The sequence below is a fragment of the Anaerobacillus sp. 63XJN7_4_ISO-PGPR-S23-413 genome (genome assembly GCF_056173725.1).
The window spans coordinates 3,221,574-3,279,244 of record NZ_CM149688.1; the positions used below are offsets into that span (position 1 = coordinate 3,221,574).

45 protein-coding genes and 1 tRNA gene (2 of these 46 cut by a window edge) are annotated in these 57,671 nt (G+C 39.7%); 11 read left to right on the top strand and 35 right to left on the bottom strand.

Going from position 1 to position 57,671, the window contains the following annotated elements; all coding sequences use genetic code 11:
• The 3 genes from AC0VYO_RS16930 to AC0VYO_RS16940 form a co-directional block, all read left to right on the top strand.
• Positions 1 to 654, top strand: the final stretch of a protein-coding gene (locus AC0VYO_RS16930) for a M4 family metallopeptidase (RefSeq protein WP_475367841.1). The gene continues 1,005 nt to the left of window position 1, outside the view; the window shows 654 of its 1,659 coding nt (coding positions 1,006-1,659); its start codon lies off the left edge, out of view; its stop codon occupies positions 652 to 654.
• Between the two features lie 308 nt (positions 655 to 962).
• A complete protein-coding gene (locus AC0VYO_RS16935) occupies positions 963 to 1,385 on the top strand; it encodes a hypothetical protein (RefSeq protein ID WP_475367842.1) in 423 nt (140 codons plus the stop codon).
• A gap of 177 nt (positions 1,386 to 1,562) precedes the next feature.
• Positions 1,563 to 2,762, top strand: coding sequence for an aminotransferase-like domain-containing protein (locus tag AC0VYO_RS16940; RefSeq protein ID WP_475367843.1), 1,200 nt, complete (start codon positions 1,563 to 1,565; stop codon positions 2,760 to 2,762).
• A 227-nt stretch (positions 2,763 to 2,989) separates the two neighbouring features.
• Here AC0VYO_RS16940 and AC0VYO_RS16945 read toward each other — a convergent pair whose 3' ends face one another.
• The gene (locus tag AC0VYO_RS16945; protein WP_194219131.1) at positions 2,990 to 3,484 is read right to left on the bottom strand and encodes a lactoylglutathione lyase family protein; all 495 of its coding nucleotides are present in this window, start codon (positions 3,482 to 3,484) and stop codon (positions 2,990 to 2,992) included.
• A gap of 130 nt (positions 3,485 to 3,614) precedes the next feature.
• Here AC0VYO_RS16945 and AC0VYO_RS16950 point away from each other — a divergent pair, with 130 nt between their 5' ends.
• Positions 3,615 to 3,944 (top strand): winged helix-turn-helix transcriptional regulator, encoded by a 330-nt coding sequence (locus AC0VYO_RS16950; RefSeq protein ID WP_430241802.1) that lies wholly within the window; start codon positions 3,615 to 3,617, stop codon positions 3,942 to 3,944.
• A gap of 38 nt (positions 3,945 to 3,982) precedes the next feature.
• Here AC0VYO_RS16950 and rpiA read toward each other — a convergent pair whose 3' ends face one another.
• Positions 3,983 to 4,648 carry a ribose 5-phosphate isomerase A gene (gene rpiA, locus AC0VYO_RS16955; protein ID WP_475367844.1) on the bottom strand — a complete coding sequence of 222 codons (666 nt, stop codon included), beginning with the start codon at positions 4,646 to 4,648 and terminating at the stop codon, positions 3,983 to 3,985.
• A gap of 227 nt (positions 4,649 to 4,875) precedes the next feature.
• On the opposite strand from rpiA, the gene AC0VYO_RS16960 reads away from it, so the two are divergent.
• The gene (locus AC0VYO_RS16960) at positions 4,876 to 5,292 is read left to right on the top strand and encodes a cytochrome-c oxidase (RefSeq protein WP_475367845.1); all 417 of its coding nucleotides are present in this window, start codon (positions 4,876 to 4,878) and stop codon (positions 5,290 to 5,292) included.
• Positions 5,293 to 5,407: 115 nt separating this feature from the next.
• Here the strand turns inward: AC0VYO_RS16960 and AC0VYO_RS16965 are convergent, their stop codons facing one another.
• The 9 genes from AC0VYO_RS16965 to AC0VYO_RS17005 form a co-directional block, all read right to left on the bottom strand.
• Positions 5,408 to 6,907 carry a glycoside hydrolase family 32 protein gene (locus AC0VYO_RS16965; RefSeq protein WP_475367846.1) on the bottom strand — a complete coding sequence of 500 codons (1,500 nt, stop codon included), beginning with the start codon at positions 6,905 to 6,907 and terminating at the stop codon, positions 5,408 to 5,410.
• Positions 6,908 to 6,949: 42 nt separating this feature from the next.
• Complete coding sequence (locus AC0VYO_RS16970) at positions 6,950 to 7,546, bottom strand: YesL family protein (protein ID WP_475367847.1); 597 nt, start codon at positions 7,544 to 7,546, stop codon at positions 6,950 to 6,952.
• A 40-nt stretch (positions 7,547 to 7,586) separates the two neighbouring features.
• Entirely contained in the window at positions 7,587 to 8,612 is a 1,026-nt protein-coding gene (locus tag AC0VYO_RS16975) for a LacI family DNA-binding transcriptional regulator (protein ID WP_475367848.1), read from the bottom strand.
• A gap of 213 nt (positions 8,613 to 8,825) precedes the next feature.
• A complete protein-coding gene (locus AC0VYO_RS16980) occupies positions 8,826 to 14,738 on the bottom strand; it encodes a GH32 C-terminal domain-containing protein (protein WP_475367849.1) in 5,913 nt (1,970 codons plus the stop codon).
• Between the two features lie 162 nt (positions 14,739 to 14,900).
• Positions 14,901 to 17,117, bottom strand: coding sequence for a LamG-like jellyroll fold domain-containing protein (locus AC0VYO_RS16985; RefSeq protein WP_475367850.1), 2,217 nt, complete (start codon positions 17,115 to 17,117; stop codon positions 14,901 to 14,903).
• An 80-nt stretch (positions 17,118 to 17,197) separates the two neighbouring features.
• On the bottom strand, positions 17,198 to 18,796 hold the full coding sequence (locus tag AC0VYO_RS16990; protein WP_475367851.1) for an ABC transporter substrate-binding protein: 1,599 nt from the start codon (positions 18,794 to 18,796) through the stop codon (positions 17,198 to 17,200).
• Positions 18,797 to 18,901: 105 nt separating this feature from the next.
• Positions 18,902 to 19,819, bottom strand: coding sequence for a carbohydrate ABC transporter permease (locus tag AC0VYO_RS16995; protein ID WP_404681227.1), 918 nt, complete (start codon positions 19,817 to 19,819; stop codon positions 18,902 to 18,904).
• Between the two features lie 13 nt (positions 19,820 to 19,832).
• A complete protein-coding gene (locus AC0VYO_RS17000; protein WP_394176328.1) occupies positions 19,833 to 20,789 on the bottom strand; it encodes an ABC transporter permease in 957 nt (318 codons plus the stop codon).
• A 378-nt stretch (positions 20,790 to 21,167) separates the two neighbouring features.
• On the bottom strand, positions 21,168 to 22,037 hold the full coding sequence (locus tag AC0VYO_RS17005) for an alpha/beta fold hydrolase (RefSeq protein ID WP_475367852.1): 870 nt from the start codon (positions 22,035 to 22,037) through the stop codon (positions 21,168 to 21,170).
• Positions 22,038 to 22,330: 293 nt separating this feature from the next.
• Here AC0VYO_RS17005 and AC0VYO_RS17010 point away from each other — a divergent pair, with 293 nt between their 5' ends.
• The gene (locus AC0VYO_RS17010) at positions 22,331 to 23,692 is read left to right on the top strand and encodes a trypsin-like peptidase domain-containing protein (protein ID WP_475367853.1); all 1,362 of its coding nucleotides are present in this window, start codon (positions 22,331 to 22,333) and stop codon (positions 23,690 to 23,692) included.
• 280 nt (positions 23,693 to 23,972) lie between these two features.
• Here AC0VYO_RS17010 and AC0VYO_RS17015 read toward each other — a convergent pair whose 3' ends face one another.
• A complete protein-coding gene (locus AC0VYO_RS17015) occupies positions 23,973 to 24,545 on the bottom strand; it encodes a TetR/AcrR family transcriptional regulator (RefSeq protein ID WP_475367854.1) in 573 nt (190 codons plus the stop codon).
• A gap of 759 nt (positions 24,546 to 25,304) precedes the next feature.
• Between AC0VYO_RS17015 and AC0VYO_RS17020 the strand changes: the two genes are divergently transcribed.
• A complete protein-coding gene (locus tag AC0VYO_RS17020) occupies positions 25,305 to 26,873 on the top strand; it encodes a high affinity choline transporter 1 (RefSeq protein WP_194219616.1) in 1,569 nt (522 codons plus the stop codon).
• A 766-nt stretch (positions 26,874 to 27,639) separates the two neighbouring features.
• Here AC0VYO_RS17020 and betA read toward each other — a convergent pair.
• Both betA and betB read right to left on the bottom strand, forming a co-directional pair.
• The gene (gene betA, locus AC0VYO_RS17025; protein WP_194219116.1) at positions 27,640 to 29,322 is read right to left on the bottom strand and encodes a choline dehydrogenase; all 1,683 of its coding nucleotides are present in this window, start codon (positions 29,320 to 29,322) and stop codon (positions 27,640 to 27,642) included.
• A gap of 171 nt (positions 29,323 to 29,493) precedes the next feature.
• Complete coding sequence (betB, locus tag AC0VYO_RS17030; RefSeq protein ID WP_475367855.1) at positions 29,494 to 30,966, bottom strand: betaine-aldehyde dehydrogenase; 1,473 nt, start codon at positions 30,964 to 30,966, stop codon at positions 29,494 to 29,496.
• A gap of 286 nt (positions 30,967 to 31,252) precedes the next feature.
• Here betB and cudC point away from each other — a divergent pair, with 286 nt between their 5' ends.
• Both cudC and AC0VYO_RS17040 read left to right on the top strand, forming a co-directional pair.
• Positions 31,253 to 31,804: a choline uptake/conversion transcriptional regulator CudC gene (cudC, locus tag AC0VYO_RS17035; protein ID WP_194219114.1), complete on the top strand. Its 552-nt coding sequence runs from the start codon at positions 31,253 to 31,255 to the stop codon at positions 31,802 to 31,804.
• A 177-nt stretch (positions 31,805 to 31,981) separates the two neighbouring features.
• Complete coding sequence (locus tag AC0VYO_RS17040) at positions 31,982 to 32,860, top strand: glycine betaine ABC transporter substrate-binding protein (RefSeq protein ID WP_475367856.1); 879 nt, start codon at positions 31,982 to 31,984, stop codon at positions 32,858 to 32,860.
• 836 nt (positions 32,861 to 33,696) lie between these two features.
• Here AC0VYO_RS17040 and AC0VYO_RS17045 read toward each other — a convergent pair.
• From AC0VYO_RS17045 to AC0VYO_RS17130, 18 genes are all read right to left on the bottom strand, one after another.
• Positions 33,697 to 35,076: an MFS transporter gene (locus AC0VYO_RS17045; protein ID WP_475367857.1), complete on the bottom strand. Its 1,380-nt coding sequence runs from the start codon at positions 35,074 to 35,076 to the stop codon at positions 33,697 to 33,699.
• Positions 35,077 to 35,210: 134 nt separating this feature from the next.
• The gene (locus AC0VYO_RS17050) at positions 35,211 to 35,966 is read right to left on the bottom strand and encodes an N-acyl homoserine lactonase family protein (protein WP_226615005.1); all 756 of its coding nucleotides are present in this window, start codon (positions 35,964 to 35,966) and stop codon (positions 35,211 to 35,213) included.
• Between the two features lie 155 nt (positions 35,967 to 36,121).
• Entirely contained in the window at positions 36,122 to 37,276 is a 1,155-nt protein-coding gene (locus AC0VYO_RS17055; protein WP_475367858.1) for a glycerate kinase, read from the bottom strand.
• 22 nt (positions 37,277 to 37,298) lie between these two features.
• Positions 37,299 to 38,867 (bottom strand): class I adenylate-forming enzyme family protein, encoded by a 1,569-nt coding sequence (locus AC0VYO_RS17060; protein WP_475367859.1) that lies wholly within the window; start codon positions 38,865 to 38,867, stop codon positions 37,299 to 37,301.
• A 27-nt stretch (positions 38,868 to 38,894) separates the two neighbouring features.
• Positions 38,895 to 40,163: a TRAP transporter large permease gene (locus AC0VYO_RS17065; RefSeq protein WP_475367860.1), complete on the bottom strand. Its 1,269-nt coding sequence runs from the start codon at positions 40,161 to 40,163 to the stop codon at positions 38,895 to 38,897.
• Between the two features lie 2 nt (positions 40,164 to 40,165).
• Positions 40,166 to 40,663 (bottom strand): TRAP transporter small permease, encoded by a 498-nt coding sequence (locus tag AC0VYO_RS17070; protein WP_475367861.1) that lies wholly within the window; start codon positions 40,661 to 40,663, stop codon positions 40,166 to 40,168.
• Between the two features lie 62 nt (positions 40,664 to 40,725).
• Positions 40,726 to 41,745, bottom strand: coding sequence for a TRAP transporter substrate-binding protein (locus AC0VYO_RS17075; protein ID WP_475367862.1), 1,020 nt, complete (start codon positions 41,743 to 41,745; stop codon positions 40,726 to 40,728).
• 55 nt (positions 41,746 to 41,800) lie between these two features.
• Complete coding sequence (locus AC0VYO_RS17080) at positions 41,801 to 43,399, bottom strand: acyl CoA:acetate/3-ketoacid CoA transferase (protein ID WP_475367863.1); 1,599 nt, start codon at positions 43,397 to 43,399, stop codon at positions 41,801 to 41,803.
• A gap of 22 nt (positions 43,400 to 43,421) precedes the next feature.
• Positions 43,422 to 44,342, bottom strand: coding sequence for a 3-hydroxyacyl-CoA dehydrogenase family protein (locus AC0VYO_RS17085; protein ID WP_475367864.1), 921 nt, complete (start codon positions 44,340 to 44,342; stop codon positions 43,422 to 43,424).
• The gene (gene fabG, locus AC0VYO_RS17090; protein WP_475367865.1) at positions 44,317 to 45,057 is read right to left on the bottom strand and encodes a 3-oxoacyl-ACP reductase FabG; all 741 of its coding nucleotides are present in this window, start codon (positions 45,055 to 45,057) and stop codon (positions 44,317 to 44,319) included. Before fabG ends, AC0VYO_RS17085 begins: the two co-directional genes overlap by 26 nt.
• Positions 45,058 to 45,071: 14 nt before the next feature.
• The gene (locus AC0VYO_RS17095; RefSeq protein WP_371018291.1) at positions 45,072 to 46,253 is read right to left on the bottom strand and encodes a thiolase family protein; all 1,182 of its coding nucleotides are present in this window, start codon (positions 46,251 to 46,253) and stop codon (positions 45,072 to 45,074) included.
• Between the two features lie 29 nt (positions 46,254 to 46,282).
• Entirely contained in the window at positions 46,283 to 47,311 is a 1,029-nt protein-coding gene (locus AC0VYO_RS17100) for a LacI family DNA-binding transcriptional regulator (RefSeq protein WP_475367866.1), read from the bottom strand.
• 592 nt (positions 47,312 to 47,903) lie between these two features.
• Entirely contained in the window at positions 47,904 to 50,066 is a 2,163-nt protein-coding gene (locus AC0VYO_RS17105; RefSeq protein WP_475367867.1) for a GDYXXLXY domain-containing protein, read from the bottom strand.
• Between the two features lie 266 nt (positions 50,067 to 50,332).
• Positions 50,333 to 50,839 carry a pyridoxamine 5'-phosphate oxidase family protein gene (locus AC0VYO_RS17110; protein ID WP_475367868.1) on the bottom strand — a complete coding sequence of 169 codons (507 nt, stop codon included), beginning with the start codon at positions 50,837 to 50,839 and terminating at the stop codon, positions 50,333 to 50,335.
• Between the two features lie 245 nt (positions 50,840 to 51,084).
• Positions 51,085 to 52,563: an argininosuccinate lyase gene (argH, locus tag AC0VYO_RS17115; RefSeq protein ID WP_475367869.1), complete on the bottom strand. Its 1,479-nt coding sequence runs from the start codon at positions 52,561 to 52,563 to the stop codon at positions 51,085 to 51,087.
• Positions 52,564 to 52,781: 218 nt separating this feature from the next.
• Positions 52,782 to 53,633, bottom strand: coding sequence for a DegV family protein (locus AC0VYO_RS17120; protein WP_475367870.1), 852 nt, complete (start codon positions 53,631 to 53,633; stop codon positions 52,782 to 52,784).
• A 373-nt stretch (positions 53,634 to 54,006) separates the two neighbouring features.
• Positions 54,007 to 54,079: transfer RNA gene (locus AC0VYO_RS17125), tRNA-Ala, on the bottom strand.
• 200 nt (positions 54,080 to 54,279) lie between these two features.
• Positions 54,280 to 54,456 carry a hypothetical protein gene (locus tag AC0VYO_RS17130; RefSeq protein ID WP_430241709.1) on the bottom strand — a complete coding sequence of 59 codons (177 nt, stop codon included), beginning with the start codon at positions 54,454 to 54,456 and terminating at the stop codon, positions 54,280 to 54,282.
• 184 nt (positions 54,457 to 54,640) lie between these two features.
• Here AC0VYO_RS17130 and AC0VYO_RS17135 point away from each other — a divergent pair, with 184 nt between their 5' ends.
• A complete protein-coding gene (locus AC0VYO_RS17135) occupies positions 54,641 to 55,234 on the top strand; it encodes a Crp/Fnr family transcriptional regulator (RefSeq protein ID WP_475367871.1) in 594 nt (197 codons plus the stop codon).
• Here AC0VYO_RS17135 and AC0VYO_RS17140 read toward each other — a convergent pair.
• Together AC0VYO_RS17140 and AC0VYO_RS17145 are read right to left on the bottom strand one after the other, a co-directional pair.
• Positions 55,231 to 55,941, bottom strand: a complete 711-nt coding sequence (locus AC0VYO_RS17140) for a DUF4386 domain-containing protein (protein ID WP_475367872.1) — start codon at positions 55,939 to 55,941, stop codon at positions 55,231 to 55,233. The genes AC0VYO_RS17135 and AC0VYO_RS17140 overlap by 4 nt on opposite strands.
• Before the next feature lie 243 nt (positions 55,942 to 56,184).
• Positions 56,185 to 56,493 (bottom strand): YggT family protein, encoded by a 309-nt coding sequence (locus AC0VYO_RS17145; RefSeq protein ID WP_098444795.1) that lies wholly within the window; start codon positions 56,491 to 56,493, stop codon positions 56,185 to 56,187.
• Positions 56,494 to 56,615: 122 nt separating this feature from the next.
• Here AC0VYO_RS17145 and AC0VYO_RS17150 point away from each other — a divergent pair, with 122 nt between their 5' ends.
• A complete protein-coding gene (locus AC0VYO_RS17150; protein ID WP_475367873.1) occupies positions 56,616 to 57,608 on the top strand; it encodes a potassium channel family protein in 993 nt (330 codons plus the stop codon).
• Here AC0VYO_RS17150 and AC0VYO_RS17155 read toward each other — a convergent pair.
• Positions 57,599 to 57,671, bottom strand: the 3' end of a protein-coding gene (locus tag AC0VYO_RS17155; protein ID WP_475367874.1) for a YugN-like family protein. 338 nt of this gene lie beyond the right edge of the window; 73 of the gene's 411 nt are visible here — the last part of the coding sequence; its start codon lies beyond the right edge, outside the window — the gene reads right to left on this strand; it ends in the stop codon at positions 57,599 to 57,601. The two genes, AC0VYO_RS17150 and AC0VYO_RS17155, sit on opposite strands and share 10 nt — an antisense overlap.

Consider the following 57,671-nt stretch of genomic DNA (forward strand, 5'->3'; position numbering starts at 1 on the left):
CATTACGGAGATAATTACAACAATGCTTTCTGGAATGGGACTTACATGGTATATGGAGATGGCGATGGTGAATTCTTCATCCCTCTTGCTGCTAGCCTGGATGTAGCAGCACATGAAATGACTCACGGGGTCACATCTAATTCAGCTAACCTCATCTATCGTTTTCAATCCGGCGCTTTGAATGAATCCTTCTCGGATATTTTCGGCGCATTAATTGATGACTCAGACTGGGAGATCGGGGAAGACATTATGGCACCCGCTGCCGTTGCAGATGGACGCACTTCTCTTAGAAGCTTAAGTAATCCTAGTAAATACCCTGTTGGTGCTGCTTATGTTGCTTATGGAAACGGCGAAGGAATGTATCCATCCCATATGGATGAATTTTACGACCTTCCAGCTAACTTAGATAACGGCGGTGTTCACATCAACTCTTCGATTATTAATCACGCCGCTTACCTAACCGCTCAAGACATTGGCCGTGAGAAGCTTGGGCAAATCTATTATCGTGCTCTGACTCAATACCTTACAGCTAACTCTGACTTTAGTGATGCACGACAAGCTATCGTGCAATCTGCTATTGACCTTTACGGTGAAGGTAGCGCTGAAGTGGTGGTGGCTGCAGGTGGATTTGATTCGGTAGGGATTATGGAGTAAAACAGATCAATAGAAATAAGCATGAAGCGAACTGGCTTCATGCTTTTTCTATTTCTTTCATCTTATTTAGAGACTATTAATGAATTATCCAATAAAAAATAGTTACATAAGCTTCCTTGCTATATATAGGTTGGCTGCTTTCTTAATAATGGAGACGGAACTACACTCACCGACAGAAATTATTTCACACTTGTAAGTTAACTAGTATTTATGGAATAATTTTAAAGATAAGAAAACAAAAAGGAATAATTAAACCTCGTTAGTTGCTAGCTTATGTCTTGAAAACAATCTTTGGGAGAGTTCCACTAATGACCTTTATCTTTAGGATTTTATCATCCTTTCTTTCAGCCTTTACTGTGTCACTTATCATAAACACTTTATTGTATCTATTTGACAGTACTAGTGAGAGTGCGTTCCATTTCTCAGATGCGATGCTTAATGCCTATCTAATGCTTCCATTTTTCCTTTTGATTGGTGTACCGATCTCTATCTTCATTGATTGGTATTTAACTAGAAAGGAACGGAGCCTTTATCGGTATCATTTTCTCGCTTATACACTCGCAGGAATAGTACTTTCTTCTATTTTCCCTATTATTTTCGATAGTGGCAGAGTTGTTGAGTGGCTTGCTACCTTTAGTATTCTCACTGGATGTTCGCTGATTTATTTTCATTACCTGTTACTGTTAAAGAAATGGCTTAAGTTCTATAAGAGTATACCGCTCAAATCCTAACTCAATTTCTGAAGTCAGAACTTGAGTTTTTTATTTTAATCTAATTTGGTATTTCACCTTTGTTTTATTGAATCTAACCATATTACTAACTTTAAACAAACACACTAGCCTTTCAACGCATTAAAATGCTATAATGAAAATATTTTAAATATTAAAACAAAGGAAGGCGTTTTGGTCATGAGGTACGGATTTGCTAAGAGAGTGCAGCATCTTCAATCATCTGCAGTACGCGATATTTTAAAAATCACGAATAAAGGTGATGTCATTTCGTTTGCGGGAGGGTTACCAGACGACGAACTTTTCCCTGTAGAGGCAGTACAAGATGCATTTTCGAAAACATTTCAATCAGGAGGAAAGGCTTTTCAATACGATGCCACGGAGGGATATGCTCCACTTCGGGAGGTTCTTGTTGATCGCATGAACAAGAAGGGCATCGCTTCACGCGTGGATGATATTATGCTCACCACTGGTTCGCAACAAGCAATCGATTTATTTGCGCGGGTAATGTTTAACCCCGGAGATATTGTTCTAACAGAAAATCCAACTTATCTTGCAGCCGTACAGGTTTTTCAATCGTATGAAGTGAAAATTATCCCTGTTGATTCGGATGAGCATGGAATGGTACCAGAGGATCTTGATTACAAAATGAAAAAGTATATGCCGAAGTGTGTGTACGTTGTCCCAACCTTCTCAAATCCGATGGGAAAAGTTTGGTCACTTGAACGACGACAACACCTACTTGATAAAGCAATAAAAAAGAAAGTGATTATTTTTGAAGATGATCCGTACGGAGAAATCAAGTTCGATGGAACAAAAACATATACCCCTATATCTGCTTTAGACGATGGATCGCACACAGTCTATACGAGTACCTTTTCTAAAACCGTTGTTCCTGCGTTACGAACAGGTTGGATCAGAGGACCTCATCAAATCATCCGCATTATGGCACAAGCAAAGCAAGCGGCTGATTTGCATTCAAACTCTCTTGCTCACCAAGCACTCTATCACCTTTGCTCCGACTTTGATTTGAACGGTCACATTCAAAACCTCAGGAGTACATATTTTGAACGAATGAAGGTCATGCAACGATTGCTTGATCAAGCTGATCTACCTGGACTTTCTTATACGGTTCCTAAAGGCGGCATGTTCTTTTGGGTAGAACTACCAGAAGGCATTGATACGACGCTTTTATTAAATACGGCTGTAAAAAAAGGTGCGGCTTATGTACCAGGAGCTCCTTTCTATGTTTCAGATCCGAAGAAAAATACAATGCGTCTCAATTTCACTCATTCCACTCAGGATAAAATAGAGAAAGGAATGGAAATTCTAGTAGACGTCTTTCAAGAGGCTGCTCCTATAGAGTACGAAAATATTTAGGGTTAATTCATATGCTAAACGATTGATGAACTCTTTAAATAGTTGAAAACAAGCCTTACCCGAAAACAGTTAAGCGGAAAATCTCCTTTATATTTGAAGTATGTGAAAGGAAATTTATTTCTAAGTTGAAGGTAAATAGTATTTACCTCATCTCTATCTACATAAATAATCCAAAAAGAAGTGAACCTGGAGCCTCCCTCCCAGCTCACTTCTTTTTGGCCTAATCATTAATAAGCACCCTCTGAATAAGTCAGTTCATAGCTATGAGAATAGATCTCGAAAATATTGCCGAACGGATCTTCCACATACACCATTCTAAATGGCTTTTCATTTGGATAGTATTCGCGGATCGGCATACGCTGTTTCCCGCCGTGCTGCTTAATTTTCTCAACGATTCCTTCAATATCAGGGTCCTGGATACAGAAGTGGAAAATACCTGTTTTCCAGTATTCGAAGTTATTTTCTGGCGTTTCGTTTTCCGGGAACTCAAACATTTCGACGCCAATTTTATCTCCGGTTGATAAGTGAGCAATTCGGAATGTATCCCAATCATCTCCAAAGACGTCACGGCACATTTGTCCGATCGGAGAATCATCATTGTGCACATCAGATGGCTCCATCAAAATATACCATCCGAATACTTCCTTATAAAATTTAATAGCTTCTTCAAGATTTGGAACAGATAGTCCGATATGAGAAAAACTTCTTGGATATGGTAACATAGTTTTGAACTCCTCCTTAGTGATTATGTTCTGTCAACACACGTTTATTATACTGAGAATTAAAAGATCATGTAAGAACGCACTTTTTTGTGCGATACTAACCAAAAGGTAAGAAAGGAGTCGATCCAACATGAATTCTCCAGTGGATCAAAACGGAAAACTAAAATGCTCGATTGAATATACATTAAAGAAAATCGGCGGTAAATGGAAAACGGTGATTTTGTGGCACCTTTGTGTGGATGGGAGTTTTCGCTACAATGAATTACGCCAGTTACTACCAGGCGTCACACATAAAGTGATGAGTCATCAGTTAAAAGAACTAGAAGAAGAAGGTTTCATCGATCGAAAACAACAAAATACCGTCCCACCAAAAGTGGAATATTCGATTACGGAAAAAGGCAAAACGTTGATGCCGATTTTAGAGCAGATGCACTTGTGGGGGACTGAGAATCAAAAATAATAAGTGCCTGTCATGACAGGCACCAGCAATAGATCATCTTATTTTGAAATCTCGTAAATACCTTCTCCACTTGCCACTAATGCTTTTGTAACAACACTCGCAAAAAGGGAGACGTCAATTACACCAGGTATTTCTTTCAGGCGTTTTTCAAGTTGAACACTCTCCTGCCCTTTCTCAAACCAAACATCAATTAAAAAGTTTCCATAATCGGTAACTGTATATCCATCCTTCGCAGAACTTGAACGCACTTCTGCCTTTCCATCCATCTCTCCTACTTTCTTTAGTACAAATGCAAGTGAATCTTGCAAAATCTCCAGTACGACTGGATGCTGATAACTTAATTCCGGAACAACTTTAGAATCATCAACAAGCAAGATATAGTCCTTCGCCATTTGAGCAATGAGCTTTTCTTGCGTGTGAATACCACCGCCGCTCTTTAGTGCATGTAACTTTTCATCAACCTCATCACAACCATCAAATGCAACATCTACTTCCTCAACGGTACTTGTTGGTAGCACTTCCAGGCCCTGATTTACGCATAGATGCTTTGTTTTTAGAGATGGAGTTACGACTTTCACATTTAACTTTTCTTCCTTAATAAAGTCAATTAAATATCCAATTGTACTTCCGCCACCAAGACCGATGATAGTTTCATCTGTTATGTATTCTAGAGCTGCTTTGGCACATTTCTGTTTCATGTTCATTTTGACACCTTACCTTTTTTCAGAGTTTATCTTCTTGTAAGAAAGCTAGCATTGGTTGGTTTTATTGTAACAAAATGAGAAGTGAAAAAGTTTAGATGGCCAATGATATTCACAAATAATTGACGGATAAGGTCTTCACTATTGGAACAAACACTTATATTCGGCATAATCCTCCTTCTAGCGATATATATTTAAACAGGCAATCAAACATGTATAGGAGGGATGTAATGAGAATGGGGATATGTTTTTTAAAATTGGCAGCACTTTATTTCCTAATTGGAGTTAGTATGGGGTTATTGATGGAGATTATGGAGGATCACAGTTTGGCAGGCGCACACGCTCATATTAATCTATTAGGTTGGGCTTCCATGGGCTTATTCGGTTTTATCTATATTCTATTCCCCAAAGCCAGTGAAACGCTCTTAGCAAAACTGCATTTCTGGCTTTATAACGTGTCATTCCCTTTATTTATGCTTGGACTATCTTTTTTCCTTGCAGGCAATACTTCACTAAACGTTCTCCTCATGATCTTTCCTAACCTTCTTGTATTAAGTGTCATCCTGTTCGTTATTAACATGTTTATAAATTTGAAAGCAGAAGACGTTGCTCACTTGCTTAAAAAAAGCGAAACTACGTCACTTTAATTCTATTAAGTCGTTCAATAGTAAAACATAGTTAAAAGGTCGAGTTTCCAATTGGAAACTCGACCTTTTAACCTTATAAGTAGGTACATGTTTTCCTACCATTTCCCAAAACAAATTATGGATTAGTCCACACTGATTTCAATCGATTTATCTCCATCGAATGAATAAAAATCCCATCGCTACTGTATAACTCCAGACCATTACTTTCCTCTTTAGGAAACACCAAATTTGTAACGACCGTTTCCCCACTATTCCCAAAAATCTCAATGGAGGATCGATCAATTAATACGGTCAATTGCAAACGCTCATGAGGAGAGTCCATCTTTACTGTCTGCTTACAGGCAAAAGAGGCATGAAAAGAAGAATCTCCAGATCGAGTGCGATCAAAAATTAGCATTTCTTTTTTTGCATTATATTCGATGACTGTCTCTTCATTATCAGACTTTAAGACCTTTAAGCCTACTACTTCTGATGAACCAGGATTAAGATCCATGGTTATTTCAAGTGTGTTTTCATGAATACCGCTTAGCACATTTTCACCTGATGTTATCTTTTGTTCTTTCAGCAGTAAAAGAGGCTCTTTAATATTCTTAAGTTCTGTAACTGGTAGTTGGGTAAGTTGGACACCAGCTAATGTGGATTTCAAGACTAGCTCTCTAGGGATTGTCATCGCGCTTCGCCAACCTTCTGTAGGCGTTTCATTCGCGTAACGCCAGTTACTCATCCATCCAATTAAAATCCTTCTCCCATCATGATCTGGTAAATCTGACCACGTTACCCCTGCGTAGTTATCTCTCCCGTGATCAAGCCAGCACACATGATCTGGATGGTGATCATTTCGAAACGTTTTACCATCAAATTCACCAATGAAATATTGTGTTTTTGAACCGCTATCGACATCTGGATGGTCGCCAAGGCTAACGAGTAATACCCACTTTTGTTTGGATGGATCGTTGTCGACTGGTAGTTTAAATAAGTCAGGGCATTCCCATACCCCCTGATGCGATCCTTCTTTCTCTCCAAACGTGCTGGCAAACTCCCAGTCGATTAAATTTAATGACGTATAGATACTAATGGATTGCCCTGAAGCGATAACCATCACCCAACGATTCGTTTCTTTGTGCCAAAAAACTTTAGGATCTCGAAAATCTAGAATTCGAGGTTCTGATAAGACCGGATTCCCTTTATACAACGTCCAGCTCCTCCCATTATCGCTGCTGTAAGCTAGACTCTGCCGCTGCCGTGGTTTATCGGATCCAGGGTATGTATCCGCATGAGTGAAGATGGCTACGAGTCCACTTTGCCCGTTAAAGAAACCTGTTGTATCATCCCAGTCGACAACGGCACTGCCCGAGAAAATAGCCCCGTTTTGATCTGGTTTTAACGCAATAGGGAGATGCTCCCAGTGAATTAAATCTTTACTCACCGCGTGTCCCCAATGCATCGGTCCCCATACGCTACTATAAGGATGGTATTGATAGAATAAATGATATTCTCCATTAAAATAAACCATCCCATTTGGGTCGTTCATCCAATTTGATTCTGGAGTGAAATGAAACTGAGGTCTATGCTTCTCTGAATAGTTGCTTCGAGGAACGACTTGTTCAACATCCAATATTCAGCACCCTTTCCGTCAACAAAGTTTTTAACTAAACCATTAATTGATTTGTAGTTTACTAATTGCTTTAAGAAACCAATAACTAATAAAGTAAGCTAACATACTTGTGATAAAAAATAGGCCTGCTGGATTATCTAACAAGAAATAGACTGTCCCAAGGGTAACAACACCAATTATGATCGTTGAATATGGACTTGCTACAACAAGAAAAAACGAATTTCGCACCAGTTCGTACCACTTTGCTTTTACATGAACCATCATAGGAAATAAGTAGATGGTCATAAGTAGATATATGACGCTTAGAAAGACACTTACGATAAAAATCACGACTTCCATTACTGATCCAGATAGAGATACAATTTGAAAATTAAGATATAAAGAGAGTCCAACTAAGCTCCAAATAAGGGATAAACCAAAGCTTTGTTTGAAATTCTCCTTAAACAACTTAAAGAACGTAATGAAAACACCTGCATCTCCTTTTTTAAGTTGCCATGTTCGTACCACGCCGAACAAAGCTGCTGTTGAAGGAAAAATCGTGATAATCGGAACACACATGATCGCCCAGATGAAACTGAGAAAGAGGAAATCTACTGCTTTTTCTAAAAAAGAAAATACTCTATATTTATGATTTCCCAACTCACTCTCCTCCCGTCGTTTTCATACTCCCTTACTACTTTTAACATGAATTTCGTATTTCTAAGCTTGATGGCAAGCTCACACAGGAAGATTCTTTCTGTGGATTATCTAAACGAGCGAGCAACAATTCTGCTGCCCTTTCCCCTATTTCATGAATAGGCTGTTTTATAATGGTTAACGGTGGATTCGTTGCTTCTGTCCATTCATAATTATCATAACCAATAACCGCCATCTGTTCAGGCACTTGAATCTTGCTTTTATTTAACGTAACAACGGAACCTAATGTGAGAATGTTGTTCCCAATCATAACCGCCGTGCATTTGGATTGCTCAAGTAAAAATGCCATCGCATTTTTGCCAGCTTCCAATGAAGCTTCGTCAATCACAATCATTGATTCATCGACCTGAAGATTGTTTTCTACTAACGCATGTTTATATCCTCTAAGTCGTTCATCACTCGTCGTTAGGCCAAGTGGACCGGAAATATATCCGATTCTTTGATGTCCCTTATGAATTAAATGATTCATTGCCTCATAAGTGCCTTTAAAGTTATCGACCAGCACACAGTCACAATCAATTCCTTCTGGCTTTCGGTCAATAAATACAATGGGTAATTGATCTTCAAATTCTTTTAAATAGCTATGATCCCCGTAAGTTGGAGCCATGATTAATCCATCAATCATTTGGTTTTTAAACATATTGATTTGTTGAATCTCATTTTCAATTTCTTCATTTGAATTACTTAAAATTAACTGATAGCCAATTTCCTTCAGCTTTTTCTCAATGCTGTGAGCAATCGACATAAAGAAAAAGCCCGAGGTATCCATTTCTTTAGCAGGAATGATCAAACCGATCGTTTTTGAACTGCTGCTTCGAAGACTTCTCGCTACGAAGTTCGGACTGTAGTTAAGATCCCGCATAGCCTGATAGACCTTTTTCTTCGTATTTTCAGAAACATACCTCGTTCCGTTAATCACGTGAGAAACGGTGGCAGTAGAGACACCTGCTTTTTGAGCAACATCTTTCATTTTTGAACGCATATTATTTCCATCTTTAACGGTGCCCATATCCTTTTCACCTACTTATCAGATTACTCGCCCTTTTAAACTGCGAACCACGTGACGCGTAATCGATTACGTTACTTTTTATAAAAGGAGCTCTTACGAAGAGCCCAAGTAAACGATTACGTATATTATAACTTTAATTATAGTTTTTGAAGTAAGCGCTGTCAATTAACTTTCTACGTTAAATAAAGAGAATATATTTCTTTAAGAACGTGCTTAATTCGCATTAATCATACTGGCTCTATTTAACTGATAGATAGCTAAAGAGTTTAAAGTTACTTCACCATCGATCGCATATAGTTCTAGCTGATCACTCGTTAGTTCAGGAAAGATTTGATCAGATAACACAACCTCACCATCATTCCCAAACACTTCGATAGAAGAACGATCAACAAGTAAGTGAATTGTAACTGACTTATTAGAAGGCACCATGACTACTTCGTGCTTAGCACCAAAAGAACTACTAAAACTCGTATCACCAGACTTAGAACGATCTAAAGATAACGTAGCATTTGCTATGTCGTAACTAACTTTTGTAAATTCGTCATGACCTACCCGAACGTTAAAACCAAATTCTTTCGCCGTTGAATGATCTGTTTGAAATTCAGCAACAATTTCTAACGTATCTCCTTTCATATCAGATAATAGATTCTCACCCGGTACCACTACTTCATTCGTCCAATAACTTCCTTCCCCTCTTAAACTCTGAAGCTCACTGACAGGATTTTGAACGAGGCGAACACCTAAATTCGAAATGCTGTTCAAATTTAGTTCCTTTGGTATCGTCATTTTACTTCGCCAAATAGAAGTTGGGATCGCTTGACCGTACTCCCAATTATTCATCCATCCCATCGCAATTCGACGACCATCTGGAATATGATTAAAGGTTAGCGGTGCATAATAGTCAGCGCCATGATCAGAATATAGTACGGTACTTGCTAGATTGTCATTACGAAAGGTCGTTCCATCAAAATCACCAATAAAATATTGTACACCTGACCCACCAGCAGGAGCACCTTTACTAAGACTTACCTGCATCACCCATTTGGTGTTGTTAGAATCACCATCCACAGGTAATTGGAAAAGATCCGGAACTTCCCAAACCCCTTCATGTGATCCTTGATTTTCACCAAAGTCGCTCGCAAATGTCCAATCCTTCATGTCTTCCGAATGATAGATTCGAACAAATTGCTTTTGAAATTGATCTTCCACTGCAAGCAGCATCACCCATTGATTGGATGCTTCATGCCAGAATACTTTCGGATCTCTGAACACTGAAAATTGGTCGATGTTTGTGAGGACTGGATTTCCAGCATACTTCTGCCATGAACGGCCATTATCATTGCTGTAAGCAAGACTTTGACTTTGATTCCCTCCTTTTTCATGCGTAAACATCGCCACCATGGCATCCTTCCCAAACCCGGCCGTATTGTTTTCATCCACGACAACGCTACCTGACCATATAAATCCGTTCTCATCTTCTTCTAGCGCAGTCGGCAGTCGTTCCCAATTTACTAAATCTGTACTAACCGCATGCCCCCAATTCATTGGTCCCCATGTGACGCCAGTTGGATTATACTGATAAAACACATGGTATTCTCCGTTATGATAAACAAGCCCATTAGGGTCATTCATCCAATTTTTTTCGGGAGTATAGTGAAACTGTGAACGGTATTTTTCATACCGCTCACTCGTTAGAATATCTTCTTCTGAATTGAATACATGAAAATCATCAACATTGATATGACCCCATCCGCCGGTAGCCTTATCCACCACTTTGATGAATACGTCTTCCCCTATATAGGAAGAAGCGTCCCAGTAGACCCTCTTATACTTTTCATTCTCTGTACCGGTCGATTTCAAAAGCTCCTTTCCATCAGCTTCCCGTACGAGAGAAACATATAGGTGATCATTATCCTTCCCTCCGCCAATCAAGAAGTCAATCCACCCACTTCCATAGAGAGTAAAGGGCTCAGATTGTATTTCACCTCTGTCGGCGTCTCCCCCATCTTTGAAGTTCCAAAGGTGATAGGCGTCTTGGTGATTGAAACAACAGTCCCACTCCCACTCTTCCTCCTGTGTTACATCCTGGTCACTAAAGGCCTCCCCGGTAACCGTCCACCCGCTCAAGTCTCCCGTTTCAAAACCGGGGTTCGCTATCGTTACTTTATTCGGAGGCTCTACGGGAGCATTCACATCATCAATACTAATGTGCCCCCATGAACCTTTGGAACGATCAACAACCTTTAGATAAACATCCTCTCCAATGTAATGAGAAGCATCCCACTTAACTCGGGTATAGCCTTCCTGGTTCCCCCCACTTACTTTCATTAGCTCTTTCCCATTTGAGCTTCTTACTAGTGCAACGTAAAGGTTATAAATATCGTTCCCACCTGATACGAGGAAATCAATTTGTCCATTTCCTCCAAGCGTGAATTTCTGTGAACGTATCGTTCCAATCTCCGCATCCTCACCATTATGAACACTATATAGATGATAACCTCCGTTTTGATTAAATGGACCTCCCCACCCCCAATCGTCAGCAGACGTAACATCAAGATCGCTAAAGGCATCGCCTTCCATGACAGTCCAACCCGTTAAGTTACCAGCTTCAAAATCATGATTTACTAACTCATCATGAGGGGGCTCTTCAACGACAGTAACCGCACTCGTTGCCATATGACCTCCATCCCTTGTTTCAGCTTTAATCGTAGCAGCACCTTCTGAATGAGCCGTAACTTTTCCATTCACAACAGTCGCAACGCTTGGATTACTTGAAGTCCAGATCACCTCTTTATTCGTTGCTTGAGCCGGCTTCACTTCAGGTGTTAATCGTTCTGTATCTCCAGCAATTAATTCTAGCGAATCTGGATTGAGTGACACCCCAGTAGCGTTCACCTTTTCGTACGCAGAATTCATCTCCCAAACCTGTAATGACTTTACGGTGACGGATTCACTTTGCTCATTTGCCCAGAGCTGAACACCTTTCGCATCGTCTCTTGTCGGATAGGTTCTTGTGGTTAATCCTTTTTGTTCATTTAAATAAGCATTGATCTCAGAACGATCCACGTATACATGGAGATTGATCGTCTCTGAATCAGTATCTACCTCTCCACCCTGGTACCATTTTTCGACATCGGGATCGAGACTTGATTTGGTTCGGTTCACCCAAAACTCCTTGCTACTTTCTTTGTAATACACAATGGTTTCTTCTTCCCCATTCGGTGAACGTCTTAAGCTAATTCCCGCTTCATTAGCAGATCCATTGTCTAGTTCTAACTGGATCTCAAGCATATCTCCTTCTATGTTGGAAAGAAGTTGATTCGCTTCTTCCATAGACGTGTCAGAAGTAATATTAAGAAGCTGTTCGCCACGTAATTCGTTCAACTCTTGGATCGGCTTCATCCCTAACTTTCCGTCATCTCGATAAAAAACCTCTGTTGGCAAACCATAATTGTGGGCATAGCCAGCATCATAATCGTCGTTTGCTGGACGCCTGCCCTGCGTAATACTATGAATAACGGTTCTTCCATCAGGCGTTACCATTCCAGCTGGTCCAGTAAAATGGTCTCCAACATCGAGTAATTGAGGGGTTTCATTATCTGGCGTGAACTTAGCGGTATCCGGATTCCACGTTCCAATCCAATAGTACGTATACCTCGACTGATACTCCTCCCTTTGCATTTTGGCAGGGTTGATCAAGAAAATATGTTTTCCGCTATCTCCTAATGGCAGCAAAATCGGCAGCTCCCAAACGCGTCCTGTTTCTGGATAGGTTCCATAATCTCCAACGAATAAGTCTCCTTCGAAGGTCCAATCTTCAAAACTGGCATCCTTTGTAGAATACACTAGAGCGGTACCTCCAACGGCTTTGCCATCAGATCCTTCTTTACCAGAAGTCACTAGCATGTACCAGGTATCACCATCTTTAAAAACGTAAGGATCTCGAAATTCACCCATGATCCCCTGTCCTTCTTCTTGATCTAGAATCACTTCTGAATTCTTTTCCCAACGGTTAAGATCGTTATCCCCATCTTGCAAAAACGTACTTCTTGCTAAATTAATGCGCTGATTAGGCTGATCACGATCATCACCCGCTGTGTAAAAGATAACAGGCACACCGTTATCATCGACAACAGCACCACCCGCCCACGCCCCCTCGGGATCCACATCATATCGCCCAGGGATAACGGCATCGTCAACATCTCTCCAATGAACCATATCATCACTTACAAGATGCCCCCAGCGAATATGATTCCAGTATGGACCTCTAGGATTACTCTGATAGAACACATGATATTGACCATTAAAGTAAATAGGACCACCTGGTTCATTTCCCCAATGGTTCGGAGGAGACATATGAAACTGTGGCCGATGTTGGTCGTCCGCTAAAAGACTGCGATCGGTTTTTACATCAGCGGTTGGCAGATTACCATTTAAAGCGCTTACATAAGATTCGTAGGAATCTTTCACATTCCCAGCACCCAAGGCCTGATTGTAGATTTTCACTTCATCCATAAGCCCACTAAACATATTTAAATCAAAGCCATACAACCACATGCCATCATTGTTCTTTCCAATTAACAAATCTCTTACACTCGGTTTAATCGCAGCTCCTGCATCAAATTTTCGTGATGTTACCTTTTCACCATTCTGGTAGAGAACTGCTTCTCCAGTTGTGCTATCGTACGTTGCGACGACGTATGACCACTCATTTAAAGGGAGTAGTGTATCTGACATCACTTCATGCCACTCGTCTCCAGTACCAAACTGTAACCCCCACGTACCGTGGCGAAAATTTCCGAGTATGAATCCTTCTTTCTTCTCCCAGTTATGCTGATTCACGATTGCAGATAAGCGGCCTTCGTCTCCATGTTCAAAATTTCTTGGCGCGACCCACGCTTCAACTGTTATAGCTTCTTTAGGCGCAGGTAGTTTCGTAGGGCTCTGTTTAATCCAGGTAGAGTACCCATCAAATAATAAGGAACCGTTTGAAATGCCGTCCTTCCACAGTGGATCCTGTGCTTCCTGAAAGACTCCCTTACTAAGATGGTAATCAATTAAATTGGTTTCACCTGTTACTTGCTCTACAGTATCCTGACCAGTACCTTCATCTAAACTCCAGTGAGCCATTAATCCGTCAGCAAAAGGAGAACTGTTCGTTCGAAAGTCATCAACATTGATATGTCCAAACGCCCCTTTAGCATGATCGACGATTTTAATAACCACTTCTTCACCAATGTATTCTGAAACATCCCAGTAAACACGCTGGTACTTTTCCGTATCTCGTCCGGTTTCTTTTCGCAACTCTTTTCCATCTGACGTTCTTACGAGAGCAACATAGAGATTCTCTTCGTCATCCCCTCCTCCAATAAGAAAATCGATTCCGCCATTTTGATCGATCGTAAATGGCTCTGAGTGCAATTCGCCTACTTGATCGTCTCCACCATCGTTAAAACTCCATAAATGGTAGCGCCCCTCATGTGAAAATTCATCGCCTTCACTCCACTCTTCTTCATGAACAAGGCTCTCTGGGCCAAACGCATCTCCGCTCACAATTTCCCAACCTCTTATTTCATAAGGAGTTAGCGCTGTATATTCAAAATCATGATTATAGATGGAAGGTTCCACATGGTCATGTAAGGAAGGTGTCGCTGGGACATTCACATCATCAATATTGATATGCCCGTTTGTCGTTGAATCAACAACTTTCATTCTGACGACTGTACCTACATGAGCGGAGGCATCCCAACTCTTTTTGGAGTATGTATCTGTTCCAGTTCCTGTTTCCTTCATTAACTCTACTCCATCTGATTCTCTAACGAGAGAGATCGATAAGTGATCCGGATCAGAATCTCCCCCAGTAAGAAAATCAATCTGACCATCTCCTCCAAGAGTAAAGGTTTCAGACTGCATGACTCCAACTTTAGTGTCGTCTCCTCGCCCTCCCCATATATGCCAGAAGTTCTTTTGATCAAACGTTTGCTTATCCCAAAAGCTAGTTTCATCTGTCACATCTTTCTCATTGAACGCATTACCGCTTACAATCTTCCAACCAGATAAATCCCCTGTTTCGAAGCTTGGGTTTGCAATAGTCGTTTGGGCATGAACAGGGTTCGACATACTCATTGGCAACAAGCTACTTATGACGAATAAGACAGTCAGAGAGACCAATTTGAACCTACTGGGATTGAGCATGAGTTTATAAAGCTCCCTTCAAAATAAGTGACATATCCATTCCGGCAACTTTGGTTATCAGCTTTTATCCATGTGACGCCAAGGTAGATTGTGTTAAAATGCTGGACCCATCTCCCAAACTTCCATCGACTTCACTGTTACCGAATCATTCGCCCATATTTCTAATCCTAATGCTTCGATATCAGGGTATACTCTCGTCGTTATACTTTTTAACTTATTGGCATAACACTCGACGATCGAACAGTCGACGTAAATATGGAGCTTTAACTGCTCTCCATTTAGTAGAAGCTTTCCACCTTGAGCTTGAGCAGGGCTTGAATCATTTGTTTTCTTTATAACATTCAACGTCTCTTCTCGACTGTTATAAGAAAGCAGTGTTTCGACATTCCCACAATCAGACTTTAAAACCTTTACACCATATTCACTTGCAACGTCACCTTGAAATTCAACACAGATCTCAAGCATATTCCCTTTCACATGAGCTAAGATGCGATTGGTTTCTTCAACGGATAGATTTTCTAACGAAACGAGTTTTTCCTTACGGAGCTTTTTTAATTCTTCGATCGGCTTCACACCTAATCTTCCATCGTCTCGTAACCAAAGTTGAACAGGAAGACCGCCATTATGTGCCCATCCAGCTTCATATTCATCTTTAAGCGAACGCCTTCCCTGGGCGATTGTAAACAAAAGCAACCGACCGGTTTTGGGATCAATCATGGCACTTGGTCCTGTAAAGTGAAAATCCCCTACATCAATGAGCTGTGGTTCCTTCTGATCTGGTACAAATCGACAATGTTGTTTATCCCATCTCCCAATCCAATAGAACACTTCTACATCCGCGTCTTTTCCAACAGGACTAATGATAAAAAGATGCTTTCCTTTCCCAATGGGAAGTAAAATCGGCAGTTCCCACACTTCACCTAGGAAAGGAAACTCTTGATCCTTATCATCATATAGAAGGCCTTTACATTCCCAATCTACTAAGTTATCAGAAGTAAATATAATGGCTGCTCCACACACCCCCTCTATACCAGTCCCAACAATTTGGTACCAAAGGTCTTCTTCTTTCCATACAAAAGGATCTCGAAACCCATCATGATGCAAGCCTAATCCTTTAGGCTGAACCGTTACGGGAACGGGATGCTTTCTCCATTTCTTTAAATCGATATCTTGATCTTCCCTAAACGTACTTCTTGCAAGACCTGTCATCTGATTTGGCTTCTTTGATGAATGACCTGCTGTAAAGTACAAAACGGGTAATCCATCTTCATCATAAGCGGCGTTTCCTGACCAAATCCCGTCCGGAGCTAAATCATCCGCTTCCGTTTCAATGGCAATAGGTAAATCGCGCCAATACACGAGATCATCACTCACCCAATGTCCCCACTGGATGTTACCCCAATAAGGGCCCTGTGGATTATGCTGATAAAACAAATGGTATTTCCCTTTGAAATAAAGTGGCGCATGTGGTTCATTCATCCAGTGACCCGGTGGTGTTAAATGAAACTTAGGTCGGAATGGGTCATGATCATAAATGCTTCGATCAATCGCAATTTCTTCATAAGGTAGGTGTGGAATCTCTCCTTTATAAGGTAATAGATAGTTAGTGAAGCTCGCTTTTATTTCCGAGTCATTTAATGCTCGATTATAGATCTTAATATCATCGATTAAACCACTGAACATATTCAATGAAAACACGCTTTCAATCGTAAGCGCATCATTGCTTTTACCTATCAAGAGCGCAACATGACTCACCGTCATAGAAACGTTTTGAGCGATTGTTTTCTCAGCGACTTTTTCACCATTAAGATACAATTGAATACGCCCTTCTTTACCGTTAAAGCTTGCTGCAAGATGAGACCACTTCAACTTCGGTAATGGACAATTATCTGCCCAAACTTCGATCCACTCATCTTCTACACCAAGTTGTAATGACCATTTCCCATGGCGATGAACACCAAGGATAAACCCTCGATTCATCTTTCTGTTATGTTGATTAACAATACCGGTTAACCGCTCATCCTCAATCCCGCCGAATGAACGTGGGGCTAGCCATGCCTCAATGGTAAACGCTTGTTCAATTGTAGGGACCCCTTCTTTACTTTCAACCCATGTTGAATAGCCATCAAATAAAAGTGCGTGGTTGTTGATTCCTTTTCGCCACTGAGGTTCATGAACAGGTGAATCGGAACGATCATTAAACACATAGTGAATAGGATTTGTACGAGAGCCGTCATGGACGTGCTTCCCTTCTCCTTCAGAGAATCCCCAATAAGCTATCAGTGATTTTTCCAATTCAACATTCAACATATTTAACACTCCCAGTTTGTAAAGAAAGTTAGAACATCTCAATCATGTTCTAACTTTCTTCATCATGCCTATTCTATTTTCTACTGATTCTTTTTAAAGCGATCCAATCCATCTTGGTAGATTTCCATTAAGCGACTTAGTCCCATGTCTTCAAGCTGCTTATTGTAGCTATCCCACTCCTCGTTTACGCCGCCTTCCATTAGCCACTGAGCTTTCTTCTGATTCGTAAATTCTTTAATATCTACTTCTAGACGATTAATTTCATCTAGTTCATCAGGACTAAAGAAGATTTGCGGGTAATTCTCTTCTTCAAGAAAAGGCGCATAGATCGAATTCAAATCTTCCAAACGCTGTTTTGCACGCGGTTCCATTTCAACAGATTCCTCAAAGTCTTCTTTCAAAATGGCTACTGGTCCATTTGGTGCTACCTTTTGTCTTAATTCACCCATCACCACATCATCGGGTTGTTCTTTCAATACGAGTTTTCCATCCTTTTCTTCAAAAATGGTACCAATTGGCCCCCAGTTAATTTGAGCTGACATTTGTGTTTCATATAACTGATCTACCCAACGCATCGTGATTTCTGGATTTGCATTTGCGGAAGTGATCGCAAACTCTCCACGAGAGTAGTCTGAGTAGTTGGATCGCCCAACAACTTGATCTCCATTCGGACCTTCAAACGGTGGTAAGAGGACATAATCATCTTTCAATTCTGGACCGACTACTTCTTCCGATTCCCACCAAATATAAGAACCATATTTTTCGTTTTTCCCTTTAGCAAAGTACTGAGAGACATCTTGAGTAAATGATTCTTTATCAATCAAGCCTTCTTCCATCCACTGATGATAATAGTCTATGGCTTCTTTATATTCCGGTTGAACAGCTGTATAGATCACTTCTCCATCTCTTACAATGCGATGATCAACGTTATCTGGCATATTAAATGCTGCAAACATATCGCCGAAGTTTCCAGTCCAGAAGTTGAACATAAAACTTAAAGGAACTTCATCCTGCTTACCATTTCCATTTGGATCTTTCTCTTTGAAAGCAACTAGAACATCGTGATACTCGTCAAGAGTCGTTGGCATTTCCAATCCTAACTCGTCTAACCAGGATTTATTAATCGTCATAAAGTTTGGTACAGCTCCAAGTCCAGCTTCCTCAGCACGAGGCAGCGTATAAATATGTCCATCAGGAGCAGTTACCATGCTCTTAAGTTCTGGCCTCTTCTCAAACAACTTTTGAATATTAGGCGCATGCTCTTCAATTAAATCCTCTAGTGGAATGAGCGTGCCATTCTGTCCATACTTCACAATGTCCAAATCCGTAAATTTCGCTGAATAAAAAGCGTCAGGCAAGTCACCACTTGCGAGCATCAAGTTTTTCTTTTCTTCATAACCATCATCCGGAATATTACTCCATTCAATTTTTACATTCGTCATATCTTCTAACGTATTGAAAATTTCCATCTTGTCGTATTTCGGTGCGAGCGGTGCTTTTGGTGATACAAATTCCAGGGTGACTTGATCATCTACAATTGGAAGCCCTTCTTTATTGAAATCAGCCGATTCGGCTTTCCCATCAGAACTACTATCTTTAGAAGAGCAAGCACTTAATACAAGAATGAAACAGAGTAACAAACATATGAAAGGAAAAGACCAACTTTTTCGTTTACCCATCACTAAATTCCCCCCGAATGGTTTTAATTTACGGCAATCACAAGCAATTTCAGTAAAGCCATTTGATCGGCGATCCACCTCCTAATAATGAAGTAAAGCAAATGGTTAACCTTTAATACTTCCAATTAAAGCTCCCTTTACGAAATACTTCTGTATGAAAGGATATAGAATTAACAGCGGTATAGCAGCAACAATAATGACACCATATTTGATTAAATCAGCAATTCTTTGCTGAGCAGCAAACGATTCAACATCGCCAACCATACTGGCAGAAGCTTCATTTTGAATAAGGATTGATCTTAAGATTAGCTGTAACGGATATTTGTCTTCATTATTTAGATAAATTAAAGCATCAAAGAACGAGTTCCAATGTGTAACGGCATAAAACAATACCATTACAGCGATAATCGGTTTCGACAGTGGTAACACGATCTTTAAGAAGAATTTCGTATTTGAGCACCCATCCATTTTGGCTGATTCTAACAATTCGTCTGGAATCGTCGACTGAAAGAACGTTCTTGCCACAATCAGGTTCCAAACCGCAACCGCCTTTGGAATAATGAGGGCCCACATCGTATCTACCATACCAAGGTTTTTAACGACTAAATAAGTTGGGATTAATCCCCCTGAGAAAAACATGGTGAAAACAAACAGAATCATGAAGAAATTTCTACCTACTAAATCTTTTCTCGAGAGCGCATAAGCTGCCATGAGGGTTAACGTAACATTCACTAATGTTCCAACGACGGTGTACAGCACCGTATTTTTATAACCTGTCCAAATCCGATTATCTTGAAAGATTCGTTCATATCCTTCAAAGGTGATTCCCTGAGGCCAAAACCATACATCGCCATTGTAGACGCTATCAGGGTTACTAATCGAAGCGATGATAATAAAATACAGCGGGTACAAAACGACGAGTGAGAGTGTCGTAAGAAAGAGGAAGTTGATGAGATCAAATATCTTATCCTCTTTCGATTTTCTTGACCATAATTTCGAACGATTCATCACAAATTGAGTCATAACTTACTCCCCCTTACCATAGCCCTGAACCGGATAATTTCTTGGCAGCCCTATTAACTGCCCACAATAAGATAAAGTTAATCACTGCGTTAAACAATCCAACCGCTGCCGCAAAACTGTACTGAGCACTCTGTAAACCTACTTTATACACATAAGTTGGGATAATCTCTCCTGCTGAGACATTCAACGGAGTTTGCATTAAATACGCTTTCTCAAATCCGATGTTCATTAGATTTCCTACCGATAGAACTAATAAAATCATCGCGGTAGGCAAAATCGCTGGAATATCGACATGAAGGATCCTCTGCCATTTATTTGCTCCATCCATAATTGCTGCTTCATGAACTTCTGGACTAACACCAGCTAACGCTGCAAGATAAATGATCGCTGCCCACCCTGTCTCCTGCCACAAGCCTGAAGAAATGTAGAGTGGTTTAAACCAACCTGCCTGTGACATAAAATGAACAGGTTCGGCACCAAAAATCATGAGGAAATTGTTTATTAAACCGTTCGGTGAGAAGAAAACATACACCATACCTACAAGAACAACGACCGAAATAAAGTGAGGAGCATAGATAACAGTTTGAACGAATTTTTTGTAACGCTGATTTCTTAACTGATTTAAAAGAAGAGCAACCATGATCGGTAACGGAAAGCCAAATAATAATTGCAGCACACTGAGCTCGAGGGTGTTCTCTAACAGAGTCCAGAACTGAAAGGAATTGAAGAAACGTTCAAAGTGCTCAAAACCAACCCAGGGACTTCCTGAAACCCCCAATGTGGGCATATAATCTTGAAACGCAATGAGGACACCGTACATAGGGACATAGTGGAAGACAATGAAGTAAATTAACGTAGGAAGTAGAAATAAGTACAATTCATAGTTATGTAAAACCTTTTTCCAGGAGCTGTTGACCTTTGGGACACTACGGACATTTCTTCTAGGTAACGCTCTAAGTTTCGTCTCCATAATCTCTCCTCACCTATAATTAATCGTTTACGTAATCGATTACTTTTTCTAGTAAAAAAAATGAATGTTCCTTGATTATTCACTTAATTGGTTCATTATCGAAGAAGAACGACTCATTTAATCGTTTACGTAGATGTTTTGATTAATATTATTGTAAGCGGTTTCTCAAATAGTGTCAACTGATTTTAGAAAATTAAAATAAATGGTTTTTCGGTATTTGGATTTGAGGTGAGTAGAGTCCCACGCTCTGTTTTACTGTCTGTAATTAATGATCTTTAATATCGAAAAATGTTTTTAAATACTAATTCGTTTATTTGGTTTCATTAATTTAGTAGAGTAGAAAAGAAGGCTGCCCCTTATCAGGGACAGCCTTCTACATCATTTCTTACCTTTTAAAAAGTCGCGCATATAGTGGTTAACCACTTCCGGTTTTTCGTGATGCGGGGCATGGCTTACGCCTTCCATTCGGTGAATTGTAAGATCACTAACATACTCTTCTAACCCGTCCAGATTGCTGTTTTCAAAAGCGGGATCTGCATCGCCCCAAATGATTAACGTTGGCGAATCAAACATTTGATACGGAAGTTCCAATGGTTTTTGTACGTGCTCTTCGAACGGATAGAAAGAAATAGCCCGGTAATAATTAAGCATTGACTCCATCGCATCTGGCTGTGTCCACGCCTCTATGTATTTCTCCTCATCCTGTTCGGTTAAATAACCTTTTTTCTTTCCAGGAATCGTCATCATCTTTCTTAAGCGCTCTGCATTATTTTCAATCAGCGCCTCATGAGAATCAGGTCGCTGGAAAAATGCCATATAACTACTATCTTCTCTTTGCCCTGGGTTCTCTGCTAGCTCTCGTCTAAATGTATACGGGTGAGGCGCATCGAACATGATTAGTTTGTTCACATATTCAGGTGCGGTGTAAGCCAACGTCCATGCGACCGCTCCGCCCCAGTCATGAGCGACTACAACGCAGTCCTTCTCCCCAAACGATTCAATCAACTGTTTTACATCCTCGACTAGAATGGACATATCATATGAAGAAACCCCTTCAGGTTTGTCAGATACGTTGTACCCTCTCATATCAACAGCTACGACACGGTAATCCTTCGAAAACTCTTCCATTTGATGATGCCAGTTGTACCAGAAATAAGGGAAGCCATGGAGAAACAGCATTAGTTCGCCTTCTCCTTCTGTTACGTAATGAAGGTTGACATCATTCACTTTCACAAAGCCATCTTTCATCATTTGATCCACCCTTTCTTATAAAGACTTCTAACATCGAGACACTTTACTCCTCTTCTATTTGATGCGCAATTAGGAGGTCTCGTTTTCTGGATAAATAGGAAATATAACCTAATAAGAGTGGAGTAAAAGTGTGATGAAATTCCTACTAAACTGAGTGAGTACAAATTCAAATGATCGTCTGTTCTCTTTCACTGTTTCTACATTACTTCCTATATATTCTATTTTTGACCCCTCTCATACTTTTAATTAAGGTATAATAATCAACAAAGAATATGAAGGAGGAGATGATTATGTTTTGTCCAAAGTGCGGGACGAAAAACATAGAAAATGCTCGGTTTTGCAGCCAGTGTGGCCACTCTTATACGAGATATCAGCAGAGAAACCGATGGTGGTTGACTGGTATCATCCTTACCTTTTTATTAATGAGCGGTGTCTTTATTTACGCTTTCGTTCTTGATAAAGAACGAACGAAAGAAACGATTCAAACCCCAGTCGAAAAAATCGCTGAGTCTACGAAACTAGTAGAAGATGAAAAAGAAGCAAGTGCAACCACATCACCAAACGTTACTCAGAAAAAAAGCACGACAGAACAGAAAGTTCCTTCCCCTCAAACATCCACAGAAAAAGATAAGAAAGAAATCATACGTGAAGCACAAACAAGAGTGTATACCATTTTAACGGAGGATAGTCTCGGGTCTGGCTTCTTGTTTCAGGATAATGGAACAGTTGTAACCAATGCTCATGTGGTGGCTGGCTATATTGATGTCATCTTGCGCGATCAGAATGGCCAAGAAATGAGTGGCAAGGTGATTGGCATCTCTAATCAGTATGATGTCGCTTTAATTGAAGTACAGAATTTAAAAGGTACTTCTCCTTTGGAGATGGAAATGAAAGAATCAGAAGTTGGAACAGAAGTAATCGCACTTGGAAGCCCCCAAGGGTTAGAAAACACAGCATCAATCGGATATCTCACCGGGCTTGACCGTTCATTTGCATCCGAATTTCAATACGAAAACGTCTACCAAATCGATGCCCAAGTTTCACCCGGGAGCAGCGGAGGTCCATTGTTAGATGGAAAGACAGGAAAAGTGATTGGCATCAACTCCGCCCTTTTAACGAGCGATGAGTCGATTGCCTTCTCAATCCCAATATACACAATGACGGATCTCTTAACAAACTGGTCGCAATCGCCAATGGATGAAAATGAAGTCGCCAGCACCTTTAACTTCTACAATGAGGTTTCAGCGTATGATGAATATGCAGAAGAGGAAGAAGACACGTACGATGTTCCATATGATGAAGCAAGGCTCGCTAACTTTATCATCAATTTTAGAGGGAACTATGAAACGGCATTGCGAGACGAAAACTTTGGTTATATTGAAGACCAGCTTTTGTATGACAGTCAGGCCTATCATGAAATGGCTAACTATCTAGACGAGATAAGCGGTCAGGGAATGATCTTTAAATTCACGTTAAATGATGTAACCCATATTGACATGCAGACTGATCAAGCGATCGTGAGCACCTATGAAGTTTTTGATTTTATGAATGCGGCTGGGGAATGGAGCATGTATGAACGAACTAAGGACTATTATGTTGTGACAGATGAATATGGGGATTATAAGATTAAGCATATTGAGATATATCAATGAATTGATGAGGGGTGAGTTGCGCCACACTTCTACTCTTTTCTCGTCTTGCTTACCCCTCCATTAATCGCCCGAGAAATGCAAACCTGACAGGGAATAGAGAAACCGATCAGACTAATTTATAGACCGATCGGTTTCATAAGACCATTTTTAATTCGTCGGCTATTTATTATTATTTACTTAGTCATTAAACCAGCAAATGTTAAAGTTTCTTTTCTCTCTAAGCATATAGAGACAAGCAACCTCTTAATTGATTTTGAACCGTTCTCCTAGTAAATAATTTCTAACACCCTTGAATTCCTCTCCAGAAAATTCGCCAGGCGTTTTGAAGACGCTCCTCATGTTCCACTTTCGAATAATAAAAAAGCTGTTCAAACGTGCCATCAAGGAGGCATATATAAGCATCGATTACCTCATCTTGTTCCGCCTGAATGTCTCCTTTTTGCTTCCCTTCTTTTACGATAGCAATCAATACATCCCTTAGTGCTTCCTCTGATTTAATAAATTGTTCATTAAGTGTATCTTTTAATACTAGTGGTGGGAAAAGCATGAACCTCTTAAATAGAAGTCCAAGATCTTCACTTTCAAGATAAGTTGAATGGTCTTTCAACAAGCAATATAACTGCCGATCCGTGGTCATGTTGCGATAATTATGTACTTGCAGTTCTAGAAAATCCCGATAATCTCGATTCACTTTTTGGAGGATAGCAAGAAATAGATCTTCCTTACTATCAAAATGAGCATATAATGAAGGTTTTTTAATCCCGACACTTTTAGCAATTTTGCTCAATGATGTTCCTTCAAAACCTTTTCTCGCAAACATGGGCAGAGCTGCTCGTTCTATACGTTCACTCATAGGCGACTTGGTAGATGGCATTTACGATCCCTCCTTACATATTTCAGACTTATAAGCTCATTTGTAGCATCATTTACCCCTATTATCTTCTCTTTCATATATGATGTAACTTTCATGAATTGCTTCATCACTAGCCCTATTTCCACTACTCACTGTGCTCTCGAGCCAACAGAAAAAAATTCCTTATCAGAATTAAAATTTACTTTGTTAAATATTTTCTTAACAATTCCAACAACCTTAAATGCTATCATTTAAGGTTTTATCTGTCAAAAGGGTTCAAATGCTTCTTCTAAAACTAGGTTTTCAGTATGGAGAATAAGAATGAATAAGATGGTCAGGAAGGTGAATCCGTCGAGGAAATCAAACGCATAAATCCACTAAGCTGGTTGACCATTCTATTAGGAAAATGAAGTGAAATTAGCCACCCTCTATATTTGTGTACATTTGACAAAGAAATCTAATCATGTAATATTTATTATTAAATACGTTAAGAAAATATTTAACATAATTAATTTTGAATGGAAGGGGAAACTGGAAAGTGAAGGAAGTAAATGATAAAGCAACGGAACAACTCCCTTAAGTTTGAGAAGTAAAAAATCAATAATAAAGAAGAAAGTAAAAAGAAAGCGGGGAGCGAATACGATTTGAATCGAAGCTTAAAAAAGGTTTTAACTTAAAATTTTCTTGAGGTGAAGGTATTTGAGTGAAAAAAAAGGAAATCTACTAAAAATCGGTACATTTGTAGCAGCCATATTGGTGATGTTTATTTATTTAGGAACGACTAGTTCTAATATTAACTGGGGATCATTTATTGCTATGTTAGTATTTTACGGAGTAATCTATTATATTGGGGCATTCATGGCTAGTGGTAAATCTGAATCTGCATCAGATATGATGGTAGCGAAACGCTCTTTACCACTATGGATTTCAATGTTTACAATGGCCGCAACCTGGGTTGGCGGCGGTTACATATCTGGTACAGCAGAATCAACATATTCACTTGGTTTAGCATGGGCTCAGGCCCCGTGGGGTTATGCGCTAAGTTTAATTATCGGTGGTATCTTCTATGCTAGAAAAATGCGTCGATACGAATTTATGACAATGATTGATCCACTTGAACAGCGATTCGGAAAAAAAGTGGCTGGTGTCTTATATCTCCCCGCTCTATTAGGTGAAGTTTTTTGGAGTGGTGCGATCTTAACAGCTTTAGGAACAACTTTTGGAACGATTCTAGGATTAGACTTTCAAACATCTATTATTCTATCAGCTATTATTGCAGTTGCGTATACTGTCGTAGGAGGCATGTGGTCAGTAGCATTTACAGATGTTTTTCAAATGCTCGCTGTCATGATAGGACTGTTCTTAGTACTTCCATTTGCCCTGTCAGAAGTAGGCGGATTAAGTTCGGTTTGGAACCACTATCAATCAGATATGGGGAGCTATGCAAGTCTCTTCCCTCCATTAGACGGGTGGAAAGATCCTGAGTGGGGGAACTATTATTGGAATTGGTGGGACTTTGCTTTGCTACTTATATTCGGTGGTATACCATGGCAGGTCTATTTCCAACGCGTTCTTTCAGCTAAATCGGAGAACACTGCCATGTGGCTTTCAATCATAGCAGGGTTTATCTGTATTATTGCAGCGATACCGGCCGTTATTATCGGTGCTATCGGATTGGATACAGATTGGGCAAGTCTCGGTGTAAACGCACCTGATAATCCATCTATGATCCTTCCTTTTGTCTTGCAATATTTAACGCCTGATATTATCGGCGCAATTGGATTGGGAGCTCTTGCCGCAGCCGTAATGTCATCAATGGATTCTTCCATTCTTTCAGCATCTTCAATGGCTGCTTGGAATGTGTATCGACCACTTTTCAAACCTAATGCATCAAGCGATCAACTTAAGAAAATGATTAAGCGCTCGATCATCCTGGTTGGAATTGCAGCCACCATCATTGCACTAAATGTTCAAAGTGTTTACGCTTTATGGTATCTTGCTGCAGACCTTGTTTATGTTATTTTATTCCCTCAGTTAACAACCGCTTTATTCTTTAAAGATGCGAATAAATATGGTTCGATTGCAGGTTTAATCGTTTCTTTCATACTTCGAATAGGTGGCGGAGAACCAATCATTGGACTCCCAGTCTTCCTGCCATATCCTATGATCGAAGATGGTGTGGTACTGTTCCCATTTCGAACACTTGCAATGGTTGCAGGCTTAGTAACGATTATCGTTGTATCTAAAATGACCAAGAAAATGTGTCCACCTAAACCTCTCTTGATGCCAGAAGAGAGAGAGAACGGTAATGAGAAGATTGCTTCATAGGTCTAAGAGTGAGATGACGGTTATGATTTATATCGACTCAATCGTCATTCATAACCTTGATTTAGGATAGTACATTAAGTAGCAAACGGCTTACTTCATTAACTTTAATGAAGTAAGCCGTTTTTTTGTTATTATTCTTCCATTAGTTATTAAATTAGCGATATAAGAGAAGAGTGAATCATCAATAAGGATTAGCACTGGACTTCTAAACAACACATGGTGGCATACAAGATACTTAGCCACTAATTAGGGATAATTCTTCTACTTACAATATTGTTTCTTGAGAGGACCGCTGAAGTGTTGTTGCACCTTAAGAGTTACAGACATTTGATTAACTAGAATTGCTAAGTATTCTTCAGATGAGCACATCTCAATCAATAGGTGTCTGCTACTACCCACATAACTGGATGACTATCCCTCTCTTTATAGCGTTATTCTGCTTAAAGAATACCTCGCACTCCCAACTTAATGCTTCTTAAATTTAGAGGCATTTCTTTCTAGATGAACGAATTTCAAAAAAACCTTTACTCCTCTTTACTTTTAACTTTTCAAATCATCTACATCCGCCTATTAACCACTTAAAATTGCGGACGCGGTTTTAGGAAAACGAAAAAATCTTAAACCTTTCTAGCTGAATCGGATTTATAACTGACCTATTTTCTTGAAAACTTGTGTTTATTTAAAAAGATAAAAAAGAAGGCACTCTCTCATAAATGTATGCTTCACGAGCACATACACTTTGAAAGAGGCCTTCTCATAGAAAGCGTTATTTAGTTACTGTTCCAGCATCTGCCGGATGAACGCCATGACGATAGAAATCAGCATCAATAGGATCAAGCGGTTTACGACCAAGGATGAGGTCTGCTGCCTTTTCCGCTAACATCAATACAGGTGCATGGATGTTGCCGTTTGTAACGTAAGGCATGGCAGATGCATCGACCACTCGTAGATTTTCCACTCCGTGAACTTTCATCGTTTCTGGGTCCACAACAGCCATAGGATCTGACTTTGGCCCCATTTTGCATGTACATGATGGGTGAAGTGCCGTCTCAGCATCTTCTTTCACCCATTCAAGGATTTCCTCGTCTGTTTTAACAGAAGGTCCAGGGGAAATTTCGCCGCCATTATATTTCTTTAAGGCTGGTTGAGACATAATATTACGAGTAACTCTTATCGCTTCCACCCACTCGCGTTTGTCCTGTTCAGTAGAAAGGTAGTTGTAAACCATGCTCGGATGCTCTTTAGGATCTTTCGAGCGAATCTTTAATGATCCGCGTGCATCAGAGTACATAGGTCCGATGTGTACTTGGAAGCCATGTTTTGTAGCTGCTTTTTGACCATCGTAACGTACCGCTACAGGAAGGAAGTGGAACATCAAGTTCGGATAGTCAACATCCTCGTTAGAACGAACGAATCCCCCACCTTCAAAGTGGTTTGTCGCCGCAGGGCCCGTACGGTTTAGCATCCACTGCAAGCCAATCCAAGGCATACGCGCTTTACTTAGGTTAGGCTGTTCAGAAACAGGCTCTGGACATGTGTGTTGCACATAGACTTCGAGGTGATCCTGAAGGTTTTCGCCTACACCAGGAAGGTCTACGATCGGTTCGATGTCAAGAGAGCGAAGATGTTTAGCATCCCCAATACCTGCTAGTTGAAGCATTTGCGGCGTTGCTATCGCACCGCCTGAAAGAATTACTTCACCTGCTTCAACTTGATGGGTTTTTCCGTTTCGACGATACGTCAATCCTTTGGCACGGGTACCATCGAAGTCGATGCTCGAAACAAAAGCACGCGTTCTAACCGTTAAGTTCTCACGATCCATAAATGGATGTAGGTAGGCACGTGAAGCGGACAGACGTTGACCTTTGTACACATGCTTATCAAATGGGCCGAAGCCTTCCTGACGAAAGCCGTTCACATCTGGAGTGCGTGAATAACCAGCTTCTACACCTGCATTGAAGAATGCCTGGAATAATGGATTTTTGGCAGGTCCGCGTTCTAATTTGATCGGACCGTCGTGACCGCGAAGATCATCATCCGGTGATGCCAGAGCATTTTCCAAACGCTTGAAATATGGAAGGCAGTGCGCAAAATTCCACGCTTCCATGCCAGTGTCAGCTCCCCATCGTTCATAGTCCATCGGATTTCCGCGTTGATAGATCATACCGTTAATAGAACTAGAACCGCCGAGCACCTTTCCTCTAGCATGTGGGATATTCCGTCCCTTCATGTATGGCTCAGGGTCCGTCTCGTATTGCCAATCGTAGAGATCTTTACCAGATGGAAAAGGTAGAGCAGCTGGCATTTGAATCAGGAGATCCCATGAATAATCACTTCGTCCCGCCTCTAATATAAGCACACTTTTCTTTCCATCTTCACTTAGACGGTTGCCGAGTACAGAACCCGCACTACCGCCACCAACGATTACATAATCATATGATTCAGTCATACTCTGTTCCTCCTTGATGTTGATATAGGAAAAAAGGTATTCAGACAATAAACGCAATGCCCGGTATCTTTTCATCCCTATTACATGTATTTTCTAGTTTGCTATTCTTTATGTTTAGCTGATTTCTCAGCTTGATTTCATCTTATAGAATGGTAAGAAGAGATCGTTCTCTTAGAACCAGTTCAACGTTTCAGGCTTAAGGTTTTGGAAGATATGCTTTGTTTCTGTATATTCTTCCATCCCTAATTTACCTAGTTCGCGCCCAATACCAGATTGCTTATATCCACCCCACGGTGCGTGTGGGAAATAAAGGTTGAATTCATTGATCCACACAGTACCCATGCGCATTTTCGCTGCACAGCGTTCAGCTTTTGCAATATCGTTTGTAAAGACGCCGCCAGCAAGTCCGTAGATCGAGTCATTCGATAGGTTGACCGCTTCTTCTTCTGTACGGAATTTCTCAACCGTAATAATCGGACCAAAGCCTTCATCTTGTACAACACTCATGTCTGTTGTGCAATCTGTGAAGATCGTAGGCAAGTAGAAGAAGCCTTTTTGCAATTCAGGATCTTCTGGGCGTTTGCCGCCGACTGCTACTGTAGCACCTTCTTGAACCCCTGCTTCTACATACTTTTCTACTTTCGCAAGGTGTTCTGCTGAAATAAGAGGACCCATTTGAGTATCTTCATTAAATCCGCTTCCTAGTTTGAATTTCTTCACTCGCTCAACAAGCGCGTTAACGAACTTATCGTGAATGCTTTCTTCTACAATCAGTCTTGTACCAGCGGAACAAATTTGTCCTGCGTGGAAGAATACTCCGTTTAACGCTTGATCCACTGCAATATCAAAATCAGCATCAGCGAAAATAACATTCGGGTTTTTCCCGCCAAGCTCAAGTGCAAGTTTCTTCACATTCACGCTTGCAGCTTGCATAATTTTCTTTCCGGTCACAATGCCGCCTGTGAATGAAATAAGGTCTACATCCGTGTTACTGGACAGCTCTGCGCCAATTGTATCGCCAGCTCCAAGAACCAGGTTTGCAACACCGGCAGGCACTCCCGCCTCTTCCATCAGTTCAAATACTTTTATATGAGTAAGCGGTGTAATTTCACTTGGCTTTATGATCAACGTATTACCAGTCGCAAGCGCAGGAGCTAGTTTCCAGGACGCTTGAAGGAGAGGATAATTCCAAGGAGTAATTTGGCCACAAACACCAACTGGTTCACGGACCACTTTACTGATCGAGTTAGGTACTGGAGAATCGATTAGCTCTCCGCCATCTTTATCTGCTAGTTCAGCAAAATAACGAAATACTCCAGCGATATCATCCATGTCTCCACGGCTTTCTTCTACTGTTTTACCTGTATCCAACGATTCTAAGTGAGCTAGTTCTTCTTTGTCTCTTTCAATAAATTCAGCAATTTTCCTTACGATAGCCCCTCGCTCAGTTGCTGGTGTAGAAGCCCATTCTCCGTTATCAAACGCTTCTCTTGCTGCAGCGATCGCTGCTTTTGCATCTGATTCATCGCCTTCCGGAACAGTAGCAATCACTTCCTGATTAAATGGATTAATAATTGTACGTGTATTCCCCGAGTTCGCTTCTACCCATTTACCATTTATGTATTGTTGTAGTTTTAGATTCATATCTATCAACTCCAATTTTTGAATTAGGTTAAGTTTGTTAAGAATTTATTTAACACACTTAACGTTAACACGTCATTTTAAGGCTGTCAAAATAAATTAACATGTAAAGTTTAGAAAGAATAAGGCTGAAATGGAAAGGCTATAATTAATAATGTAGTAATCATTTATAATAGATAAAGTGAGAATCTTATATTTGACATTTCATCTGAACAAGTTAACATTAAGTTCGTAAAGAAAATTTGATAAATACTTAACACGATTTACTTTATATCGAAGGAGCGACCTAATGAGTGAATCTACTGAAAGACCCAAAGTGAAAATAGAAGAAGCCAAAGATAAAGTAATTGGCGCGATTGCGGAAACGATGGATTTATATGGGGTAACACCAGCTGCCGCTAATTTATACGCGACGATGTACTTTAAAGATCAAATGACACTTGATGAAATGCGTACGGAACTCGGTATGAGTAAACCAAGTATGAGTACGAGCGTCCGCAAGCTTCAAGAAATCGAAATGGTTAAAAAAACATTTACGCGAGGTTCTCGAAAACATACTTATGTAGCTGAGAAAAATTTTTTTCGTTCCTTTATGGCGTTCTATTGTCAAATGTGGGAACGCGAAGTGAAAATGAATTTGGAAGCAATTGAAGAAGCACAAGAAGATTTCATAGACGTTATAAAAGATTCCACCAGCACACCAGAAATCGTGGCAACAGCAAAAAAACACTATGATCAATTAGAAGAATCTAAAAAATACTATCACTGGTTGGATGACTTAGTTGAAAGTATAAAAAGCGGAAAGATATTCGAATTCTTACCAAAAGATCAACAAAGCTAATAATAAGTGATCAGGTAGCCTATAACTGAGCTACTATAGACTACCTGGTAATATCACTTTTCCACAATTACATATAAAAGTAGGCTTTGGTTTGTATTTTAGTTAAATAAATTCTTAACACATTTAACATAAAGGGTGTTGGAGTTAATAGACATAATAAATAGAGGAGTTTTCAACATGATTAAGGGGAAAAAGGGACTTAGTTTTATACTAGCCATTCTAATGGTTGCTGCACTGACTGCATGCGGAAATAGTAGCCAGGGTAAAGAATCTGAGGAAAAAGATAAAGATATAACAATTGGTCAAATTAGCTGGGCTGAAAACATCGCCGTAACGAATATGTGGAAAGTCATCTTAGAAGATAAAGGGTATAATGTGAAGTTTAACTACCTGAACATGGGTTCTACGATGACGGCTTTAGAAATGGGCGATCTCGATGCTAGTTTAGAAGTATGGTTACCTGTTCAAGATGCGAATTATTTGGAGGAATATCAAGATACGGTTAACTTCTCAGACGAGACTTGGTTTGACGAAGCAAAAGTAGGACTTGTTGTTCCAACCTATTTAGAAGACATTAATAGCGTGGAAGATTTAAATGAATATAAAGAACTGTTCAATAGCAAAATTGTTGGTTTTGACCCTGGCGCCGGTACAATGGAAGTTACCGAACAATTAATTAAGGATTATGATCTCGATTTTGAACTAGTACCTAGCTCTGAATCCGCCATGTTAGCCGAAATAAAAAAAGCAGTAAACGATAAAGAACCTATCGTAGCACCACTTTGGAGCCCACACTGGGTATTCTCCAAATATGACTTGAAATTTCTTGAAGATCCACAAAATACATTCGGTGGTGTTGAAAAAATTCATCATGCAACAAGACAAGGTTTTGAAGAAGATTATCCAGAAGTAAGCAAGTGGTTCAAAAATTGGAAGATGAATAATCAACAAATCAGCGAGCTTATTGACTACGTAGAAAGTAGCGAAGAACCTGCTGATGGGGCTCGGAAATGGGTTGAAGAGAATCAAGATTTGATTGATGAATGGGTAAACTAAAGTTATAAATAAAAGAAATAAAGAAGCTGCTCTCTCGTTTTTTTGGAGATCGGCTTTTTTTCTTTGAAATATTGTCGCAGGAAGGAAAGTTCTTATCAGTTCTTGCGAATCATAGCTCGGTTATTTTTCATTAATGAATTCAGCATGTTAAATGCTCCAGGTTCATTTTTTCTAGACTAATATAAAAGCAGGAGAGCTATCCCCGTGACTCAAAGATGAGAATAAAAGTATTGAAATATGAGTAAAAAGGTGTCGTCTTAAATAAAATTTCATCCTAACCGTTGAATATATTAATGCCAAATCTGCAAAACGCTTCTGACTGGTTCTGAATCTGAGATTAAGAATCACCTTAATAAACTGTGCTCTCTATTAAAGCCTCTTTTGGTAAACATAGTTTCTATAAGAGTGTAGGGATTTACTATCGAGGATGCTCGCTTTCCGTGGGGCGGGCGCTGAGCCTCCTCGGCGCACAAAAGCATTGCTCCAAGGAGGCCTCTCACCTGTCTTGCTAGTCCCGCAGGAGTCTAGCACATTCAGCTCCAATCAGCTAAGTGTGGTTTTCACACGAAAATTCTTTCAAAAGCAACGATCTTTGAGAAAAGAAACAAATTAAAAGTTTAGAAGTGGCGTCATAACGAAGTACGTCGCTCTCATTTTGGAGTAAAGCTCTAACTGCCCTTGATTGTATCCATAGACTCTAAGTATGGAGAATATCAATCAACGTGAAAAGCCCCCACTAATTTAATAATTCTTTTTCTACCACAGAAAAAAGCCCCTTTTAGGAGCTTATCAAACCCATTATATGAAATATTGGTAGAGAGTATATTTTAAAATGATTATTCAATTCCACATGATTCCTTTTTAACTAATGCCCAATCTTTTCCACGTTTTTCTCCCACAGTTTCTCTGGTAAATAGTAACGTTAATAAAAATGCTATAATCATGCAGCTTGCTAAGAAATATAAACCTGTTATATACCCCGAATATGAACTCCAACCTCCACCTTGATTAATCAAATACCCAAGAACTAATGGAGAAGCTGCCCCCAAGTACATTCCAGTCATTGCAATTCCCATTGCTGTTCCGGTGGAACCACTTTTTGCAGAATCAGTTATTAAAGAAAACACAACAGGGAAGATAGCATTTGTGCACATTCCAGCAAACAGCTGTATACCTATCAACCACATTAAATTTTCAGCGCTAAATTGAAATAATACTAAAGCCACTGACAACCATGCAAATGCAATTAGTAACGTTTTCTTTCGACCAATTTTATCAGAAATATTCCCCCAAAAAATTTGACCAATTCCTCCTGTAATCGTAAAAATCACTGACCATCCAGCTGCAGCTGCATAATCAAACTCACCAACAAATGCCAGGTATGGTGCTAACCAAAAATTTAATCCAGTAAACGCTGCTTGACCTAGAAGTACGCATAGCGTTCCTATTAAGATATTTGGATTTTTTAACAGCAATAATATATCACCTTTTTTGTTTTTTTTAACCTCTTTTTCATCTAGTGTAGGAGTAAAGTTCATATTTATTGCTGATTTTTCATACTTTTTAAAATTATCCGCTGTTGAAAACACCCAATAGGCTATATATATTGGGATCATTATTAAAGGTATTAATAGAAACGGCATTCTCCAATTCCCCTCAAAAACTACGAGAACAGCAGAGATTAACAAACCACTCAATAATGTACCCCAAGGGTATGCAGAATGATGTGCTCCAAGAGCAAACCCTCTTCTTTCTCTTGGCCACCATTCAGCAACGGTGCTTACTTCAATAGATTCACCAATTCCGCCAAACATATTTTTAATCATTTGAAGAACCACAAAACCTACTACTACAGAAGTAAGAGCAGAAATTCCTGTTAAAATAGAAAAAAGTGTATATCCTATAGCTATCCAAACTCCACTATACTTCCGAGCCCATCCCAATCCTTTTTTATCAGACCACGAAGCACCAAAAATAGATAAAATTCCTGTAGATACCATAATTAAGGAAACCATTTGTCCAACAACATCTGCTGATAGATTAAAGTCATCCACAATAGCAGGCATGACACGAAACATTATTTCTCTACTGGTAGCATTCATGGCAAAAATAAGCCACAAAAATCCTAAAGCGATCCAAGATAATGAGGGTGCAAATGCCGAAGGTTTTGAATCCGAGTAGCGATTTCCCTCAACCTTCTCAGCTGTATTTTTCATTACTTCCTCCTTTTAACATCCACATGGTGTTTGCCCTTTAAGTAAAGCATTTATTTCTCTAAACGTTTAAGTCAACATGTATAAATGCATTCTGAATTGGTGTTAGGTATAAGAGAAATGGTTTCGACATCACTCTATTTGTTAATAATCGGAAAGTTATTATTCTGATATTTTTTTATAGTATAATCGTGTCCAGGGATAATGAATTTCCCTCTTTTCCGAACCTCTTCCATTCCCTCATACATTTCCTTCGTACTCGTCACAATCCCAGCTGGTATATTCTCTTGAATATTGCAGAGTAAATTAGCGATATCTCCCGCTACACACACAGAACCTTCTTCCGTATCAACAATTACAGATTGATGACCTTCTGAGTGTCCTGTAGTTAAAAACACCTTTACACCAGGGGCTATTTCTTCTTCACCATCAACAAACCGCCAGTTAAGATAATTAACTGCACTAGAATCAAATAATTCCTTAAAATAAATCGATTCTTGACACGGAATTGGGTTATGGGAAGCTGCCCATTCTTTCTTCTGTACAACAAAGCGTGCATTTTTAAATAGGTTATTGTTTCCGCAATGATCATAATGGAGATGAGTATTTATAACAATGTCAACATCCTCCGGTCCCCAACCCACCCCTTCTTCTAAAGCCTTAATAATTGTTTCATCTTCCAGTTGACGACAAACCCCAATATGTTTATTCACCCACTCCAAATCATGGATGCCAGTATCTATTAGAATATTAACTCCGTTCCCTTCAAGAGCGGTAGACCATATCGGAATCCATAAATACTCCCCTACATCTTTTTGATAAGTTAAAGAGGATTTTTCTACATATAACTCTCCCATTTTCAAAGTAGTGATTTTCCATTTACTATCAATCATTTTTTTCCTCCTTTTAACTAGTTAGAGTAATTTCACATATAAATTCAGGTTATCAGTTGATAGCAGATACAAATATTTTCAGTAAATCAAAAGATAGTAACAGTCGAAGAGTATGGGGAATCGAATACTTTACTTTAGAGATTTATAGCGATTTATTAAGTACATTTCAATTCGGTTAACTGCTTGTAGAAAAAAGAGCGGACTATTTGCTCCGTGCTTGCTTCTAATAATTCTTTAACGCCCTCCACCGCTTCATTTAAGGTCATTGGTTTATTAACGATGCTGTTTATACTTACAACACCAAACTTATACAACTCTTCAATTCCAGCTCCCAAGGACCCTGCTATAATAATAGTTGGTACACCTTTTACGGAAGCAGTTTGTGCAACTCCCATCGGCGTTTTGCCGGAAGTTGTCTGTTCATCCACCTGACCTTCTCCCGTTAATACTAAATCAGAATCGATTAATGCATCACTAAATCGTATTTGTTCAAGAACCACGTCAATTCCTCGCTTCATGGTTGCTGGAAAAAAGGCTTGGAATGCTCCACCGATGCCTCCAGCAGCTCCTGCCCCAGAACGATTATGTAGATGAATGCCTGTTACTTTCTCTATTTCGTCAGCCCAATGAGTCATATTCTGATCCAACATTTCTACCATGTTATTGTCTGCACCTTTTTGAGGTCCAAATACCCGAGAGGCTCCCATTTCCCCCACCAATGGATTTTGCACATCAGAAGCAATGATGAAATCACAATCTTTTATCCTACTATCAAATGAGCTCACATCGATCCTATGAACCTTTCCTATTTCTCCACCCCCATATGAAATATCTTCACCTTTTTCATCTTGAACTTTCATACCTAGAGCTTGTAGCATCCCCACTCCACCATCATTCGTAGCAGATCCTCCTAATGCTAAAATAAAAGAAGTGAAACCATCATCTAATGCTTGCCTTATAAGTTGTCCTGTACCATATGTAGTTGTTTTCGAAGCAGAAAGTTCACCTTCAGAAACATATGAAAGTCCAGATGCTAGCGCCATCTCTATTACACATGTTACTCCATCACCTAAAACACCATACGAACCTGCAACCATTTTCCCCAGTGGGCCAACCACCGATACATCTACTACTCTTCCATTCGTTGAGGCGACAAGTGTGTCTAATGTGCCTTCTCCACCATCAGCAACTGGTAATAAAACTGTTTTAGCATTTGGGAATACCTTTAACACGCCATTATTAATAGCCTTTGCTGCTTGAACAGCATCCAGACTACCTTTAAAAGAATCCGGAGAAATGATAATTTTCATTATATACACCTCTATTTTATTTTTATTTCAACTGAGCTTTTAGTAGTTTCCCGCCAGGGTTTCTGGGTAATTCTTTGACAAACTCAACCTGTGCAGGTACTTTATAATCAGCCAGGCGTTCATTTACAAAACGTTTTATTTCTTGTTCCGTGAGGGGAGAGTGTTTTGGAACTATGACCGCCTTCACTATCTCTCCGAACGTAACATCAGGTATTCCTACAACAGCTACTTCTTTAACATTCGGATGATCATATAATAAATTCTCGATTTCTAAAGAATAAATATTTTCACCGCCGCGGTTGATCATATCTTTCTTCCTATCCAAAATGTATAAAAAGCCATCTTGATCTATTCGCGCTATATCTCCCGAGCACCAATATCCATCTTTAAAAGAATCTCTATTTCCGACTACATTATTCCAATATCCCTCAACGACATGGGAACCTTTGATGTAAAGTTCGCCAATCTCCTCCATTCCACACTCTCTGCCATCTTGATCTATTAACTTAATGTCTGCCCCGAGGATTGGAAGTCCCACGGACTTTTGTTTAGAGTGAGGATAATATAAAGGCATGATGCTCGTGGGCGAGGATGTTTCAGTAGCACCATATGTATTATGAAAATTCGCCTCTGGAAAATGACTTTGAAGCTTACTTATAACTTCATAAGGCATAGCTGCCCCACCATATGCAACTGTTCTTACACTCTCATATCGATCATTGGAAAATTTCTTTTCAGATAATAATTTCACATAGATCGTAGGCACATTGAACAAGAAAGTTATTTTCTCTTTTTTGAGTAATTCTAAAAATGGTTCTGTCTTGAACCTTCTCATTAACACACATGTTCCGCCTACACTTAATACATGTAGCAACTGTCCAATAAGGCCTGTTACATGAAACAGCGGTACTGCAATAAGTGTCCTGGTTTTTTCATCTGTTTTCATACGGATTCTATAATTCATAGCTGCGTGAATAAACCCTAAATGACTTCCAATCGCCCCTTTTGGTACTCCGGTTGTTCCTGAAGTATAGATAAGGGTAATAGGATCTGATTCAAACACAACTGTCTGATCGTATTCATCTTCTCCCATCAGGAGGTCGTTAAAAGGTATGTAATCCTTATGAGGTTCAGATGACACTAAAATGGCGTGCATCTGCGAATGATCAACGAGAATCTCACGAAGTTTTTCCGCTTTAGGCAGAAACTCTTCATCAGTTACAATTACCTTCGATCTTGATTGTGAGATCATATAATGTATTTCTTTTTCTTTTAACCTTGTATTCAATGGTACTAATATCGCTCCTATATGAGCACAAGCAAAAAATAATAGAGAGAATTCAATTCCATTACCTACTAAAATGGAAATTCGCTCTCCTTTTTTTACCCCTAACTTCTTAACGAGGTATGTAGCGACCTGGCGAGATTGCCTCCAGAGTTCAAGATAAGTTATACACTGACCGTTACTTATGATGGCTTTTTTATCAGGATATTTTTGTACACTTAGATAAAGCATCTTAGAAATGGTTTGGGGTCTATCTTTAAAAACCTGTAGTCTTCTATTGAAAAAATTTGCGGATTGTAATTCCATACTTTCACCCCCTGACTCTCTAAATAATTAAATCGATGGCAACCACGTTGATAAGAATGGAAATACACTTAAGATCAAAACATCTGCAAATAAAATCAATACAAATGGGATAATCGCTTTTGAAAGGACATTAATCTTTATTTTTGATATTTGCGATGCGACAAATAAGTTTATACCTACTGGAGGTGTGATCATACCAATCGCTAAATTTACGACCATAATGATTCCGAAATGAACAGGGTCCATCCCGAGCTGAATCGCAATCGGTAAAAGAATTGGTACGAAGATCAGAATAGCAGCGGCTGCTTCGATAAACATCCCTACTACTAATAACAATAGATTCACTAGTATTATAAAAATGATCGTATTTGTAGTTACACTTAAGAAAGCCTGGGAGATCAGAGTCGGTACGTTCAACCGATTCAATAGAAAACCAAATAATCCAGCAGTTCCGATAATGATCAAGACGATAGAAGTTGTCACAGCAGATTGTCTAAAAATATTGACTAGATCCTTTATTTTAATTTCTCGATAAATAATAAACCCAACGATAAATGAATACGCTACAGCAATTACTGCTGCTTCAGTAGGTGTGAAAACCCCGCCATATATTCCACCCAATACAATAACTGGCATCATGATTGATAGAATTGCACGTTTAAAGGAGAGTAAGGTTTCACTTAGACTAGATTTTTCAACTCCCATATATCCTCTTTTTTTTGCCACAAAATAAGCAGCTAAGAGCAACGTCATAGTCACGAAGACACCTGGAAGAATTCCGGCAAGAAACATATCTCCTACTGATTGTTTTGCTGCTATGCCATATAGGATCAACGGAATGCTCGGTGGGATTATTATTCCAAGTGCTCCTGAAACGGATTGGTTTGCACTTGCATAAGAGTCCGAATAGCCATGGGCGATCATCGCTGGAATCAAAATCGAACCTATTGCAGCCGTAGTTGCAGCTCCTGAGCCTGATATCGCGGCAAAAAACATCGACGTAACAATCGCTACCATTGCTAATCCGCCAGTAATATGACCAACTATATTTCCTGCGAAATCAATCAATCTCTTTGATATGCCACCGTGCTGCATTAAATATCCAGATAGTATAAAAAACGGAATCGCCATCAAAGGAAATGAGTTAATCGAGTTGAATGTTTGCTGAACAACTAGCTTTAATGAAGTAATATCTCCCCACCAAATTACTACCGAGGCAGATAAACCAAGAGAAACGGCTATCGGCACAGCAAGTGCAAAAAATGCTATTAAAGAAACGAAAAGTAACAAAATCATTGTTATTCCCCCCCTTTCTCAATTAAAAATTGTTTACTGATTACTCCGAGGCTGTTAAGTAACATAAATATCCCCCCAACTGGCAATGCGAGCATTGGCCAGAACATCGAGATACGCGTACTTGGAGCAGTCTGCATTTGAACCGCTTCAGCCATCTGCCATCCGTAAATAATGAGAACAATATAAAAGATGGTTGCTACGACTTCACTTATCACTCTCAGAATGCGTTTCCCTTTTCCTTTTAACACTTCTGGAAGCATCTCGATCGCGATAAGTGAACCTTCACGGATGGCGTAAGCCGTCCCGAGCATCGTCATCCAGATCATCAGGAATCGGGAAATTTCTTCTGAAAAGGTTAATGATTCACCGACTACAAACCTAGCGAACACTTGCCAAAATATTAAAATACTCATAACTGCTAACATAATGCCGATCGCATAACCCACCAAACGATTCAAATACGTAAGCATGGTAGAGTAACCCCGTAAGATCGACTGCATAATAACCACCTCCTATATATGAAGGCAGCAATAAAGTTTTCTTAATCACTGCCTAACCCTTTTTAATATTCTGTGTTACGAGCTTTTTTGATCAATTCCTCTCCAATTTCAGGAGCCCACTTTTCATATACTGGTTCTACTGCCTTTTTGAACTTCTCTAAATTCGGTTCAGTCACGGTCATTCCTTTTTCCTCTAGTTGTTTTTTAACATCTTCTTCCATATCCTGACTTGCTTTTCTTTGATGTTTAGTCGCTACTTCAGCAGCTTGCATAATCGCCTCTTGTTCTTCATCTGTAAAAGAATCAAAGAGTTGTTTACTCATCAATAAAGGGGCCGGTGAATATACATGCTTCGTTAAATTCAAGTAATCTTGAACTTCATAGAAACGAACATCTAATATAGTGGCTAAAGGATTTTCTTGACTTTCCATCACTTTTTGTTGAAGAGCAGTATATACTTCTGGCCAAGCCATCGGTGTTGCATTTGTACCGAACGCTTCCCAAGTATCGATTTGAACTTTACTTTCTTGCGTACGATGTTTTATTCCTTTTAAATCTTCAGGAGTTTCTACCGGACGAACTGAATTCGTTTCATTTCGAAATCCGTTTTCCATCCAACCCAATACAACGACATTTGCCTGTTTTTCAATCTTTTCAGCTAGCTCATCACCAATGTCTCCGTCTAAGATCGCATATGCTTGCTCTGCTTCGTCAACTAAATAGGGCATGTCCCACATCATGACTTCTTGGACAAATCCACCAATAGGTCCGGTAGAAGAAATCCCTGCATCTATCGTACCAATTCCCATACCTTCAACGACTTCTCTCTCTCCACCTAATTCGTTATTATAATGTGGAACAACCGTTAAGCTACCGTCCGTATTCTTTTCTAATTCCTCTTTGAATTTTTGAACTCCAGCATCATGATGTGATTCTGGACCAAGTGGCAAGCTGACATTGATCGTTTTTGCGCCTTCCCCTGCTGATGCATTTCCCCCTGTATTATCAGCAGAACACCCAGTAACTAGGACACCAATACTCAATAACATCGTTAATGTTAACCACTTTAGAATTTTGTTCATAATCCGCCTCCTTACAATATGTAATTAATCACAAACGCGTACTTGTTTGTTATTTTCAAACAACTTTTAACTGCTCTGTTCCTTGCATGAATTCATTTTTAAAAACCATTTTTTCTTCCTTGAAAATTTCTTGATCCATTTCTTTTAATTCCTCAGAAATGATTGGAGTAAAATCCATTTGCTCTAGAATATCTCTTCCGACATTGATTCCAGGAGCATATTCAATTAAGACAACTCCAGCTTCTGATAGTTCAAAAACGGCCCGTTCAGTTACAATGAGAACTTTCTGATTTTTACTTCTTGCAAGTGGACCGCTAAAGGTAATTTGTTGAACTTGATTTACGAATTTCTTGATTTTTCCTTCCTTTACGATTTCTAACTTTCCGTTACTAATTTTTGTTTCTAATCCACCCGCCGTAAATGTTGAGCAGAAAACCACCTTTTTTGCATTTTGTGTAATGTCAATAAACCCACCACACCCAACGGTTTTAGGACCGAATTTACTAACATTAATGTCACCTTTAGAATCAACTTCTGCAGCACCCATATACGTAATATCTACGCCCTGTCCATTGTAATAATCAAATTGATAGGGATGCTCAATGATAGCATCAGCATTGATCCCAACCCCGAAATCTGTGCCTCCTAATGGGATTCCTCCGATCACGCCTGACTCAACAGTAAGAGTGATATCTTCTAAAATCCCCTCTTCACTGGCAACAGGTCCTATAGTATCTCCTGGTATTCCAGTGCCTAGGTTCACCACTGCTTCATGATAAAGTTCTTTTACACCTCGTCTACCTATTACCTTACGAATCGTTAATGGTAATCTCGATAACTCTTCCACTGGGCTCTGGTATTTACCAGATAATGCTGGATTGGAAAAATAACCCGCTGTTTGTCTATGTGTTTGATCCACTTCATCGGCTACAATGATATGATCCACGAAGATGCCAGGCAATTCGACCGAACGAGGATTTAGCTGACCTCGTTTTACATAATTTTTCACTTGGACAATAACTTTTCCACCATACCGTTTAGTCGCTTGCGCTAATGATAGCGCTTCAAGTTTTATCGCTTCATCTTCCATCGTAACGTTGCCAAATTCGTCTGCTGTCGTTCCTCTGATCACGCATAAATCGATCGGAATCTGCTTATAAAACAAATACTTCTCCCCATAAAAGTCCACTACATCTACGAAACTATCTTTTTCCCTTGCAAGGTCATTGATTTTTCCACCTTCTACCCTCGGATCAACAAATGTACCCAAGCCAACTTTTGAAAGGTTTCCAGGTTTACCTGAAGCCATCGCTCGCATCAAATGTGTGATTTGACCTTGAGGGAGGCAATGAGCTTCAATCGTATTATGATTGATCAACTCTCCCCATTTAGGGGCAAGACCCCAGTGAGATCCAATAATACGTTTTACTAATCCTAGATGAGCTAAGTGTTCGATTCCATTCACCCGATCACTGTGCCCTGCAGCATGAAGGAGTGTTAAATTTTTTGGCTCACCAGTCTTTAGAAACGTTTCTTCTAATTGGCTTAGAAATGCTTCACAAGCTCCCATCATAGTAAACCCACAAACGGCAACTGTATTTTCACTATTCAGAAAATTGATCGCATTTTTAGGACTTATCAATTTTTCAGTCATACCATAACCACCTTTCTATTTCTTATTCAATGACAGACATATGAGTACGATTCGTATAATCATAGAAACCCCGTCCTGTTTTCCTGCCTAACTTACCTGTCTCTACCATTTTTTTCAATAAAGGACAAGGACGATATTTTGAATCATCAAATCCTTCACATAACCCTTCCATCGTAGCAAGAAGGACATCTAGACCCACAAAATCCGCTAGAGTTATTGGGCCCATCTTATGATTGGCACCTAATTTCATCGCGCTATCGACATCTTCTGGAGAAGCACCCTCCATTACACAATAAATCGCTTCGTTTACCATTGGTATCAATATTCGATTAACTAAAAAGCCTGGATAATCAGGACATTTTACAGGTTCCTTCCCTAAAGTCCCAACAAATTCAAGCATCGTGTTCAAGGTTTGTTCGGAAGTCATCAATGACGGGATAACTTCTACTAGGTCCATTAACGGAACTGGATAAAAAAAGTGAAGGCCAATGACATTAGATGGTTTCGAAGTGGCTGCTCCGATAGCTGCAATAGAAAGACCTGAAGTATTAGAAGCAAGAATTTGCTTACTAGCTGTTACTTCACTGATCTCCTCGAACACTTTTTTCTTCAGTTCGAGATCTTCTGTAACAGCTTCGATAACCAAATCCGCATCTTTACAGCAATGAACCGTGATTTCTCCAGAAATTTGTGCCAATGACTCCTGCATATCTAAGCTTGAAATCCTGCCTTCTTTGAATGAACGGTCAAAATTTTTCTGGATGAGCGCCATGCTTTTTTCGAGTTGATTCTCATTTGCCTCGATCAACACAACTTCACATCCTGATTTTGCTACTACTTGAGCAATGCCAGCCCCCATTAGACCTCCACCAACGATCGCTACTTTTTTTATGACCAAGGTACCGCCCCCTTCACTTTTAAAGAACCATTCCTCCACCAACATTGATAACCTCACCATTAATATATGATGCCTGATCGGATGCAAGGAAGGAAATACAATTGGCCACATCCTCCGGTTTACCAGCTCTTCCTGCTGGGATTTTCGACACCATCATATCCCATACTTTCTCCGGTACGCCTCTCGTCATGTCTGTATCAATAAACCCTGGACATATCGCATTCGCTGTCACATCATACTTAGCAAGTTCACGAGCGGCAGTTTTTGTTAGGCCCACTACACCCGCTTTTGCAGCTGCATAGTTGGCTTGTCCAACGTTCCCAAGCCAACTAGCAGAAGAAATATTTATAATTCTTCCTCCATTTTGTTCTCTCATAATTTTCGAAATAGGTTGTGTCATATGGAATACTCCTGTGAGGTTTACGTCTAATACAGTCTTCCACTGTTCGCTCGTCATTTTGTGAAGCATACCATCGCGATTGATACCCGCGTTATTTACCAGGATATCAATCCGCTCATTTTCAGTAAGAACCTGATCAACGAATTCATTCACCTGTTGTTCATTCGCCACATTACAGACGTAACCAAACACTTTTCCGTCGTTTTGTTCGAGTGTCTTTACGGCCGCATCTACTCCTGCTTTGTCAATGTCATTGATAATAACCGTCGCGTTTAAGTTCACTAACTTCTCTGCGATCCCAAACCCTAATCCTCTTGCTGCACCTGTTACTATTGCTACTTTTCCTGTAAGATTAATCATTTTTTCTCCTCCAATTATTCGATTTCAAAAATTGTTGCGATTCCTTGCCCACCACCGATACACATTGTAGAAATGCCTCTTTTAAGTCCTCTTCTCTTCAACTCATGTATTAGCTTGACGGTGATGATTCCTCCGGATGCTCCGATTGGATGACCAAGTGCGATGGCTCCTCCATTGACATTTACTTTGTCAGGATCGATATCAAGTTCTTTAATGACAGCAAGCGATTGTGCCGCGAATGCTTCATTCAGTTCCATTAGATCGATCTCTTCCAAAGTCAGCCCACTTTTGTTTAGCAATTGCTTTACTGCTGGCGCGGGTGCTATCCCCATTACCTCAGGATCAACACCTGCTACCGCTTGTTCTTTAATAGAAGCAATAGGCTTAAGTCCTAGGGAATTCGCTTTATCGCGAGACATTAGTACTAGTGCTGCAGCCCCATTATTGATACCTGAAGAATTTCCTGGTGTAACTGTTCCATTTTCTTTGAATGCGGGTCTTAATGAAGAGAGTTTCTCGAGAGTGGTATTTCTTCTCGGGTGTTCATCCACATTAAAAACGCTTACATTTCCTTTCCTATCTTTTCTTTCGATAGGTGAAATTTGACTTTCAAAATACCCGTTATCGATCGCATTCAACGCTTTCTTGGTGCTTTGGTAAGCGAATTCATCCTGCTCTTCACGACTTACGTTATATCTGTTCGCTACATTTTCGGCAGTTACTCCCATCTGATAATTGCCGAAAGGATCCGTAAGCGCTGTCAAAAGACCGTCCTCTAATTGATCGTGGCCAAATTTATTTCCGTATCTACCTTTCCTTACGTAATAAGGAAAGGCGTCCATGCTTTCTGTTCCGCCAGCAATAATTACTTCGGCATTGTTTGTTTGAATCTGTTGAACTGCATTGTTTATTGCTTGTAATCCTGATCCACACAGTCGATTAACTGTATATGCGCCGCTACCATTAGCAGGGATCCCAGCACGCAGAGCACACATTCTAGCAATAAACGCATTCTCAGCATATTGTCCTACACTCCCCATGACTACCTCATCGACTACTTCTTTATCGATTCCACTTTGTTCTAATACTCCCTTAATCGCTGTTGCGCCAAGATCCGCAGGGTGTACGTCTTTTATCTCTCCTCCAAACGTACCGACTGCAGTTCTAGTTAACCCAACAATTACTACATCTTTCATGAATAACCATCCTTTCTATTTTAGGAAAACTACAATTCTCTCGATTGTCCTGTGCTATCTCTGACTATTAATTCTGGTTTAAGCATCAGTTGTTCATGCTTGAAATTGTCTTTCTCTTCTATTTGCTTCAAAATCGATTCGCAACCGAATTTACCAATATTCAACTTCTGAACATCTACAGTTGTAAGAGGTATACGGAAATCTTCGGAAAAAGGAATATTATCAGAACCTATAATCGACACATCATCAGGAATTCGATAGCCTTCTTCAAGGAAGGCTTTAGCAATTCCAAACGCCATCGTATCATTCGCTGCAAACAATGCTGTTGGTAATTCACCATTACGGATTAGTTCGAGCGTACGCAATCTAGCGTCCTCAGAGTTATAGCCCCCTTGTAGAAGCCAACCACTTTCGATAGGAAGACCATTTGCAGTCATTCGATCTTTAAAACCTCTTTCTCGTTCGAGACTATTTTGTCTTTCACCACCCATAAAAGCTATCTTCTTATGTCCTAACTGGATGAGATGATCTGTTGCTACACAGCCTACTTCGTAACTGTTTGCACAGACCAAACTACCATTGAACTCTCTTGGAGCACGGTTTATCAATACATATTTAATTTCTTCTTTCTCCAATAAATCTAAGACTTTCGAATCCACATTATCTACAGTAGCTAAAATCAGACCATCTATCCCTTGCTCGATCATCGATTCGATGACTTGATATTCTCTATCTTCATTATCTTCAGTTGTAGACAATAAAACGTTGTATCCAGCATTAATCGCTGTCTGTTCTAGCCCTCTAAGCATCAAAGGATAAAACGGGTTGGTGATTTCTGTTACTGTAACGCCTATTAGTTTACTTTGTTTCCGCTTCAAACTCCTCGCAATCCGATTCGGGCGATAATGTAAATCATCAATCGCCTTCACAACCTTGCGTTCTAAATCTTCACTTACGAACTTTGTCTTGTTCACAACAGCTGAAACAGTTGCAGTGGAAACACCTGCTTTTTTTGCTACATCCTTAATCGTAACCATTGGTTTACTAATTTGAATCACCTCGAGGTGGATTAATTAAATTACCAGCTAAACGTTTAGCTAAACGATTAACTGAAGTATAACGGATATATTTTCACATGTCTAGGGTCAATTGAAAGAAAATTCTCGCACTTTTTCGTGATTTGAAATGGATATTTTTTCAAGGTAACATAATAATCGATTAAAGAAAATTTTCCCGCAAGATTTTCCATCAATGGAATGATCATAGAAACGATTATCATTATGCACCATAAATAAGTTTAATTTCTTTTACCCAACATTTAATCAGGTTAATGTTCCAGACCTTCTCTATTCTCTATACTAATATAGAGTTACAAGGACAGCTCTAGCTGATTCTAATAAGAAATAAAACCTAATAGGTAGGTATATAAAGAATTCCCTAATTTACTATAAGTAGTACTAAGATGCCTTAGAAAGAGTTCATCAATTTTCAATTCATTTATATAATCTTTCAATCGATAACTACTTAAGATTTGTTCTTTTTCTATACTAATGTAGATTCAACATCCCATCTAGAAAAATCACACTTAAAGTATCCAACGTAAATATACATTAAGAAAAGCCACCAAAAATGGCGACTTTTCTTCTCTTTTTAATCTAATCCTATGAGTAATGCATCCCCATTTTCACTAACTTTAATGATTGCCATCGTTTTATCTTCGAATATTCCCCCCGCTCCTTCCGAAATGAAGAAACTCTCTATACCATATTGGACATCATGATCAGAATAGGTGGTGCCATTCACGATAATATCGTCATCAGAAGGTTCATATGGTTTATTCCAATCACCTTCGATTTTGTAATACCCTCCATACTCATAACTTCCATCCGAAGTAGAAGCGAGAACAACTTTTATTTTCTTGTTAGCTGAAAGAACGGCACCTGGCAACGTTGAAATATCGTAGCGAAGCGTCACATAATCCCCTTGTAACATCGAGCGGGGATCAACAGGTGCAAGAGCAAGACGAATCTCTTTCCCAGATTGAAGCGCTACCTCATTTTTGACGCCATTATAGGTGACGAACGAAATCATCAGAATGACAACCAACCAGATTAATTTCCATCTACTTGCGACGAAAGTGGGTTTTTCATCAGTCGTTTGTGTGTACTTTCGTGATACCGTTCGCGTAATGACTAATACAAGAAGACCAGCTACCAATAGCGTGATCGATTTATGAACGAGCGACCATGCGATGTCATAGTACTTGTAGAACAGAAACGCATACCATAACACGAGCCCTATCCAATAGCGAAATGGGTTCGACTGCCAAGGTTTGTAAAAGACAAGCAGCGTGGATAGAAGAAGAAACACACTATTTAAAAGCCAATATAACCACTGTCCTTCAAAGAAGAACGTTAAGATAAACAGTGGCACGATACTATAAACGAGCGCGTTGCGATTGAACCATCCATCACGTCCGAGAATATGAATCAATCCGTTACCAACGATAAGAACGAGCAACAGTAGCGGTTCGTAGGAATCCAACGAAATAAGTGATTCTTCCATTTTAAAGAGAAATAAAAGAAGTACTCCGTTTGCGAGCAGATAGGCATACGAACCAATCCAGGGGTTCGAAATGAGTTTAAGTACGACTCCAATCATACCGAAAGAGATGAACATAACAATGATCGTTTCAGTCTGAAAACGATTGGAAAAGGCATCTATTAAGTTAGCTAATGCTAAGATTGATAACCCAGACAGCAGGAGGATATTTGATAAAAACGTGATTTTCTCTTTTAATGCGAGACCTGGTAGTAACAATAAAAAAAGAGATGAGAACATGATTGCAAGTGCATTGTCCCAGCTGAAAATAAGAAACATGATTCCTGAAAAAGCGGAAATTAACATTACTGTACTCACGACGGTCACCACAAAGAGTAAGGATGATTTAAACACGCGCTTCCGAGTTTCGGAACCCTTTTCACTTCGTTCTAATCTAGGAAGATACTTAACAGTCAGAAATACAATTAAGCCAACAACAATTAGTAAGAAAAACGGCAGAAGATCACCCAACGCATCGCCTAACCCTTCTAACATTTTCCCGAATAGAAATAATCCTAGTGCAATCCCCGATAAAATAAACAGTTCCTTTTCTTCACGATGTTTCCAAAGAAATACGCTGATCAATCCGTAGCCGACATAAAGCCATGCTATTACCGTGCTGTATTCCCAATAGCCAAAACTAGAAGCGATAAAGACATAATGAATGAAACAAAAACTACCGAACATGATCCAATTAGATCGAAGCCATGAGGAGCGGGAGAGAAAGAACCACGCATGAGTGAAGAGTAAATAGATGAGTACTAGAATCAGTGCTGTCTCAGGCTTCCAATCTGGAAAATAGGACGATGGAGACACATAGAAATAAAAAGCGAGCTGACTTAATAAAAAACCCAAGACATAAAACGCTTTATATCCCGTAAGAGCACCAAAAACGATAGCTGGAACCAGCCAGATCAGATACAGGAGATACGAATCGGCATGCGAATTATACGTTTGACCAATAAGCGCCACGCTAACTCCAAACGCAATCGTTCCAGTCAGCCAGAGCCACCTTTCTAGAAATCGGTGTGAATGCTGAAGACGACTAAGGATTGTCGCTACGACAAAGAACAACAACATCAGTCCAATCGCGAGCCCGATCTTTTCCACCCGCTCGATTCCTTGCCAATTCGATGCAAAGAAATAGATGACGCTACTGATAAGCAGTGATAATCCAAGTAAATATCCTGTATGAATCCGCTTTATATTCATGAGCTCCTCCCCCTTTAACTTACGTTGTGTCAGTAAGACCACGTTATATGGAGTATATGTTATCTAATTTGTTACTAACTCAAGTATACTAAAAATCTCACAGACTTTATCCTTATATTAAGAAAGAGGCAAAGTGGATCCTCTGGCTTTCTCTATTAGTAGTGGAATCGCTTCTATTATCTGTATGAAAAACCCTCTTGCTTCTGCAAGAGGGTTTCCGTCAATTTCATTTACTTAGTCGTTCACTGAGCCTGGATCTATCTCGTTCAATTTTTAAAATGAACAGTATCTTTTAAATCATTACCTTCCTCTACTGAATGACTATTGGTCACCTTTTTCACAAACTCCTTAACCGTCTTAACGTTCACTCCCGACTCCCAATATTCGGCGATTTCAGGGGTCACTTTAACCAGTACAACATCCTGATCATCAGCAGAAGTGTTCAACAGCTTTTCAACAATCTTATTCATGTAGTCATTCTTCTTCTCGTTGTCCTGAACCAATTCAGCAGTACCGCTAATCGATACATAAGATGAACCTGCGTATGCTAAGTTTACGGCAGGATTAAACTTGATATCATCATATTTATCTGTATCTTTTTTCGTAATAAACCAGATCTCTTCCCTATCCAATTCCACTTCCTGCGTTTGCATTGGACGGGACATTAGCTTGCCACCTGAAGATATAGTGGTCAACATGGCCACCTTCTCATCTTTAATCAAATCTTTTATATTCTTAATAGTTTCCTGATTTTCTGAATTTTGGTTAGTCATTTGTGATTCCTCCTTCGGATACTCCTCAGCTACAGAACTCTTTCTCAAAAGAATAAAATAGCCAATTACATATACTCTCTTTTCCCGCTTAGCCATGAAATTACACTTTTCTCAAACAGTGGTATTCTGAATACTGCCTCTGCACTAAAAAAGCCCTTGTTTCCAAGGACTTCGTTACAATTACTTAGCTATTATTTATCATGTACTCAGGATTAGCAGTAAATGCTCCAGACCGTTTCATTCACTTACAATTTTATTAAATCATCTTTAATGGAATCGATCTGTGCAGCATACTTTTCTACCTTCTCATCCAACTCTTCCCAACGCACTTCACGATCCCGTACCATCCGCTCAACAACTTGTGGGTTCGGTCCCCCTGTGACGTTTCTTCTCTCAATAAATTTAGATGGGTCACATATGTCCTTCCAATCTTTTTCTGAAAGCTGTACAACGCCGATCCACTCATTTACTTCAGAAAGGCTTACTTCATATAATTCCTTCTTTGCATCACTTGCTTTCTTACTAACGAAGCTGGAAATCTGGTGAGCCCTCCGAAAAGGTATATCATAATCTCTAGCAAGAACGTCAGCTAACTCAGTAATCGTAATCATGTTCGTTTTAGCTTGCTGGAGTGCTCGTTCCTTGTTGAATTTCATGGTCGTAATGACAGCTGTTAATAGCTTTGTGACACGATTCGCTTTATGAAATCCGTTATATAGGTGCGGTTGCAAATCATCTTCTGTATCCACAATATCTCCATATGGCGTGTTGTGAATCATTTGGATGACGCTTAGTCCTTCGCCAACTGCGCTGCTAGCGAGTGCTCTTGAATGTTCCAATGATACCGGATTTCTTTTCTGCGGCATAATGCTACTTACCTGGACATAAGCATCAGAAACTTTAAGTAATCCTACTTCATTAGACGCCATACGGAGAAGCTCCTGAATCCACCTGCCCATGTTTGTCATCAAACTAACTAATGTAAGAGCTGTTTCTAGTAAATAGTCTCCTGTCCCAATCGCATCATAGGAATTTTCCATCACGTCATCAAACCCTAGTAGCTCGACCATTCGTTCTCGACTGATTGGAAAACCAGTCGTTGTAATAGCCGCCGCTCCCATCGGGGAACGATTGACTGTATGATACGCTTGCCATAAGCGGTCCACGTCTCTTGATAAATTATCAGATATGGCGAGTAGATAGTGACCAAATGTGGTTGGCTGAGCAGGCTGCGTGTGCGTATGCGCCGGCATGACCGTATGAATATGGTCTTCCGCTTGCATAACAAGTGATTGTCCTAGCTTTTTTACGTTCTCCAACAGATCAAGCATATAATCTCGTATCACGATCCGATACATTGCTTCACCCATATCATTCCGACTCTTTGCAATATGCATCTTGCCTGCTAAATCGTCACCAATTAATTTTGACACTTCGGCTTCAACAAGGAAAAAGAAATCTTCGTATTCTGGGACATAGTTTAGTAATGTCTTCTCCATCTTCGCTACTTCATTGACGCCATCCAATATCGTCTTTGCCTCAACATCAGTGATAATTTTTTGTTCTTTCAGCATCGTCGTATGCGCGCGATGAATCATAAACATCGCATCAAATAAGTAGTCACGCTGATCTTTAAAAACCGGTTTAAGGAGTTCGTCGACGTAGGTTTTCCCGGGGAAACAAGCGCCATCTTCTAGCTCAAAATCTTCCTTTCTTTTATTCATGGTTTCACCTCATTGTACTAGAGCGTATTTTCTGATTTAACTCCGAAGAAAGGTATCATTCTTTATCAATGGCAAAATATTAAAAAGAGCATAACCCAGTGTGGTTATACTCATTAATAATTATATGTTATTGCAGCTGAATAGCAGCTTGAACAAGGTCGACCTCACTTAAACCATTGAGCTCACTAAGAATCGTCCCCCGTTTATTCTAGCCCGTACTATTCCTCTAATCCTGCTATCCCGAAGCCACCGGCTCCAGAATGAGTCGAAATCATACCGCCCGCTTGGATCCACCTTATGTTTTGATAACCGTTTTCTTTAGCAACCTCATCCACCCGCTGCTTGATCTTTTCATCGAGACCGATCGAATAGATAAAATAAAGCTGCTCTCGATCGATGTTGAATTCATTTAAGTAATCTCGCAAAAGTTTTTCACTAGCTCCACTCATTTTTCCGCGGTACTTCTTTGTAGACATCAGCTTTCCATCCTTCAACTCGATGCATGGCTTTATTTTTAACAGTGCTCCAATCAGAGAAGCCATATTGCTTACCCGTCCTCCCGCTTTAAGAAAATCAAGGCTGCCTGGGATGAAAGCCAGTCTTGATTTCGGAACGGTTGCCTCTATTTTTTCAACTAAGCGCTCCGGCTCAATGCCGGGTTCTTTTTCTAATAACTTAGCAGCATACAATACAATCGCAGCTAATCCTCCAGTAACGTTCAGAGCATCAATGAGAAAAATGTCTTCAAATTCTTCCGCAGCAATGACGGCATTTTGAAAAGAAGAAGAAGCTTTTGATGTATACCCAATATGTACAATGATGCAATCTGGGGAATTCTCTCTTATCGTCGAAAAAAACTCTTGATACTCATGAGCATTTGTAGAGGTAGTAGAAGGGATTTTTTTCGTGTGTTCGTAATAGTCATAAATATCCTGGACCGGCAATGAACCGTCTAAATAATCCTTACCATCCATAATGATGTGCATGGGAACGACTTGAATATCGTACTTTTCAGCTAAATCCTCCGGTATGTCGGCACCGCTTTCAGTGGATAAGATAATCCTTCGCATTCGATTTCCCCCTTGGTTATATTTAGGTCCGTCTACACTCTTTCTACATTATGCTTTAACTATACAGGAGAAAACCTTATTAGCGTTGTGATTAATATTATCCTTCTTACTTTTAGTACATTTAGGAGCATTAATCAGCACTTCAGGAGAGAGACAAAACGGCTTCTTTCCTCTCTCGCATACACATTTCTGCCAAAAACTTACCACTATTCCCCCCCGAAGTTTCATCACAATACTATTTTTCTTAAGTAAAATGGTTCAATTCCCAAAATAGGATCAAAGAATCGTGGAATATTTAGTTCGATTCATCGTCAAGATGTATTGAAAAAGGTAAAAAACCCCTCTTGCATCCGCAAGAGGGGTTTTACATCGATGGAGCATAGCGGGCTCGAACCGCTGACCTCTACACTGCCAGTGTAGCGCTCTCCCAGCTGAGCTAATGCCCCGTATTATGACAGCGATTTCCTGTCGACAAGATTCATTTTATCATAGCTTTTATAGTGAGGGCAACTTATTTTTTGAAATATGCGAAAGTACATAAATCTCATTTCGAAATGGCAGCCTCCATATCAAAAGCCCCTCAACATAATACCAATGTATATAAAGTATAATGTACACAAAATATTTTGAGGGGCTTTTACTCATTCTAAAACTTTTCTTCTTCTTCCCCTGCTTCTTCTTTTAATTCCAACTTCCTTTTTTCCAACTCCAGTTTCTTTTCCTCTACCTCTAACTTCTTCTTTTTCAAGTCAAAATTCATTACAAAATATAAAAAGATAAACGTCATCCCAACGATTACGGATATAAATAAAAATAGGTCCAAACAAATCTCCTCCAATATTTAGCTTCGTTCATTAAGTATACTTATAAATATAAACATCATGTTCATTTTTCTTTATTCAACCTGCAATGTTGGTTGAATAAGCTGTTTTAAACCGCCTTACCTCTACCTGTTTAGTGATGCTATACTAAAAGATATATACAATTTTGATAAGGGAGATGAATTCATGAAAGATATCCTTATCCAATATATGAAACGGTTTTCGGATCTCAGTGAATCCGAATTAAGAAAGCTGACAATCGATATTCCTGTTGCTACGTTTAAGAAAGGAACGGTCCTTTTACATCAAGGTGAAGTTCCTGACAAATGCTATTTTGTTTTAAAGGGATGTGTACGGCTTTACGGTGTCGATAAAAATGGAATTGAGAATACGTTCAATTTCTATACGGAAGAACAGAGTGTCACGATCTTTAATCAGCATACTACTGACAAAATTTCTCCATACTCTCTTAGCTGCTTGGAAGACTGTACGCTTATTGTAGGTGATTTATCTACTGAGCAGGAAGCTTACGACATGCATCCGGTATTAGAAGAACTGACTCGCAAAATGATTGAAGAAGATATGGGTACTATGAGGGATAATTTCTCCTCCTTCATTTCTTCGACGCCAGAAGAGCGCTACCACAATTTGATGGAAAAAAGACCCGATTTAATTGACCGGGTTCCCCAGTACCAACTAGCAAGCTACCTGGGAATTAAGCCAGAATCTTTAAGTCGTATTAAGAAGAGGTCCTTATCTAATCTCAGGATTGTAGATTAGTCCATTGTTATTTTTCTTCCTTTTACGAATAACCAGATCCCAAAACCTAATTCACCGATGACCATGGGAGCCATCAGAATTAATTCTAGTAGTCCAATAACGTTTTCAATTTGTGGGATGAAATTGTACATGAAATGAACTAGCGAGTAGCTGAAGCCTGCTAAAACAACTAGAATACTAATCACTTTTGGTATCATTATTGTTTTCATTGCGATCAACCCGACTACGATCAGATGAAGGCCAAAAATGATTAATCCAAATGACCAAATGGCTTCAAAAGCTGTGATGGAATCCATCGCTTGCTGTGCCACGCGCGATGACGTACCTAACTCTGAATTTTGAACAACACTATTGGTTATTACAAGGTTTGTAACCGCATTGGCTAGAATGGCTGTGTAAAGGAAACGAAGCCAGCCGGCTAATAATGCGTAACCAGGATGAAACGGCTTCAAGAAAACATAAAAGCCCCACGAAATAATTAAATCCATAATGATAATGATGAGCCATCCAAGTACCTCAAGACGAAACAAGACTTGAGATGCTTGGATGTTTTTTAATGTTGTTACTGCATCTCCCTCAATGACTAATGAGCTATGAACATATCCTTGAGCAAAAAATGCAGCAAATGTCATGATAAGTAATGCAATTACTGAAAAGACTGCTGCTTTTTGCTGCATGTTTTGATTAGTTGTTGTCTTTAATTCCATATAAGAGCCTCCTCGACTTTGAAGTTAAATCTATTGTATTTCGTCTGAGGAAGACTTTCATTGACTTAAATCAAGAATATACTATTTTTTAAAATTTGGGCAGGTAAATAGCTTAGTAGTTCGATTCTATTTTACTTCAAAATAAAACCCTCTTACGGTTGCAAGAGGGTTTCTTCTTGTTCTATTACATAATAAAAGTCGTATAACCAATAAAAGAAACGCTGTCCCAGCGTTTCTCATCTCTTATCTTCTCTCCCGACTCGTTAATCCCATTGCCACAAACCGTACAATGAGTGATGCCACGATACTATACACAATCAGTGCAAACACTGCAGAGAATTCAACGACATATTGTCCAGCGAATTCCGTCGTTGGAAAGATGTTTCGAAATGGATATAATAATGGCGCTGAAAAGTCATAGATCCACTGCACGAATGGAGCTGTTGGATTTGCGCTGAATAGTTTCAGCAATATGCGAATTCCAAGAATCGCTTCGATAATGCCAAAAATCAGGCGTACGAGCGATACGAGGAATGATGATAGTGCTCTCATGTTTCTTCACCCTTTTTGTCCTGTCATATCCTTTCTTTACCCTGTTGCGATTGATCACACACGTGTCGTTTTTTTCCAGTGATTGATGGGCATAATGGATGTGGAGAAAGGAGCGTTTTACTTTGAGATTACGTGACTTAGTTTATTATATATCCCGCTATCCGCCTGTATTACAACTAGGTGCACTGATTGTGCTGATTCTTATAACGATGGGCTTTATCATGCATCTGGTGGAGCCGGAAATGTTTCCGACCGTTTTCGATGGGGTGTGGTTTGCGATCGTGACGGCTTCCACGATTGGGTACGGTGATACATCACCTGAGACGGTGAGAGGGAAAGCTTTTGCGATGGTGTTTATCATGTTTGGCGCTGGCTTTATGACGTTTTATATGGCGAAGCTTGCTTCTTCCTTTGTGATGACGCAGGGGGCGCTTGGCCGTGGAGAGCGAAGTTACGAGCGAGCCAATCATGTAGTTGTGGTTGGTTGGAATTCGCGCAGCAGACATACGATCAAAGCACTGTTATCCAATCAGCCTGAACGATCCATCGTGCTCATTGATCATTCGCTTACGGAAAACCCACTTCAAAAAGAAGGTATTCATTTCATTCGTGGAAACCCTGGTGAGGACAGCACATTACGAAAGGCGAAGATTAGCGATGCGCATACCGTTCTTATCACAGCGGATCAGTATAAAAGTGAAATTGAAGTGGATATGCAAACGATTCTTACCCTTTTAACTGTAAAAGGGATCAACCCTTCGGTGTATACGATTGTGGAAATTCTTTCGCCTGAGCAAATTGTGAATGCTGAGCGAGCTGGTGCGAATGAGGTAATCGAAAGTGCCCACCTACTCAGTACAGTTATGACGAATAGCGTCTTTTCTCATGGGATTTCGACCACTTTACTTGAAATGCTAACGCATTTAAAGCCTAATCAGCTTGATTTCATGAGTGCTGAGTCGTTTAGTGAAGAGTCCTTTTGTGATGTAGCACAGCAACTAAATGAAAAAGATATCCTGATAATCGGTGTAAAAAGAGGGAGTGAGCTCGTCATGAACCCCTCCCCTTCATTTCTTATTGCATCTGATGATCTCTTACTTGTGATTCACACATAAGATGAGAGCGCGGCGTCTAGTTCTTTCACGTATCGCTCTCCGTATTTCAGCCATTCTTCATCA

Coding starts and splice junctions, on each gene's coding strand:
- AC0VYO_RS16935 (WP_475367842.1), top strand. CDS start 963: ATGACCTTTATCTTTAGGATTTTATCATCCTTTCTTTCAGCCTTTACT.
- AC0VYO_RS16940 (WP_475367843.1), top strand. CDS start 1,563: ATGAGGTACGGATTTGCTAAGAGAGTGCAGCATCTTCAATCATCTGCA.
- AC0VYO_RS16945 (WP_194219131.1), bottom strand. CDS start 3,484: ATGTTACCATATCCAAGAAGTTTTTCTCATATCGGACTATCTGTTCCA.
- AC0VYO_RS16950 (WP_430241802.1), top strand. CDS start 3,615: ATGAATTCTCCAGTGGATCAAAACGGAAAACTAAAATGCTCGATTGAA.
- rpiA (WP_475367844.1), bottom strand. CDS start 4,648: ATGAACATGAAACAGAAATGTGCCAAAGCAGCTCTAGAATACATAACA.
- AC0VYO_RS16960 (WP_475367845.1), top strand. CDS start 4,876: ATGAGAATGGGGATATGTTTTTTAAAATTGGCAGCACTTTATTTCCTA.
- AC0VYO_RS16975 (WP_475367848.1), bottom strand. CDS start 8,612: ATGGGCACCGTTAAAGATGGAAATAATATGCGTTCAAAAATGAAAGAT.
- AC0VYO_RS16980 (WP_475367849.1), bottom strand. CDS start 14,738: ATGAGTATGTCGAACCCTGTTCATGCCCAAACGACTATTGCAAACCCA.
- AC0VYO_RS16985 (WP_475367850.1), bottom strand. CDS start 17,117: ATGTTGAATGTTGAATTGGAAAAATCACTGATAGCTTATTGGGGATTC.
- AC0VYO_RS16990 (WP_475367851.1), bottom strand. CDS start 18,796: ATGGGTAAACGAAAAAGTTGGTCTTTTCCTTTCATATGTTTGTTACTC.
- AC0VYO_RS16995 (WP_404681227.1), bottom strand. CDS start 19,819: ATGACTCAATTTGTGATGAATCGTTCGAAATTATGGTCAAGAAAATCG.
- AC0VYO_RS17000 (WP_394176328.1), bottom strand. CDS start 20,789: ATGGAGACGAAACTTAGAGCGTTACCTAGAAGAAATGTCCGTAGTGTC.
- AC0VYO_RS17005 (WP_475367852.1), bottom strand. CDS start 22,037: ATGAAAGATGGCTTTGTGAAAGTGAATGATGTCAACCTTCATTACGTA.
- AC0VYO_RS17010 (WP_475367853.1), top strand. CDS start 22,331: ATGTTTTGTCCAAAGTGCGGGACGAAAAACATAGAAAATGCTCGGTTT.
- AC0VYO_RS17015 (WP_475367854.1), bottom strand. CDS start 24,545: ATGAGTGAACGTATAGAACGAGCAGCTCTGCCCATGTTTGCGAGAAAA.
- AC0VYO_RS17020 (WP_194219616.1), top strand. CDS start 25,305: ATGTTTATTTATTTAGGAACGACTAGTTCTAATATTAACTGGGGATCA.
- betA (WP_194219116.1), bottom strand. CDS start 29,322: ATGACTGAATCATATGATTATGTAATCGTTGGTGGCGGTAGTGCGGGT.
- betB (WP_475367855.1), bottom strand. CDS start 30,966: ATGAATCTAAAACTACAACAATACATAAATGGTAAATGGGTAGAAGCG.
- cudC (WP_194219114.1), top strand. CDS start 31,253: ATGAGTGAATCTACTGAAAGACCCAAAGTGAAAATAGAAGAAGCCAAA.
- AC0VYO_RS17040 (WP_475367856.1), top strand. CDS start 31,982: ATGATTAAGGGGAAAAAGGGACTTAGTTTTATACTAGCCATTCTAATG.
- AC0VYO_RS17045 (WP_475367857.1), bottom strand. CDS start 35,076: ATGAAAAATACAGCTGAGAAGGTTGAGGGAAATCGCTACTCGGATTCA.
- AC0VYO_RS17050 (WP_226615005.1), bottom strand. CDS start 35,966: ATGATTGATAGTAAATGGAAAATCACTACTTTGAAAATGGGAGAGTTA.
- AC0VYO_RS17055 (WP_475367858.1), bottom strand. CDS start 37,276: ATGAAAATTATCATTTCTCCGGATTCTTTTAAAGGTAGTCTGGATGCT.
- AC0VYO_RS17060 (WP_475367859.1), bottom strand. CDS start 38,867: ATGGAATTACAATCCGCAAATTTTTTCAATAGAAGACTACAGGTTTTT.
- AC0VYO_RS17065 (WP_475367860.1), bottom strand. CDS start 40,163: ATGATTTTGTTACTTTTCGTTTCTTTAATAGCATTTTTTGCACTTGCT.
- AC0VYO_RS17070 (WP_475367861.1), bottom strand. CDS start 40,663: ATGCAGTCGATCTTACGGGGTTACTCTACCATGCTTACGTATTTGAAT.
- AC0VYO_RS17075 (WP_475367862.1), bottom strand. CDS start 41,745: ATGAACAAAATTCTAAAGTGGTTAACATTAACGATGTTATTGAGTATT.
- AC0VYO_RS17080 (WP_475367863.1), bottom strand. CDS start 43,399: ATGACTGAAAAATTGATAAGTCCTAAAAATGCGATCAATTTTCTGAAT.
- AC0VYO_RS17085 (WP_475367864.1), bottom strand. CDS start 44,342: ATGTTGGTGGAGGAATGGTTCTTTAAAAGTGAAGGGGGCGGTACCTTG.
- fabG (WP_475367865.1), bottom strand. CDS start 45,057: ATGATTAATCTTACAGGAAAAGTAGCAATAGTAACAGGTGCAGCAAGA.
- AC0VYO_RS17095 (WP_371018291.1), bottom strand. CDS start 46,253: ATGAAAGATGTAGTAATTGTTGGGTTAACTAGAACTGCAGTCGGTACG.
- AC0VYO_RS17105 (WP_475367867.1), bottom strand. CDS start 50,066: ATGAATATAAAGCGGATTCATACAGGATATTTACTTGGATTATCACTG.
- AC0VYO_RS17110 (WP_475367868.1), bottom strand. CDS start 50,839: ATGACTAACCAAAATTCAGAAAATCAGGAAACTATTAAGAATATAAAA.
- argH (WP_475367869.1), bottom strand. CDS start 52,563: ATGAATAAAAGAAAGGAAGATTTTGAGCTAGAAGATGGCGCTTGTTTC.
- AC0VYO_RS17120 (WP_475367870.1), bottom strand. CDS start 53,633: ATGCGAAGGATTATCTTATCCACTGAAAGCGGTGCCGACATACCGGAG.
- AC0VYO_RS17135 (WP_475367871.1), top strand. CDS start 54,641: ATGAAAGATATCCTTATCCAATATATGAAACGGTTTTCGGATCTCAGT.
- AC0VYO_RS17140 (WP_475367872.1), bottom strand. CDS start 55,941: ATGGAATTAAAGACAACAACTAATCAAAACATGCAGCAAAAAGCAGCA.
- AC0VYO_RS17145 (WP_098444795.1), bottom strand. CDS start 56,493: ATGAGAGCACTATCATCATTCCTCGTATCGCTCGTACGCCTGATTTTT.